The sequence below is a fragment of the Paraburkholderia adhaesiva genome (assembly GCF_021390575.1).
In the GTDB taxonomy this organism is placed as follows: Bacteria; Pseudomonadota; Gammaproteobacteria; order Burkholderiales; family Burkholderiaceae; genus Paraburkholderia; species Paraburkholderia adhaesiva.
Genome location: NZ_JAJEJQ010000001.1, coordinates 1491392 through 1549062 on the forward strand (window position 1 = coordinate 1491392; position 57671 = coordinate 1549062).

Genomic DNA, 57671 nt, shown 5'->3' on the forward strand with positions numbered 1-57671 from the left:
TGGGCGGCGAGGCCGCAGCCGGGTTTGCGACCGTCGTTCACGACGTGCCGATGCTGTCACTCAACAACGGCTTCGAAGATGAAGACATCGTCGCATTCGACAAGCGAGTGGCGGACGCCCTCGGCAAGACCGACGTCGAATACGCGTGCGAACTCAAGTTCGACGGGCTGGCCATTTCGCTGCGCTATGTCGACGGCGTGTTCGTGGAGGCTTCGACGCGCGGCGACGGCACGACTGGTGAGAATGTCACTGAAAACGTCCGGACCATCCGTTCCCTGCCGTTGCGACTAAAGGGCAAGCGGGTGCCGAAGGTGCTGGACGTGCGCGGCGAAGTGCTGATGTTTCGTCGCGACTTCGAGCGCATGAATGAGCGTCAGCGCGAAGCGGGTCTGAAGGAGTTCGCCAACCCGCGCAACGCAGCGGCCGGTAGCCTGCGCCAGCTCGATTCGAAAATTACCGCGCAGCGGCCGCTGTCGTTCTTCGCTTACGGCATTGGCTTGCTGGAGGGCGAGCCGATGCCCGCCTCGCACAGCGAACTGCTCGACTGGTACGCGGAACTCGGTTTGCCGGTGAACAGTGAGCGCGCGGTCGTAACGGGTGCGCAGGGTCTACTCGCATTTTTTCGCGCAGTGGGCGTCAAGCGCGACAGCCTTCCGTACGACATCGACGGTGTGGTCTACAAGGTCAATCGCCGTGAGGAGCAGGACGCGCTCGGCTTCGTCTCGCGCGCGCCGCGCTTCGCTCTTGCCCACAAGTTCCCGGCTCAGGAAGCGCTTACGAAGCTGATTGCCATCGATGTCCAGGTGGGCCGCACGGGCGCTATCACGCCAGTCGCGCGGCTTGAACCCGTGTTCGTGGGTGGAGCGACGGTGACGAATGCTACGCTGCACAACGAGGACGAAGTGCGACGCAAGGATATCCGCATCGGCGATACGGTGATCGTGCGCCGGGCGGGCGACGTGATTCCCGAGGTGGTTGGCGCACTGCTGGATCGCCGTCCCGCCGATGCCCGCGAATTCGTGATGCCCACACAGTGTCCCGTCTGTGACTCGCGTATCGAACGGCTGCCCGACGAGGCCATCGCGCGTTGCACCGGCGGACTGTTTTGCCCGGCGCAGCGCAAGCAGGCGCTCTGGCACTTCGCGCAGCGACGCGCGCTCGACATCGATGGGCTGGGCGAAAAAATCATCGATCAGCTCGTTGAGCAGAATCTCGTGCGCACGCCCGCAGACCTGTTCAATCTCGGCTTCGGGACGCTGGCCGCACTCGACCGCATGGCCGACAAATCGGCACAGAATCTGCTCGATTCGCTCGATAAGGCCAAGTCCACCACGCTCGCACGCTTCATTTACGCGCTTGGTATCCGCCATGTCGGCGAATCTACGGCAAAGGACCTTGCGAAACACTTCGGTTCGCTCGATCCGCTGCTGAATGCGTCGATCGAGGAACTGCTCGAAGTCAACGACGTGGGGCCCATCGTCGCCGAGTCGATTCAGCAGTTCTTTGCTGAAGAACACAACCGCACGGTGATCGAACAACTGCGCGCGCCGGGCAAGGTGACATGGTCGGAAGGTCCGCCTGCGCCGAGGGCGCCGCAGGGCGTGCTGGCCGGCAAGACGGTAGTGCTGACGGGCACATTGCCGACGCTCACGCGTGACGAGGCGAAGGAAATGCTGGAAGCGGCTGGCGCGAAAGTGGCTGGCTCGGTGTCGAAGAAAACGGACTACGTGGTGGCGGGTGCCGACGCGGGCAGCAAGCTCGCAAAAGCCGAGGAGCTCGGCGTGCCGGTACTCGACGAAGACGGCTTGCGCAAGCTCCTGGAGGGGCAAACGACATGATTCGCGAAATTCTCAGGATGGGTGATCCCCGGTTGCTCAGCATCGCAAAACCGGTCGATCATTTCGACACACCCGAGCTCCACGCGCTCATCGCCGACATGTTCGAGACGATGCACGCCGCGAACGGGGCAGGTTTGGCCGCGCCGCAGATCGGCGTCGATCTGCAGGTCGTGATCTTCGGCTTCGAGCAGAACGAGCGCTATCCCGAGGCGCCCGCGGTCCCGCAGACGGTGCTTCTCAATCCCGTCATTCACCCCTTGTCGCACGATATGGAAGAGGGCTGGGAAGGTTGTCTTTCGGTGCCGGGCATGCGCGGTGCGGTGAGCCGGTATTCGATGATTCGCTACAACGGTTTCGACCAGTACGGCAAGCCCATCGAGCGCATTGCCGAAGGCTTCCACGCCCGCGTGGTCCAGCACGAGTGCGACCACCTGATTGGCAAGCTTTACCCGATGCGGATCACCGATTTCTCAAAGTTCGGTTTCACCGACGTGCTGTTTCCCGATCTCGATCCGGTCAGCGACGACTAAATAAAAACGGGAGCTTGCTGCTCCCGTTTTTATTTGTGTGATGCCTGCGTACCCGCTCGACGCGGGCGCGACTCAGAACGATTCGTCGGCTGTCAGATAGCGCCACTGGCCTTGCGGGAGCGCGCCTAGCAGCACTCGGCCCATCCGTACGCGCTTGAGGCCGACCACCTTCAGTCCCACGAGCTCGCACATGCGGCGGATCTGCCGCTTCTTGCCTTCGCGCAACACGAAACGCAGTTGCTCGCCGTTCTGCCAGCTCACCATCGCGGGCTTGAGCGGTACATCGTCCAGCGACAGACCGTGACGCAGCTTCGCGAGAAGTTCGGCAGGGAACTGCTGGTCTATGTCGCTTTCCAGGTCGTTGTAGGTCACCCGCACGAGGTATTCCTTGTCGATGTCCGATTGCTCGCCGATCAGCTGTTTCGCGACGCGCCCGTCCTGGGTTAGCACGAGCAGGCCGGTCGAATCGATGTCGAGGCGGCCCGCTGGTGCAAGCGTGCGCAGATGCAGCGGCGAAAAACGGATGCCGGAACGATCGCCGTCCCACTGATTGCCCGCTGTGACGAGCGTGGCTGCGGGCGGATAGCCGTCCTCGGCTTGGCCCGAGACGTAACCCACTGGCTTGTGCAGCAGGATTGTCACCTGGCGCGCCTGCGCGGCGCGAGCAGCTGGGTCGATTTCGATCCGTTGGTCGGGCGTCACCTTCGTGCCGAGCGTGTCGATACGCTCGCCGTCGACGAGAACCCAGCCCTTCTCGATCCACTCGTCTGCCTCGCGGCGCGAGCACAGACCCAGTTCCGACATCCGCTTCGACAGGCGCAGGGAGCCGGCTGCGTCGTCGCCCGTGTGGGGCGTGTGGCGCGGTGCAGAGGCCTCCGTTGACTCAACGGGCGGACGGCGTCCAGCGCGCTCGTCCTGCTTCACCCGTGTCGCAATCTTGCGTACGGGGGCGTCATCGAAGCTGCGTCGCGCGCGCGGGCCTGCGCCTTCGCGGTTGGCCGTATCGCGGCGGCGTGCCGGGGCATCGTTGCCGTCGCGCGGCGCGGACTTTGCCGGCCGCGCAAAGCTGCGTTCTTCGCGCGCGGGGCGTTCGGAGTTCGTGCGTTGTGTGCCTTCGTCGCGGGGGCGGCGGTTTTCGGCTGAGCCGTATTCGCGCCGTGGCGCGGAGCCGGGTGCTTTACGCTCGCCGAACGTGCGTTTGCCATCATCGGAGCCTTCGGTGCGCGGACGCGCGGGGCGCCGTTCATCGCCGAAGCCTTCGCTGCGTGGGCGTGCTTGACGACGCTCATCGCCGAAGCCTTCACTGCGTGCACGCGCCGGACGACGTTCATCGCCGAAGCCTTCGCTGCGTGGGCGTGCTTGACGACGCTCATCGCCGAAACCTTCGCTGCGTGGGCGTGCCGGACGGCGTTCATCGCCGAAGCTTTCGCTCCGTGGGCGAGCCGGACGACGCTCATCGCCGAAGCCTTCGCTGCGTGCGCGAGCCGGACGGCGTTCATCACCGAAGCCTTCACTGCGTGCGCGTGCCGGGCGACGCTCATCGCCGAAACCCTCACTGCGTGGGCGAGCCGGACGACGCTCATCACCGAAGCCTTCGCTGCGCGGACGTGCCGGACGACGCTCATCGCCGAAACCTTCGCTTCGTGCCCGCGCCGGACGTCGTTCGTCGCTGTCCCCACGCCGCGCCGGCCGCTCGTCGCGGTCCCACGACCGTGTAGCGCGCGGCGCGTCCGCATCGCGTGCCGGGCCCGGCCGGCGGCGCTCGCCCGTCTGTCCGTCGCCTGGGCGCGCTGCTCGCGTGCCCGCCGGTTTGGCGCCGTAGCCGCCTGCCTTGCCCGCGGCCGGTTTGCCGTACGCAGAACCTGAAGCCCGCGCCGGGCGGTTCGTCGTATCGCGCTCGCGCGAACCTGCTGACCTGGCACCAGCGCGTTCAGTCGCCCGATTCTCACCACGCGCGGGCGCGGGCTTCGCCGACGTCTTCGTCGTCGCCTCGGGCGTCGGGCTCGCGGCTTTGCGGACCGGCTTTCGCGCGGTCGTGCTGCCGGGGCGGACGGGGGCGCGCTCGGACGTGGTCGGGCGCGGGTGCTTTGCTGTGAGTCTGGCTCGGGTGGACATGGTTATTTCACACTGCTATCGCGCGCAGCAATTCGGTTTCGACGCGGATCTGCAAGCGGCTATTCGAGAGAACCGTGCCGTCGACGAGAAAAACGTCTTCGACGCGTTCGCCGAGCGTATTGATCCGCGCCGCATGGACGCCAACCCGGTGCTCGGCCAGCACGCGCGCGATGGAATAAAGAAGGCCCGGCCGGTCGTTTGCCGACACGGACAGGATGTAGTACTGGCCGCTTTCGTCGGCCCGCAGGTCGACGCGCGGTGTTACCGGGAACGTCCGCGACAGCCGCGACAGACGGCCTTTCGCCGGTTCGGGCAGCGGGCTGTCAGTGGCGGTCAGCCGCGCTGCGAGTTCCTGTTCGACGAGGTTCGCGATATCGCGGTACTGCACGTCGCCCTCAGTCAGGGCGACGATGAAATTGTCGAGCGCGTAGCCGTGGCGCGTCGTGCTCACGCGCGCGTCGAGCACGGACAGGCCGCGACGGTCGAAGTAGGCGCACATCGTCGCGAAGAGGTCGGGGCGATCCTTGGCGTAGACGAGCACCTGCAGCGCCTCGCCGATCGGCGAGGGGCGCGCGCGCACGACCGGCGCCGGCGCTTCGACGTGTCGGTAGAGCACGCGTGTTTGCCAGGCGATGTCGGCGGCATCGTGGCGCAAGAAGTAGCCGACGTCGAGCTGCTCCCAAAGTGCGCGGTGAGCGTTCTCCGGCACGGTTTCGAGGCGCAGCAGCGCGAGTGCCTCCTCCTGGCGCGTCTTCAGCGCGGAGTGCGCATCGGGCTGCGCGCCGCCCAACACGGCAAGTGTCGAGCGGTAGAGGTCCTCGAGCAGCTTGCCTTTCCAGTTGTTCCACACCTTCGGGCTCGTGCCGCGGATATCGGCGACGGTCAGCAGATAGAGCGCTGTCAGGTTCCGTTCGGTGCCGACCAGGGCAGCGAAGCGCTTGATGACCTCGGGATCGCTCGTGTCCTGCTTCTGTGCGACCTGGCTCATCGTGAGGTGGTGCTGGACGAGCCAGACGACCAGTGCCGTGTCGTCGGCCTCGATTCCGTGGTCGCGGCAGAAGCGGCGCGCGTCGGCCATGCCGAGCGTCGAGTGATCCCCGCCGCGGCCCTTCGCGATGTCGTGAAAGAGCGCGGCGACGTAGAGCACCCAGGGGCGCTCGAAGTTCGCGATTAACTGGCTGCAGAACGGATATTCGTGCGCATGCTCGACCACGGCGAACCGGCGCATGTTGCGCAGCACCATCAGGATGTGCTGGTCGACCGTGTACATGTGGTAGAGGTCGTGCTGCATCTGCCCGACGATGCGCCGGAAGTTCAGCAGATAGCGGCCCAGCACGCTCGTCTGGTTCATCAGCCGCATGGCGTGCGTGATGCCAGCCGGCTGCTTGAGGATTTCGATGAAGAGCCGGCGATTCTCGGGGTCGCGCCGCCAGTGCTGGTCCATCTTGTCGCGCGCGTTGTAGAGCGCGCGCAGCGTGCGTGCCGACAGGCCCTTCACGCCGGGTACCTGCTCGAACAGGAGGAACGCTTCGAGGATCGCGTGCGGCTCGCGCTCGAACACATCGTCGCTCGCGATCTCGATCATGCCCTGCTTCTCGACGAAATTATCCGAAAGCACGCGCGTGATGCCGCTCGTGCTCGGGAACAGTTGCGCTTCGATGTTCTGAATCAGGATCGTCGCGAGCTGTGTGACGGCTTTCGCGGCCCAGTAGTAGCGCCGCATGAGCAGCTCGCTCGCGCGTCGTGCCGCGCTCGCCTCGTAGCCAAAGCTTTGTGCGACGGCCGTCTGCAGGTCGAACACGAGAATATCCTGGCGGCGTCCCGCGATCACATGCAGACGCGCACGCAGCGTCTTCAGGAACGCCTCGTTGCGGCGCAGCTCGCGCGCCTCGCGTCCGGTGATCAGCCCGCGCTGATCGAGCTCGCGCCAACTGCTGCCGAACGCGGCGGCTTCAGTGACCCACAGGATGAGCTGCAGATCGCGCAGGCCACCGGGGCTTTCCTTGACGTTCGGTTCGAGTGAGTAAGGCGTGTCCTGGAATTTGGCGTGGCGCTGGCGCATTTCCAGCACTTTCGCCTGGAAGAACGCACGCGGGTCCAGTGCGTCGCGGTAGCGTTGCGCGAAATCGCCGAAGAGCGTCGCGCTGCCGGTGATGCGGCGGGCTTCGAGCAGCGATGTGCGCACGGTGATGTCGTTCGCCGATTCGTGAAGGCACTGCGACACGCTGCGCACGCTGCTGCCGATCTCCAGCCCGAGGTCCCAAGCGAGCCCGATGAAGCGCTCGATCCGTTCTTCGAGTGACGCGAGCGGCGCATCGTCGGGAAGAAGCACGAGGATGTCGACGTCCGAGTAGGGCGCCAGCTCACCGCGCCCGAAGCCGCCTACGGCGACAAGCGCGAGCGAAGCGGGCAGCTCGCAGGCATTCCAGGCACGACGCAGCGTGTCGTCGGTGGTGCGGGCGAGGGTGCGCATCAGCGTGTCGACATTGCTCGCGGTGCGGAAACGCTCGAGCAATTGGGCCTTGGCGGCCTTGTAGTCGGACTTCAGCGACGACGTATCGGGGACGGCGACGGCGGGAACGCTCATGGGCTCGGTTTGTACGTGCGCGGGTTGGAGTTCGGCCGACCGTGGGGCTTCCGCGGACGGATCTGCCTGTGAGCCGCCCGGGGTGGGGCTGTCTCACAACTGCGCGCCCGCTCCAAAGCAAGGGACGGGCGCAATTGCGTGGCGCGCGGTGATGGTAGCGTAGGCCCTAAGCCGCGCCTGTCATACCGGATTGTCTCGCGACTGTCGATTTAGTGCCAGGCGGCACACCGCCGCCCAGAACGGCACTAGAAAGCGGGGCGGCGGCTCGCACCCTGCCAGCAGCCGTGAACGCTGCAAGCCCGCCCGGATGTTCAGGCTGCCGTGCCTGCCGCCTGTGCGACGATGGCCGGCTTGGCCGGCGTGCCTGCCGAGACCGTCAGAACTTCGTAGCCAGTCTCGGTGACGAGCACTGTATGCTCCCACTGTGCCGAAGGTTTGCGATCCTTCGTCTTGACCGTCCACTGGTCGGGCATCGTGCGGATATCGCGGGTGCCGGCGTTGATCATGGGCTCGACGGTAAAGATCATGCCGGGCACGAGTTCGATGCCCGTACCGGGGCGACCGTAATGGAGCACTTGCGGATCGTCGTGGAACACCGTGCCGATGCCGTGGCCGCAATATTCACGCACCACACTGTAGCCTTGCGCTTCGGCGTAACGCTGGATCGCGTGCCCGATGTCGCCGAGATGCGCGCCGGGGCGTACCTGATCGATGCCGAGCCACATGCATTCATAGGTGGTCTGGACGAGGCGCTTGACGAGGATCGACCCCTCACCGACGACGAACATCCGGCTCGTGTCGCCGAAATAACCGTCCTTGATGACGGTGATGTCGATATTGAGGGCGTCGCCGTTCTTGAGCGCCTTCTCACCCGGAATACCGTGACAGATCACGTCGTTGACCGAGATGCAGGTGGCTTTGGGATACGGCGGGTAGCCGGGTGGCTGGTAGTTCAGCGGTGCAGGCACCGTGCCCTGCACGTTGATCATGTATTCGTGGCACAGGCGGTCGAGTTCGCCGGTCGTGACGCCCGCGACGACGTACGGCGTGATGTAATCGAGTACCTCGCTAGCCAGGCGGCCGGCGACGCGCATCAGCGCGATGTCGTGTTCGTTCTTGATCGATATGGCCATGATAGGCGCCTGAAATGCTGTCGAATGTCAAATTATCGCACCTTATCCCTCTCGTTGCCGCGTCTTGAAAATCGGGGTCGCGAGCGCGCACCCGGTGAGATCCGGCGTATTTCTGGGGTATTGCCGGCGTATTGCCCGGGTGTTGCCCGGGTGTTGCCGGGAAGTGATTCCCGAGGGTAATAGCTGGCTTGAGTGAGGTGCGCGGTGCGTGCTATACTCACCGGCTAAGTCGCTCGCTCTATTCCTTAAAAGGATAGGGGGGCAACGAAAGAGTAGTAGCCCGCTGCTGTCGCGGGCGCGATGCCGGAGCAGGATGGTTTCCGGTGACGACAGCGTATTCACGAGCCGGCGCATCCAGGGTGTCGGTTGCGTCCAGTTCCTTTCATGGTAAAGCAATGAAAGGGCGGCGCACCCGATGCGGCAGCCGGCTTCAGACCCAAACCCTAGCGGAGAATTTCTCATGGCAGTTACCATGCGCCAAATGCTGGAAGCCGGTGTCCACTTCGGTCACCAGACGCGCTTCTGGAACCCGAAGATGGCCCCCTTCATCTTCGGTCATCGCAACAAGATTCACATCATCAACCTCGAAAAGACGCTGCCGATGTACAACGACGCACTGAAGTACGTGCGTCAACTGGCAGCGAACCGCGGCACGATTCTGTTCGTCGGCACGAAGCGTCAATCGCGTGACACGATCCAGATGGAAGCGCAACGCGCTGGCATGCCGTTCGTGAACGCACGCTGGCTCGGCGGCATGCTGACCAACTTCAAGACGCTGAAGGTTTCGATCAAGCGCCTGAAGGACATGGAAGCAGCTGTTGAGGCAGGCGAACTCGAGAAGATGAGCAAGAAGGAAGCGCTCCTGTTCGAACGCGAAATCGCCAAGCTGCAAAAGTCGATCGGCGGCGTGAAGGACATGGGCGGCATTCCGGACGCGATCTTCGTGGTGGACGTCGGCTACCACAAGATTGCCGTGACGGAAGCCAACAAGCTGGGCATCCCCGTCATCGCCGTGGTCGACACGAACCACTCGCCGGAAGGCATCGACTACGTGATCCCGGGTAACGACGACGCCAGCAAGGCCGTCGCGCTGTACGCCCAGGGCGTGGCTGACGCGATCCTCGAAGGCCGTGCGAACGCGGTCAACGAAGTTGTCGCAGCAGCGCGCGGCAACGACGGCGACGACGAGTTCGTTGAGGTCAATTCGGAGGCGTAAGCTGCCCCGTGTCCGGCAAGAAAAGGGGGCTTTCAATAGGCCCCTTTTTTTTAAGCCGTGCCGTTCGACGCCGCGTCACACTTGCGGCACCGTGCGACTGTAAAAAAGCATGTCTCACGGAAACGAATTCCAGCCGGCCGCATCGAAAGGCGGTCGGCGTGTACCAGACAGACTCAAGGAGCGAATGATGGCGGCAATTACCGCAAGCATGGTGGCAGAACTGCGCGCGAAGACCGACGCGCCGATGATGGAGTGCAAGAAAGCGCTGACGGAAGCCGACGGCGACCTCGCGCGTGCTGAAGAACTGCTGCGCGTGAAGCTCGGCAACAAGGCGAGCAAGGCAGCTTCGCGCGTCACGGCTGAAGGCGTGATCTCGTCGTTCATCGGCGGCAACGCTGGCGCCGTGGTCGAACTGAACTGCGAAACCGACTTCGTCGCGAAGAACGACGACTTCCTCGCATTCGCGAAGACGGTGGCCGAACTGGTCGCCACGAAGAACCCGGCTGACGTCGCGGCGCTGTCGGCACTGCCGCTCGAAGGCTCGACCGTCGACGCAGTGCGTCTCGCGCTGGTCGGCAAGATCGGCGAAAACCTGTCGATCCGCCGTTTCGCGCGTTTCGAGACCGCCAACAAGATCGCTGCGTACCTGCACGGCACGCGCATCGGCGTGCTGGTCGAGTACACGGGCGCGGAAGAGCAAGTCGGCAAGGACGTCGCGATGCACATCGCCGCGATGAAGCCGGTCTCGCTGTCGTCGGACGACGTGCCGGCCGACCTGATCGCCAAGGAACGCAGCATCGCCGAGCAGAAGGCTGCCGAATCGGGCAAGCCGGCTGAAATCGTCGCGAAGATGGTCGAGGGCTCGGTCCAGAAGTACCTGAAGGAAGTCTCGCTGCTGAACCAGCCGTTCGTGAAGAACGACAAGCAGACGATCGAGCAGATGCTGAAGGCCGCCAACACGACGGTCCAGAAGTTCTCGCTGTTCGTGGTCGGCGAAGGCATCGAAAAGCGTCAGGACGACTTCGCAGCCGAAGTGGCCGCGCAAGTGGCTGCTGCAAAGCAGCAATAAGGTCCGCGCGGGACAGTAAACCCGCAGCAGCACCGCAGTACCCGCGGCGGAGCAATCCGCCGCGGCGGGCAGCGTAGCGACGCCAGGCGCGACCCAGCCCCCGCAGCGCGAGGTGGCGCAGGTCACCATCAGTTCTGGTGGCGCTTGCCCGAAGCCGTATTTCACCCCTACAGTTTCACGTTATTGCCTTTCCGCGCGATCTGGATACCCCATGCCCACACCCGCCTATAAACGCGTCCTGCTCAAACTCTCCGGCGAAGCCCTGATGGGCGATGATGCCTTTGGCATCAACCGCGCCACGATCGAACGAATGGTGGCGGACGTGGCCGAAGTGGTGCGACTCGGCACGCAGCTCGCAGTGGTCATCGGCGGCGGCAACATCTTCCGCGGCGTCGCGGGCGGCGCGGCCGGCATGGACCGTGCTACCGCCGACTACATGGGCATGCTCGCCACCATGATGAACGCGCTCGCCCTGCAGGACGCGATGCGTCACGCGGGCATCGAGGCGCGCGTGCAGTCGGCGCTGCGCATGGACCAGGTGGTCGAGCCGTACATCCGCCCCCGCGCGATCCGTCAGCTGGAAGAAGGCAAAGTTGTGATCTTCGCAGCCGGCACGGGCAATCCGTTCTTCACGACCGACACGGCCGCCGCGCTGCGCGGCTCGGAAGTGGGCGCGGAAGTCGTGCTGAAGGCAACGAAGGTCGACGGCGTCTACTCTGCGGACCCGAAGAAGGACCCGACGGCCACCCGTTATTCGACGATCAGCTTCGACGAAGCGATTGGCCGCAACCTGCAGGTCATGGACGCGACTGCGTTCGCGCTGTGCCGCGACCAGAAGCTGCCGATCCGCGTTTTTTCGATCAACAAGCCGGGCGCGCTCAAGCGCATCGTTCAGGGCGAAGACGAGGGCACGCTCGTCCACGTGTAAACTCTCGGCATACGAGAGACTCGATTTCGGGTCGCGCCCTCCCTCAGGCAGTGCCGGGGCGTCGGGCGACCCGCACCGTTCAAGGTTCGGAGGTTTCAAAATGGCTGTGGCTGACATCAAGAAGGGCGCGGAGCAGAAAATGCAGCGCTCGATCGAAGCGTTCAAGAGCGATCTGGCGAAGATCCGCACGGGACGGGCGCATACCGGCCTGCTCGATCACATCCAGGTCGATTACTACGGCTCGCCGGTGCCGATCTCGCAGGTCGCGAACCTGACGCTGGTCGACGCACGTACGATCGGCGTGCAACCGTGGGAAAAGAAGATGGTCCAGGCGGTCGAAAAGGCGATCCGCGAGTCGGACCTGGGTCTGAACCCGGCCACCCACGGCGACCTGATCCGCGTGCCGATGCCCGCGCTGACCGAAGAGCGTCGCAAGGAACTGACGAAAGTCGTCAAGAGCGAAGGTGAGACGGCGAAGGTCGCCGTGCGCAACCTGCGCCGCGACGCGAACGAGCAGTTGAAGAAGCTTGTGAAGGACAAGGAAATCTCGGAAGACGACGAGCGCCGCGCAAGCGACGAAGTCCAGAAGCTGACGGACCGCTCCGTGACCGAGATCGACAAGCTCGTCCAGACCAAGGAAGCCGAGATCATGACGGTCTGAGGCCGCAAGGCCTTCAGTCCCGTCAGGGTTTCCTTTCTTTATTGCAGTATTAGTTCGACGGCCATGACCTATACCAGCTCAACCGTTCGCGTGCCCGATGTGGCGGCTGTGCCGCGCCACATCGCGATAATCATGGACGGCAATGGCCGTTGGGCAACAGAGCGCCGTCTGCCGCGCGTGGCAGGCCATACGCGTGGCGTCGACGCTGTGCGTTCGGTCGTCGAGGCGTGTGTCGATCGCGGCGTCGAATACCTGACGCTGTTCGCGTTCAGTTCTGAGAACTGGCGACGTCCGACCGACGAAGTGTCGTTCCTGATGCGTCTGTTCATCTCGGCGCTCGAGCGCGAGGTTGGCCGTCTGCACGCGAACGGCATCCGTTTGCGCGTAGTCGGCGATCTGTCGATGTTCAACGAGCGCATCCAGGACCTGATACGGCGCGCCGAGACGAAAACTGCGCGCAACACCCGTCTCACGCTGACGATTGCAGCGAACTACGGCGGTCGCTGGGACATCATGCAGGCGACCCGTAAGCTGGTGGAAGAGAGTGTCCGCACTGGCGCACCGGCGCCGGTGACCGAAGATACGCTCGGCCAGCATCTGGCCATGGCCTACGCGCCGGAGCCTGACCTCTTCATCCGCACGGGCGGTGAGCAGCGCGTCAGCAATTTTCTGCTGTGGCAGCTCGCCTACACCGAGCTATATTTCACCGACGCCTACTGGCCCGATTTCGATGCAGCGGCACTCGGCCGTGCAATCGCATCGTATGCCGAGCGCGAGCGCCGCTTTGGCCGAACGAGCGCCCAGGTCGAAACCCAATCACAAGACGCCGACTCGCTTTCATGCTAAAGACCCGTGTCATCACGGCGATCGTCCTGCTGGCCGTGCTCCTGCCGGTCACGCTGTTCGCGCCGGTGGCGGCGTTTGGCATGATGATCCGTGTGGTCGTCCTGTTCGCTGCGTGGGAGTGGGCGCGCCTCCTCAAGGTCGGTAACCTCGGCTCGATCCTCTATGCGGCTGTCGCCTCCGCGGTCGTGGTGTTTAGCGACGCGCTCGAAGCCCCGCGTGCGCTCTTCCAGGCGGCGGGCATCTTCTGGATCGTCGCCGCTCCTTTCGTGCTGCTGCGCAAACCCGTGCTCGCCGCCGGCGTCTGGCGCGTATTCCTGCTCGCCGCCGGCTTCGTGATCTTCGCCGCCTGCTGGCACGCGCTCTTCGCAGCGCGCGTGGCGGGCGTGGCGTTTGTCCTGTCCCTGTTGCTTGTCGTCTGGCTAGCCGATATCGGCGCATACTTTGCGGGTAAGGCGTTCGGCCGCCATAAACTGGCGCCGGCCATCAGCCCCGGCAAGACCTGGGAAGGTGCAGTGGGCGGCTGGGTCGCCGTGATGGCGGTTTCGATCGCCGCAATTGCGCTGCACGCGTTCGAGCCGACGTTTTATTCCGCGCTGGCCGCCCGGGTGGGTCTCGGCCGTGCGCTATTTGTGCTGACTGTGCTGGTCGCGTTCAGTGTGGTCGGCGATCTGTTTGAGTCGATGCTTAAGCGCCAGGCCGGCGTGAAGGATTCGAGCGGCCTCCTGCCGGGTCACGGCGGGGTGCTCGACCGCATCGACGCGCTGTTGCCGGTGTTGCCGCTCGCGATGTTGCTGCTCGGCTAGAGAATTGAATATGCAAAAACGACTGACATTGCTCGGATCCACGGGCTCGATCGGAGACAGCACGCTCGACGTCGTCGCGCGTCATCCGGAACGCTTCTCGGTTTATGCGCTCACGGCGCACCGCAACGGCGACAAGCTCGTCGAACAATGCCTGCGCTTCGCGCCCGAGGTGGCCGTGGTCGGTGATGCCGAAACGGCCGCGCAAGTGGAGAAGAAGCTGCGTGCGGCAGGCTCGAAAACCGTCGTGACCTACGGGCCGCAGGCGCTCGTCGAGGTTGCGAAGAGCGATGCCTGCGATACCGTCGTCGCGGCGATCGTCGGCGCAGCGGGTCTTGTGCCCACGCTTGCGGCGGCGCAGGCCGGCAAGCGCATCCTGCTCGCGAACAAGGAAGCGCTCGTGATGTCGGGCGACATCTTCATGGACGCGGTGCGCGACAACGACGCGATTCTTTTGCCCGTCGACAGCGAGCACAACGCAGTGTTCCAGTCTTTGCCGGCCGAGGGCACGAAGCACGGCGGCGTGTCGAAGATCATCCTCACGGCGTCGGGCGGCCCGTTTCGCACGCGCGAGCCTGCCACGCTCTTTGATGTGACGCCGGACGAGGCGTGCAAGCATCCGAACTGGTCGATGGGCCGCAAGATCTCGGTCGACTCGGCAACGATGATGAACAAGGGCCTCGAAGTGATCGAGGCGCATTACCTGTTCAATCTGCCGGGCGAGCGTATCGATGTGCTGATTCACCCGCAGAGCGTGATCCATTCGATGGTCTCGTATGCGGACGGTTCGGTGCTCGCGCAACTGGGCAATCCAGACATGCGCACGCCGATCGCGCACGCGCTGGCGTTCCCGGATCGCGTCGATTCGGGTGTAGCGCAGCTCGATCTGGCGCAAGTCGCGACGCTGACGTTCGAAAAACCCGACTACCAGCGCTTCCCGTGCCTCGCGCTCGCCATGAAGGCCATGGCCGCTGGCGGCGTCGCGAGCGCGGCGCTCAACGCCGCCAACGAAGTCGCGGTAGAGGCGTTCCTCAATCGCCGCATCGGTTTCATGGCGATCGCGCAGACGGTCGATGCCGTGCTTAACGCGCTCGAAAACAGGAGCGCGTCGAGTCTCGACGTCGTGCTCGAAGCGGATGCAGCCGCGCGCCGTGCGGCGCACACCATCATCGACAGCCTGCCGGTGCCGGCCTGAAGCCATTAAGGGCCGCGCCCGCATTGGCACTGCATTTGGCTCGCTAGGCACAGGCTGGAGGCGCATATGAACCTGCTCACCGAACTGGTGTCTTTTGTCGTGGCGATCGGCGTGCTCGTCGTCGTCCACGAGTATGGGCACTACAGCATCGCGCGCCTGTGCGGCGTGAAGGTTCTGCGCTTTTCGATCGGTTTCGGCAAGCCACTCGTGCAATGGGTCAGCAAGCATAGCGGCACGGAGTGGACCATCTCCTGGCTGCCGCTCGGCGGCTACGTGAAGATGCTCGACGAGCGGGAATCAACGGAACGCATTCCCGCCGGCGATCTCCCGCACGCCTTCAACCGGCAGCCGGTCGGCAAGCGCATTGCGATCGTCGCCGCCGGGCCTATCGCGAACTTCCTGCTGGCCATCGTGCTCTTTTCGCTCGTGTTCGCGACCGGTGTGAATGAGCCGGCCGCGATCGTCGCTGCGCCGCCCGCGCATTCGGCCGCCGCGCAGGCGGGTTTCCAGGGCGGCGAGAAAATCGTTTCGGTGAGCGACGCGAACGGCGACGACACGCAGTCCGTCCGTTCGTGGTCGGATCTGCGCTGGAAGCTGCTTTCGGCGGCGTTCGACCATGGTCGCGTCGTGCTCGCGGCCCATGACGGCGGCGGCACCTATGACTTCCCGCTCGATCTGTCCCAGCTTCGCAGCAAGGATCTCGACGACGACTTTATGTCGCGCCTCGGCCTCGAGGCCGGCGGCGGCACGCTGCAGGTCGCGGGCGTCGAGCCGGGCAGTGCGGCGGAGCGGGCCGGGCTGCAGAAGGGCGACCGTCTGCGCGCAGTTGATGGTCGTCCCGTCGATAGCGCAAGCACGTTCATCGCGCATGTGAAGGAGCATGCGGGCAAGCCGGTGCAACTGGAGATACTGCGCGGCGCCGATCAACCGCTCACGCTGACCGTGGTCCCGGCCGCACAGCGCGATGACGAAACGGGTGAGACGGTAGGCCGTATTGGCGCGGCGCTGGCGGCGCAGGCGCCAACAGTTGCCGTGCGTTACGGGCCGCTGGAGAGCGTGCAGCTCGGTGCGCATCGCACGTGGAGCATCGCCGTGTACTCGCTGCGGATGTTCGGCCGCATGATTACCGGTGAGGCGTCGCTGAAGAATCTGTCAGGGCCGGTGACGATCGCCGACTATGCGGGCAAGAGCGCGCGCCTTGGTTTAACGGCATTTCTGTCGTTCCTTGCCCTGGTCAGCATTAGCCTGGGCGTACTCAACCTGCTCCCAATTCCGGTTTTGGACGGGGGGCATCTGTTATATTATCTGGTTGAAGCCGTAACGGGCAAAGCCGTATCGGATCGCTGGCAGCTCATACTGCAGCGAGCGGGGCTGGCCTGCATCGTCGCGCTGTCGGCGATTGCGTTGTTCAACGATCTGGCTAGGTTAATCCATTTTTAAAGTGTCTGGCGGCATCCGCGTCTGTGTTTGTGACCCGGGCCGCCTGACCGAGTGCAGCTATAAACACCTGGGGAAGCACGTTGTTTAGACCTCATCGCTTGGTTCCAAAGACCGTTGCAGCCGCCGCGCTCGCCGCGCATGGACTGGTTGCTCATTCGGCTACTGCAGCTTTCGTGGTTCAGGATATCCGGATCGAAGGCCTCCAACGCGTCGAGCCGGGTACCGTTTTCTCGTACCTGCCCATCAAGCAGGGCGACACGTTCACCGACGACAAGGCCTCTGAGGCGATCCGCGCGCTCTACGCCACGGGCTTCTTCAACGACGTGAAGATTGCCACCGAAGGCAATGTTGTCGTGGTGCAGGTTCAGGAGCGTCCGGCGATCGGTACGATCGACTTCGCGGGCATCCACGAATTCGACAAGGACAACCTGACGAAGGCGCTCCACGCGGTGGGCCTCTCGCAGGGCCGCTACTACGACCGTGCGCTCGTCGAAAAGGCCGAGCAGGAGCTCAAGCGCCAGTATCTGACGCGCGGCTTCTACGCCGCCGAAGTGACGACGACCGTCACGCCGATCGACCGCAACCGCGTCGGTCTGCTGTTCTCGGTGGTCGAAGGGCCGAGCGCCAAGATCCGCCAGATCAACTTCATCGGCAACCACACGTTCAGCACCGGCACGCTGCTCGCCGAGATGCAGCTCTCCACGCCGAACTGGTTCTCGTGGTACACGAAGAACGACCTGTACGCGAAGGAAAAGCTGACCGGCGACCTCGAGAATGTGCGCTCGTTCTACCTGAACCGCGGCTTTCTCGAGTTCAACATCGAGTCGACCCAGGTGTCGATCTCGCCGGACAAGAAGGACATGTACCTGACGATCACGGTGCATGAAGGCCAACCGTACACGGTGTCCAGCGTCAAGCTCGCGGGTAATCTGCTCGACCGCGAAGCCGAACTGCAAAAGCTGATCAAGATTCGCCCCGGCGACAAGTTCTCGGCCGAGAAGCTCACGGCCACGACGAAGGCCATCGTCGACAAGCTCGGCGAATACGGCTATGCGTTCGCCACGGTCAACGCGCTGCCGCAGATCGACCAGGAACACCATACGGTCGACCTCACGTTGCAGGTCGATCCGAGCCGCCGCGTCTACGTGCGCCGGATCAACGTGATCGGCAATACGCGCACGCGCGACGAAGTCGTGCGCCGCGAAATGCGCCAGCTCGAAAGCTCGTGGTTCGATTCGAACCGTCTCGCGCTCTCGAAGGACCGCATCAACCGTCTCGGCTACTTTACCGACGTCGATGTGACGACGGTGCCCGTCGAAGGCACGGCCGACCAGGTGGACGTGAACGTGAAGGTTGCCGAAAAGCCGACCGGCGCGATTACGCTGGGCGCGGGCTTCTCGTCGACGGACAAGGTGGTGCTCTCGGCGGGCGTGTCGCAGGACAACGTGTTCGGCTCGGGCACGTCGCTGTCGGTCAACGTGAACACGGCGCGGACGTACCGCACGCTGGCCGTCACGCAGGTGGACCCGTACTTCACGGTGGACGGCATCAAGCGCATCACGGACGTCTACTACCGCACGTACCAGCCGCTGTATTACTCGACGGATTCGAGCTTCCGCATCATCACCGCGGGCGGCGACCTGAAGTTCGGCATCCCGTTCTCGGAAGTCGATACGGTGTTCTTCGGCGCCGGCTTCGAGCAGGATCGCCTCGACGTCGACGCGAACACGCCGCAGAGCTACCAGGACTACGTGAACGAGTTCGGTCGCATCTCGAACAACGTGCCGCTCACGATGGGCTGGTCGCGCGATGCGCGTGACAGCGCGCTCGTGCCAAGCAAGGGTTATTTCACGCAGGCGAACGCTGAATACGGCACGCCGGTCGGCGGGACGCAGTATTACAAGGCCGACATTCAGGCGCAGTACTATTACTCGTTTGCGCGCGGCTTCGTGCTTGGCCTGAACTTCCAGGGCGGTTACGGTAATGGCCTTTCCGGCAAGCCGTACCCGATCTTCAAGAACTACTACGCCGGCGGTATCGGTTCGGTGCGCGGCTATGAGCCGAGCTCGCTGGGTCCGCGCGACGCGACGACGAACGACCCGATCGGCGGTTCGAAGATGGTGGTGGGCAACATCGAGTTGACGTTTCCGCTGCCGGGCACGGGCTATGACCGCACGTTGCGTGTCTTTACGTTCCTCGATGGTGGTAATGTCTGGGGCACGCAGGGCAACAGCATCGGTGCGAACGGCCTGCGTTACGGCTACGGTGCGGGCCTCGCCTGGATTTCGCCGATTGGCCCGCTCAAGCTGAGCCTTGGTTTCCCGCTCCAGAAGCACGCGGGTGACCAGTACCAGAAGTTCCAGTTCCAGATTGGGACGGCGTTCTGACGAGGCGTACGGCGGGTTCTACCGCCGGTTTACTGCGGGTTTTACCGATTTCGGAACCCAGAGAATCGAGAGGATGACTTTGCAAACGGGTATGTTTTCAAGGCGCGTGATCGGGGCCGTGACGTTGTCGCTGGCGGTGTTTGCTTTCGGCGCGGGTGCGGTAGAGGCGCAGGAGGCCAGGATCGCGGCGGTCAACTCCGATCGCATCCTGCGCGAATCCGTCCCGGCGAAGGCCGCGCAGACCAAGCTGGAAGCCGAGTTCGCCAAGCGCGACAAGGATCTGCAGGATCTGGCGCAGCGCCTGAAGTCGATGTCCGATTCGCTCGACAAGAGCGGGACGTCGCTGTCGGCCGCCGACCGCGCGCAGAAGCAGCGCGACCTGTCGCAACTCGATAGCGACTTCCAGCGCAAACAGCGCGAATTCCGCGAAGATCTTAACCAGCGTCGCAACGAGGAACTCGCGGCGGTGCTGGATCGGGCGAACAAGGTGATCAAGCAGATTGCCGAGCAGCAGCATTACGACCTGATCGTGCAGGAAGCCGTCTACGTGAGCCCGCGCATCGACATTACCGATCAGGTGCTGAAGGCCCTCTCGGGTTCGAGCAGCAGCAATTAAGCAGGAGCAGGACACGCATGGCTTTCACGCTTGAGGAACTCGCCGGGCGTTTCGGCGGCGACGTGGTCGGCAATTCCGCACAACGCGTCGTTTCGCTCGCCCCGCTCGACCAGGCCGGTCCGCAGCAACTGGCGTTCCTCGCCAATCCGAAGTACCTGGCTCAGGTCGAAACGACCCGTGCCGGAGCGGTGCTCATCAGCCCGGACGATCTCACGAAGCTTGCGTCCAGCGACGGCCGCAACTTTATCGTCACACCCAATCCGTATGCTTACTTCGCGCGCGTAGCGCAGGCGTTCATCGACCTGGCGACACCGAAGGTTGCACCCGGTGTTCACCCGAGCGCGAACGTGGACGCTTCCGCGAGCATTGCCGCGAGCGCCGTGATCGGCCCGAATGTGACGGTCGATGCCGGCGCTGTGATCGGCGAACACGTGCGTCTCGACGCGAATGTGTTCGTCGGGCGCGGTACGCAGGTCGGTGCGGGTTCGCATCTGTATCCGGGCGTTGTCATCTATTACGGCTGCCGGATTGGCGAGCGCGCGATCGTGCACGCGGGTGCGGTGATCGGCTCGGACGGTTTTGGCTTCGCGCCGGATTTCACGGGCGACGGCGACGCGCGCACGGGCGACTGGGTCAAGATTCCGCAGGTCGGCGGTGTGTCGATCGGTCCGGACGTCGAGATCGGTGCCAACACGACGATCGATCGCGGCGCGATGGCCGACACGATTATCGAAGCTTGCGTGAAGATCGATAACCTCGTGCAGATCGGGCACAACTGCAAGATCGGCGCGTACACGGTGATCGCCGGTTGCGCGGGTATCGCGGGCAGCACGACGATCGGCAAGCACTGCATGATCGGCGGCGCGGTGGGTATCGCTGGACACGTGACGCTTGCCGACTATGTGATCGTCACGGCGAAGTCGGGCGTCTCGAAGTCGCTGACGAAGCGGGGCGTGTACACGAGTGCATTCCCTGCGGTCGATAACGCCGACTGGAACAAGAGCGCCGCCCTGCTGCGAAATATCGACAAGCTGCGCGACCGCATCCGGGCGCTCGAAGCGGCCGTCGCTGCGAAGCCGCAAGGCGACGCGTAAACAACAGGCAACCGGAGGGGGCGGGGCGCTACGGTGCGACCGTCTCCTGCACTACCGTACCGGCGTCTTGCGCGGCGCCGGTTTTCGTATGCTGGACCGCGCTCCGGGCAGATCCGCATGCCCAATTCCGCGTGTCTCGCGCATACTGCGCGTCAGCGCGGGGCCGTCGGCATCCGCATCCGAAGTCATCTTCGCGCAATTCCTGCGTGAGCAGAAACACCATGAACATCGAAAAACTCAACTTCGACATCCACAAGATTCTCACGCTGTTGCCGCATCGCTACCCGTTTCTGATGGTCGATCGGGTCATCGAGCTGGAGCCGCACAAGAGCATCAAGGCGTTGAAGAACGTGACGGTCAATGAGCCTTTCTTCACGGGCCATTTTCCCACGCGTCCCGTCATGCCTGGCGTGATGATTCTCGAAGCGCTCGCTCAAACCGCCGCGCTGCTGACGTTCTCGGAACAGCAGCAGGACTTCGCCAATACGCTGTATTACTTCGTCGGCATCGACGGCGCGCGCTTCAAGCGCGTGGTCGAGCCGGGTGATCAGCTGATCCTTAACGCCACGTTCGAGCGTTACATGCGCGGGATCTGGAAGTTCAAGGCACAGGCCGAAGTGGACGGCGTCGTCGCCTGCGAAGCAGAGCTGATGTGCACCGTGAAAAAAATGGACGCGGACGCGTAATAACGCCCACCGCGAACGCCCACCGCGAAATGCCGTCGCGCGTCGCATGACAGCGCAGGCAAGTAACAGAATCTGAAGCGAGGACGAATGACCAGGATTCATCCCACCGCGATTGTCGAACCGGGTGCTCAAGTAGACGAATCGGTCGAGATCGGACCGTACGCGGTTATTGGCGCGAACGTCAGCATTGGCGCGCGCACCGTTGTCGGGTCGCACAGCGTGCTCGAAGGCCATACGACGATCGGCGAGGACAACCGCATCGGCCACTATGCGTCGATCGGTGGTCGTCCGCAAGATATGAAGTACAAGGGCGAGCCGACCAGGCTCGTGATCGGCAGCCGTAATACGATCCGCGAGTTCACCACGCTACATACGGGCACGGTGCAGGACACCGGTGTGACGATCATCGGCGACGACAACTGGGTCATGGCCTATGTGCACGTCGGCCACGACTGCCGAATCGGCAGCAACGTGATCATGTCGAGTAACGCACAGCTCGCGGGTCACGTGATCGTCGACGACTATGCGATCGTTGGCGGCATGACGGGCGTGCACCAGTTCGTGCGGATCGGTGCGCACTCGATGGTGGGCGGTGCGTCGGCGCTCGTGCAGGACGTGCCGCCGTTCGTGGTCGCCGCAGGCAACAAGGCGGTGCCGCACGGTATCAACGTCGAAGGCCTGCGCCGCCGTGGTTTCTCTCCTGACGCGATCTCGGCGCTGCGCGCAGCGTACCGCACGCTCTACAAGAACGGACTCTCGCTGGAAGAAGCGAAGGTTCAGCTCGCTGAACTGGCGGGCGCAGGCGGCGATGGCGATATCCACGTCAAGGCGCTGATCGACTTTGTCGAGCAGTCGCAACGCGGCATCATCCGCTAGCCGATGGTCCTGCAAACCCGTCCGATGCGTCTCGCGATGGTCGCCGGCGAACCGTCCGGCGACCTGCTTGCGGCTTCGCTGCTCAACGGTCTCGCAGGCCGTTTGCCCGATACTACGCAGTACTATGGAATCGGTGGCCCGCGCATGACGGCCACGGGTTTCGATGCGCACTGGCCGATGGATAAGCTGACCGTGCGCGGCTACGTCGAGGCGCTCAAGCACATTCCGGAAATCCTGCGCATTCGCGGCGAGCTGAAAAATCAGCTGCTCGCGGATCCGCCCGATGTGTTCATCGGCGTCGATGCGCCCGATTTCAACTTCGGTCTCGAGCATGCGTTGCGGGCGGCGGGCATTCCCACCATCCACTTCGTTTGTCCGTCGATCTGGGCGTGGCGTGGCGGGCGCATCAAGAAGATCCAGAAGTCGGTGGATCACATGCTCTGTGTGTTCCCGTTCGAGACGGAGATCCTCGAAAAGGCGGGTGTCGCGGCGTCCTACGTGGGCCATCCGCTCGCGGACGAAATCCCGCTGGAACCGGACGTGCCGGGCGCGCGCCGCGCGCTTGGCCTGCCCGAGGGCGGACCGGTGATCGCCGTGTTGCCGGGCAGCCGGCGCTCCGAGATCAACCTGATCGGCCCGACGTTCTTCGACGCGATTGCCATCATGCAGCAGCGCGAGCCGGGCCTGCGCTTCGTGATGCCTGCGGCGACGCCGGCTATCCATGCGCAGTTGCAGGAGCTGGCGAGCGCGCGCGAAGGTCTCGCGTTGACGATCATCGACGGCCAGTCGCAACTCGCGATGACCGCTGCCGACGCGATCCTCGTGAAAAGCGGCACGGTGACGCTCGAAGCGGCGCTCCTGAAGAAGCCGATGGTGATCTCGTACAAGGTTCCCTGGCTCACTGGGCAGATCATGCGTCGCCAGGGCTATCTGCCCTATGTGGGGCTGCCGAACATTCTGGCGGGGCGCTTTGTCGTCCCCGAGATCCTGCAGCACTTCGCGACGCCAGAGGCGTTGGCCGACGCCACGCTCACGCAGTTGCACGACGAATCGAACCGGCGCACGCTGACGGAAGTCTTCACGCAGATGCATCTCGCGCTGCGCCAGAACACGTCGCAGCGTGCCGCGGAGGTCGTGGCGCGTGTTCTGGAAAGCCGCAGGGGGCGGGCATGACGGACGTCGCGAGCAAACGCGCACGCGCGCCGGCGTCGAAGGCGGCGGCAAAGCGCGCGACGCGGCAGGCACGCGCGGAGCAGGCCGGGCTGCTGTTCGAGTCGCCCGATGACATCGTCTGCGGCGTCGATGAGGCTGGGCGCGGTCCGCTCGCCGGGCCCGTGGTGGCAGCGGCGGTCATTCTCGACCCGGCTCGGCCTATCGCGGGGCTGGACGACTCGAAGGCACTAACGGCTAAGGCCCGCGACGCCCTCTACGATCTTATCGTCGAGCGCTCGCTTGCGTGGTGCGTGGCTTCGGCCACGGTCGAGGAAATCGACACGCTCAACATCCTGCAGGCGACGATGCTCGCGATGCGGCGCGCGGTCGAGGGCCTGAGCGTGACGCCGACGCTCGCGAAGATCGACGGCAACCGCTGCCCGGTGGTGTCTGTGCGCTGCGAAGCGGTGATTGGCGGTGACGCGCTGGTGCCGAGTATCTCGGCAGCGTCCATCATTGCGAAGGTCACGCGAGACCGCATGCTGCAGAAACTGCACGAGACGTACCCGGTTTATGGCTTCGACGCACACGCTGGCTATGGTACCGCACAGCATCTCGCCGCTCTGCGCGAGCACGGTCCCTGTGAGCATCATCGCCGCTCGTTCGCGCCAGTGCGCGAAGCTTATGCTCTGCATGGCACCGCGCGCACCGGCACTTAGCGGCCCGAACAATCGCGAAGGCGGGGCTTTTTCGCCCGTCTGATCTCGCGCTTCCCGTGCTCCGAGCGCCGCTTCGTGCGGCGCGATGTTTTTCCCCGCATTCCTTTTCAAGTCAGGCCCGCCCGTGAAAGCCATTACCTCACGCGACAATCCGCTCTACAAACGCCTGAAGGCGCTGGCCGGCTCGACGCATCAACAGCGCAAGAGCGGTCAGGCTCTGCTTGAGGGCTTCCATCTGGCGAGCGCCTGGCTCGACGGCGGCAACCAGCCCGAGTACTGCATCGTCACCGATGGCGCGCTTGCGCACGAAGAAGCGCGGGCGATCGTTGCACGCGTCGACGAACGGCGCGTCGTGACGTTGCCCGATGCGTTGTTCGGCCAGCTTTCGAGCGTCGTGCACGGTGTGGGGATGCTGCTGCTGGTCGATACGCCCGAGGCGGCGCTGCCGCACCGTGTGCAGTCGACCTGCGTGGTGCTCGATGGTGTGCAGGATGCGGGCAACGTCGGCTCGATCCTGCGCAGCGCGGCAGCGGCGGGCATCGACAAGGTGTTCTGCACGCCCGGCACGGCGTATGTCTGGTCGTCGAAGGTGCTGCGTTCCGCGATGGGCGCGCATTTCCTGCTGGAAGTGTTTGAGAACGTCGAAAGCGAGACGCTGACCGGGATGCTCGCCGTGCCCGTCGTGATCACCGATTCACATGGCGCTCAGGCGATCGACGAATGCGACCTGACGCGCGAGGTCGCGTGGGTGTTTGGCAACGAAGGGGCTGGCGTGTCGCAGGTATGGCGCGATGCGGCCACGCATCGCGTGACGATTCCGCAACCGGGCGGCATGGAGTCGTTGAATGTGGCGGCGGCGGCGGCGGTGTGCCTGTTCGAGCAATGCCGCCAGCGCCGACGCGCGCGCTGAAAGCGCAGCGGCCGCGGGTCACGCAAACGCCGCCCGCCTGCCGCGATACATCCGTAATCAGTAAGACGGCTTGTCGATCCGGATTTCCTGCAGGACCGTCGTCGCGATTTCCTCGATCGACTTGTGTGTCGACGAGAGCCACTTGATCCCTTCACGCCGCATCATCGCCTCGGCTTCGTTCACCTCGTAGCGGCAGTTTTCGAGTGCCGCGTATTTGCTGCCCGGACGCCGCTGGTTACGGATCTCCGCAAGACGCTGCGGATCGATCGAGAGCCCGAAAATCTTGTCGCGATGCGACAGCAGAGCGGTCGGCAGCTTGCCGCGTTCGAAGTCGTCCGGAATCAGCGGATAGTTCGCCGCCTTCACGCCGTATTGCATCGCCAGATAGAGGCTGGTCGGCGTCTTGCCGCTGCGGGACACGCCCACGAGGATTACATCGGCGTCCGTGAGATTGCGGTTCGACTGCCCGTCGTCATGCGCGAGCGAGAAGTTGATCGCCTCGATGCGGTTCTTGTATTCGTCGGTGTCGGCGTTCTGGTGGCCGCGGCCCATTGCGTGGGACGACTTCAGCTCCAGTTCCTGCTCCAGCGGCTCGACGAACGTCTGGAACATGTCGAGCACGAGCGCGTTCGCGCGCTTGACGATCTCGTTCGAGTTGCTGTCCACGAGCGTCGTGAAGACGATCGGCCGGCGGCCCTCGTGAACGGCAGCTTCGTTGATCTTTTCGGCGGTAGCGTAAGCCTTGTCGGACGAATCGACGAAAGGCAGGCGGACGAGACGGAATTTCTGGTCGAACTGCGAAAGGATCGAATGCGCGAAGGTCTCGGCAGTGATCCCGGTACCGTCGGAGACGATGAATACGGTGGGCGGCATCGATTGAAGCTGGGTAGGGGCGTTTCAGGAAACGCGAAACAGGCGGGCCGGAGCCCCAGGCGGCGCCTCGCGCGGCATGCCGAGGCGCTGTTCTTGACGACGGACACATTTTCCGGAGTCGGCACGGTAGAATAGCGGCAACCTGTTGGATAAGCAATTGCAGCACAATCGCGCCAACCCGCAGCCTTTCATGGCTCATTCTGGTGTCAATTTGCAGCGATTTCGTCTAACTTCGTCTAATCGCGCGCATCGTCCTGCTTTTCCTTTTGTCGAGCCCCAGTTTCGACACGCAAAGCGATTGCTTCTCCAACAGGTTGCGCAAGACGCGGATCCGCTTCCAATGAGCGTTTCGCGTTCGAGCCCACTTGCGCAATCGTGAATTTTTTTCACACTTAGGGGCTTGTATGACTAACACCGTTGCCAAGGATCAGGCGTATGTAGTGCCTTTCGAGCAGTTGCGGATGACCGATGTCGAGGTCGTGGGCGGCAAGAACGCCTCGCTCGGCGAAATGATCAGCCAATTGGCTGAAGCCGGCGTGCGTGTGCCTACGGGTTTCGCGACGACGGCGCTCGCCTTCCGCGACTTTCTGAAGCACAACAACCTGACCGAACGGATCGCCGCGCGTCTGGCTACGCTCGACGTCGACGATGTCAAGGCGCTGGCAGAAGCGGGCAAGGAGATCCGTCAATGGATCATCGACGCGCCGCTACAGCCGCAGCTCGAAGCGGATATCCGCGCGGGTTTCGAGACGCTCCAGAACGGTTCGCCAGCTGAACTGTCGTTTGCCGTGCGTTCGTCGGCAACGGCGGAAGACCTGCCCGACGCCTCGTTCGCCGGTCAGCAGGAAAGCTACCTCAACGTGGTGGGCATCGAGGATGTGCTCGATCGCCTCAAGCACGTGTTCGCGTCGCTCTACAACGACCGCGCCATTTCTTATCGCGTCCACAAGGGATTCACCCACGCCGAAGTCGCGCTCTCCGCGGGCGTGCAGCGCATGGTCCGCTCGGACGTCGGTGCCGCGGGCGTGATGTTCACGCTCGATACGGAATCGGGTTTCAAGGACGCCGTGTTCATCACGTCGAGCTACGGTCTCGGTGAGACCGTCGTGCAGGGCGCTGTGAATCCGGACGAGTTCTACGTCTTCAAGACCACGCTCGCACAGGGCAAGGCTCCGATCATCCGCCGCTCGATCGGCTCGAAGCTCATCAAGATGGAATTCACGCAGCCGGGCGAGCCGGGCCGCGTGAAGACCGTCGACAACTCGCACGAAATGCGCAACCGCTTCTCGATCACCGACGAAGACGTGATCGAGCTGGCGAAGTACGCCGTCATCATCGAGAAGCACTACCAGCGTCCGATGGACATCGAGTGGGGCAAGGATGGCCGCGACGGCAAGATCTTCATTCTCCAGGCGCGTCCGGAGACGGTGAAGAGCCAGGCGCACGGCAAGGCCGAGCAGCGCTTCAAGCTGAAGGGCCAGTCGCAGGTTCTGGCAACGGGCCGTGCGATCGGCCAGAAGATCGGCGCGGGCCGCGTGAAGGTGATTCACGATCCGTCCGAAATGGAGCGCGTGCAGCCGGGCGACGTGCTGGTCGCGGACATGACCGACCCGAACTGGGAGCCGGTGATGAAGCGCGCTTCGGCAATCGTCACGAACCGCGGCGGCCGTACCTGCCACGCGGCGATCATCGCGCGTGAGCTGGGCGTGCCGGCTGTCGTGGGCTGCGGCGACGCAACCGACGTGCTGAAGGACGGCGCGCTCGTGACCGTGTCGTGCGCGGAAGGCGACGAAGGCCGCATTTACGACGGCCTGCTCGAGACCGAAGTCAGCGAAGTGCAGCGCGGCGAGCTTCCGGCGATTCCCGTGAAGATCATGATGAACGTCGGTAATCCACAGCTCGCGTTCGACTTCTCGCAGCTGCCGAACGCCGGTGTGGGCCTCGCGCGTCTCGAGTTCATCATCAACAACAACATCGGCGTCCACCCGAAGGCGATCCTCGAGTACCCGAACGTCGATGCCGATCTGAAGAAGGCCGTGGAAAGCGTCGCGCGCGGTCATGCGTCGCCGCGTGCGTTCTACATCGACAAGCTGACCGAAGGCATCGCCACGATTGGCGCGGCGTTCTATCCGAAGCCCGTGATCGTGCGTCTCTCGGACTTCAAGTCGAACGAGTACAAGAAGCTCATCGGCGGTTCGCGCTACGAGCCGGACGAAGAGAACCCGATGCTCGGTTTCCGTGGCGCGTCACGCTACATCGCCGAAGACTTCGCCGAGGCGTTCGAGATGGAATGCCGCGCGCTCAAGCGCGTGCGTGAAGAGATGGGCCTCACGAACGTCGAGATCATGGTGCCGTTCGTTCGCACGCTCAAGCAGGCGGAGCGCGTGATCGGCCTGCTCGCGAAGTACGGTCTGAAGCGCGGCGAAAACGGCCTGCGTCTCATCATGATGTGCGAAGTGCCGTCGAACGCGATCCTCGCCGAAGAGTTCCTGCAGTACTTCGACGGCTTCTCGATCGGCTCGAACGACCTTACGCAGCTCACGCTGGGTCTCGACCGCGACTCCGGTATGGAACTGCTCGCCCTCGACTTCGACGAGCGCGATCCGGCCGTCAAGTTCATGCTCAAGCGCGCGATCGAAACGTGCCTGCGCCTGAACAAGTACGTCGGCATCTGCGGCCAGGGCCCGTCCGATCACCCGGATTTCGCCCAGTGGCTCGCCGAGGAAGGTATCGCGTCGATGTCGCTGAACCCGGACACGATCATCGATACGTGGCAGGCGCTCGCCAAGTCGCAAGCGAAGTAAGCGTAGTGCGCCGCGTCCGGCGAGAGACTTGAGGTAACGTCCCGAGGGTCTCCTGCCGTACCAAAAAAAGTGCCAGCTTCGTGCTATAACACCCCGGTCAAGCCGGGGTGTTTTACTTTGGGAGACTGACGTGGGGCCACATGGTTTGTTCTGGTGGGTCGGCGCGGGCGTGCTGATCATCGCCGAGTTGATGACGGGCACGTTCTACCTGCTGATGATCGCGCTCGGCTTCCTCGCGGGTGTGCTCGCGTATCTGCTCGGCGCGCCGCTCGATCTGCAACTCGGCATTGCCGCCGTCGTCGCGCTGATCGCCGTGATCGTGCTGCGGCGCTCCCGTTTCACGCGCCGCCGGCGCGTGACCGATGTGTCGCGCGATCCGGGCGTCAATCTCGACATCGGCGAATCGTTGACCGTCGCCGGCTGGCATGACCGCCGTGCGCGCGCGATGTATCGCGGCGCTGAATGGGATGTCGAACTCGCGCCGGGCGAGCCCGAAGATGCGCGTCTCTATGAAATCAAGGCCGTGCGCGGCAGCTGCCTGATCGTCGCAGCGCGGCAAGACGAGGCGCCCGGCCGGGCAAGGCACGCCTGAGCCGCGTCACCGCACGTTTGTTGCATCGTGCATCGCATCGACCACTTCGAAGAAAGGGAGTCCATCAATGCAAATTCCAGTCGTCGGCCTGATTCTGCTTGTGATCGTCATCGTGCTGATCGCCCAGACCATCAAGATCGTGCCGCAGCAGCACGCCTGGGTCCTCGAGCGGCTTGGCCGCTATCACGCGACGCTCACGCCGGGACTCTCGATCGTGCTGCCGTTCGTCGATCGTGTGGCGTACAAGCATGTGCTCAAGGAAATCCCGCTCGACGTGCCGAGCCAGGTCTGTATCACGCGCGACAACACGCAGTTGCAGGTGGACGGCGTGCTGTACTTCCAGGTGACCGATCCGATGAAGGCGTCGTACGGATCGAGCAACTTCGTTTTCGCGATCACGCAGCTCTCGCAGACCACGCTGCGTTCGGTGATCGGCAAGCTCGAACTCGACAAGACGTTCGAGGAGCGCGACTTCATCAATCACAGCATCGTGTCGGCGCTGGACGAGGCTGCGTCCAACTGGGGCGTCAAGGTGCTTCGCTACGAAATCAAGGATCTCACGCCCCCGAAGGAAATCCTTCACGCGATGCAGGCGCAGATCACCGCCGAGCGCGAAAAGCGCGCGCTGATTGCTGCGTCGGAAGGTCGCAAGCAGGAGCAGATCAACCTCGCGTCGGGCGCGCGTGAGGCGGCGATCCAGAAGTCGGAGGGCGAGAAGCAGGCCGCGATCAATCAGGCGCAGGGTCAGGCGGCTGCGATTCTCGCCGTGGCCGAGGCAAACGCTCAGGCGATCCAGAAGATTGGCGCGTCGATCCAGGAGCACGGCGGCATGGACGCGGTCAACCTCAAGGTGGCCGAACAGTACGTCAACGCGTTCTCCAATCTCGCGAAGCAGGGCAACACGCTGATCGTGCCGGGCGACATGGGCGATCTGAGCTCGATGATCGCTTCGGCGCTCACGATTGTGAATCGCGCAGGTATCGGCGAGCAGAAGGTGAAGGGCGCCTGAGCAGCCTGACTGGCATCAGTTTGAGTGAACGAAAAACGGGCCGCGAAAGCGGCCCGTCTGCTTTTCCGGGTGATGTCGACGATCAGGTCGGCGAGCGCATCAGGCGCGCCTTTTCGCGCTCCCAGTCGCGCTTCTTCTCGGCCTCGCGTTTGTCGTGCTGCTTCTTGCCCTTCGCGAGGCCGATTTCGCACTTCACGCGGCCGCCCTTGTAGTGGAAGTTCAGCGGAACGAGCGTGTAGCCGCGTTGCTCGACTTTGCCGATCAGCTTGTCGATCTGGTCACGGTGCAGGAGCAGCTTGCGCGTGCGGACCGGGTCGGGGTTGATGTGCGTGGACGCCTCGGGCAGCGGGCTGATATGCGTGCCGATCAGGAATAGCTCGCCGTCCTTGATGACGACGTAGCCTTCCTTGATCTGGCCGCGCCCGGCGCGCAGCGCTTTCACCTCCCACCCTTCGAGCACGAGTCCTGCTTCGTGGCGCTCCTCGATGGAGTAATCGAAGAACGCTTTTCTGTTGTCGATGATGCTCATGGGGAAATGGGAACGGCCCAACTCGTTTAAAATCCCAATTTTAGCAAAGCGGGCTTTTGAAAGCCCGCGACGCCTTCTTCACCCTTGCGACGCGTCGCGCAATATATGGCAGATGTCCAGAAAACCGTGCTGATTCGCCATTCGGCGGAGCGAATGTTCGACCTCGTCACCGATGTGGCCGACTACCCCAATTTCCTGCCATGGTGCGGTGGCGTCGAGATCCGCCGTCAGGACGAGAGCGGCATGGAAGCGAAGATCCACATCAACTTCAAGGGTATCAAGCAACATTTCGCCACGCGCAATACGCAGAAGCGCCCGGAGCGCATCGACATGGAATTCGCGGACGGGCCGTTTCGCAAGTTCACCGGCTTCTGGCGCTTCACGCCGCTGCGTGCAGACGCCTGCAAGATCGAGTTTGCGCTGCACTACGAGTTTGCAAATGTCATTCTGGAAAAGATCATCGGGCCGGTGTTTCACCACATCGCGAACACCTTCGTCGACTCTTTCGTGAAGCGCGCCGATCAGCGCTACGGCAAGCCATGAGCGGGAAGTTGTCGATCGACGTCTGTTATGCGCTGCCCGATGCGCAGACGCTCATTACGGTTGAGCTTGCACCGGGCGCGACTGTGCAGCAGGCCATCGACATGAGCGGCATCCTTGGTCGTCATCCGGAAATCGATCTCGCGAAGCTCAAGGTGGGGATCTACGGCAAGGTCAAGCCGCTCGACACCGTGCTGGCGGATCACGATCGTGTGGAGATTTACCGTCAGTTGATCGTCGATCCGAAAGCCGCACGTCAGCGCCGCGTCGACAAAACCCGCAAGGCGGGTTCCGTGGAAGGGCGCAAGTGGCTTCACAAGGATTCGCGCTGACGCGCTGAACGCGCAAACTGAGCGCGCAAAGACAACGGGCCGGAGCGGCGTAGACGCCATTCCGGCCCGTTTGCCATGGCGGGGTCGTCTTCTTGCGCATGCGCGCGGCGCCACGGCCTCAGGTCGTCATGCCGCGTTCCCGCGCCGCTCGCTGCTACCCTCGTCACCCATGCCGCCGACGCTGGGCACTTCGGCTGCCGGCACGATTCCGTCGCCATGCGCGGTGTCTTCCGGACCGCCCGAATGCTGGCGCACCGACCAGCTCACGCCCACCACGAGCAGCACGATCGCCGCGATTTCGAGTCCGCGCGGCAGGCGGTGGTCGTAGACGAAGCCGTAGAGCAGGGCGAACAGCGTCTCGAAGACGATCATCTGCCCCGACAGCGTGAGCGGCAGACGCTTGGCGGCGGCGTTCCAGAGGCCATTGCCGAGCCACGACGCGCCGATCGCGAGCACGAGGTTCAGTTGCCAGAACACCGTCCAGCGTGACGCCGTGACGCTCTCCTGCACCGTACCGGGCGGCATCGCGAGAATGGCGAGCCAGAGCAGGCCGCCGAGTGCACCCGTCACCACGCCCCACAGCACGGACCACTCGTTGCCGGTGAAATGGGCGTTGCGATGCAGGTAACGGGCGTTTTCGACGGCGAACCAGGTCCAGCAGACGAGCGCGCCAACCGCGCAGCCGAGGCCCGCGATCTTCGTGAGCGTGCTTGCATGATCGCCGTGACTGGCACCTGCCGTGAACACATCGACGTTGATGCAAACGATGCCGGCCGCAATCATCGCTAGCGGCCAGACGAGGCGCGATAGCGGCACGGCGCCGTGATCGCTCCGTCCAAGCAGAGTCACCGTGACGGGCAGCACGCCGACGATCAGCGACGCGGGCGCGATGCCGACCAGGTGGATGGCGGTCGCGAGAAAAAGGTAATAAAGCAGGTTGCCCATCAGCGCCAGCTTGATGAGCATGACGAAGTCCTGGCGCGTGAGGCGGGGCCAGACGCGGCGCAGCATCGGCACGAGGGCCGCCAGTGAAACGAGGCCGTACATGACGTAGCGGCCCGCGCTCAGGAGCAGCGGCGAAAAATCCTGCAGCTGGCGGGGCACGACGAACACGGTCCCCCACAACGCCCCGGCGAGCACGCCGTACAACACACCACGCTGCATCTTCGAAAACTCCGGACAAATCAGACTGGCTCTGAGCTTAAAGGGTGCGCGGGCGCGCGTCTTGTTCAATTCTGCAGCGAATTCACGTCTGAGTCCCGTATTGGGATTGGCAAAGGGCTGCATCACCGGCGCCGCACGTACGGTTTCCCCAGCGCCAGGAAATTTCCCAAAATCACCGCTAAGCTACTGTTGATACTGATGATTTCCAGGGCGCTATCCCGTATAATCTGCTTTTGCGCCTATAGGATTTGCCATGCGTCTGATCCAGAAAGCACTCACGTTCGATGACGTGCTCCTCGTTCCCGCGTTCTCCGACGTTCTGCCGCGCGACACCAGCCTCAAGACCCGGCTGACCCGCAATATCTCCCTGAATATTCCGCTCGTCTCGGCCGCGATGGATACGGTCACCGAAGGCCGTCTCGCAATCGCGATGGCGCAGCAGGGTGGCGTAGGCATCATCCACAAGAACCTCACGCCCGCGGAGCAGGCGCGCGAGGTCGCGAAGGTGAAGCGTTTCGAGTCGGGTGTCCTGCGCGATCCGATCACGATCCCGCCGCAAATGAAGGTGCGCGACGTGATCGCCCTGTCGCAGCAGCATGGCATCTCCGGCTTCCCGGTGGTCGAGGGTGCGCAACTGATCGGTATCGTCACGAACCGCGACCTGCGCTTCGAAACGCGCCTCGACGAGCCCGTGCGCTCGATCATGACGCCGCGTGAGCGCCTCGTCACCGTCAAGGAAGGCACGCCGCTCTACGAAGCCAAGGCGCTCATGCACAGCCACCGGCTCGAGCGCGTGCTGGTCGTCAACGATGCGTTCGAACTGCGCGGCCTGATGACCGTGAAGGACATCACCAAGCAAACCGAACACCCGGCCGCCTGCAAGGACGAGCACGGCAAGCTGCGCGCGGGCGCGGCAGTCGGCGTCGGTCCGGACAATGAAGAGCGCGTCGAGTTGCTCGTGCAGGCGGGCGTGGACGTGATCGTCGTCGATACGGCGCACGGCCACAGCAAAGGCGTGCTCGAGCGCGTCCGCTGGGTCAAGAAGAACTTCCCGCACGTTGAAGTGATCGGCGGCAACATTGCGACGGCTGACGCTGCGCGCGCGCTCGTCGAGTACGGTGCGGACGGCGTCAAGGTCGGTATCGGCCCGGGCTCGATCTGCACGACGCGCATTGTCGCGGGCGTGGGCGTGCCGCAGATCAGCGCGATCGCGAACGTTTCGGACGCGCTTCGTGGCACGGGCGTTCCGTGCGTCGCCGATGGCGGCGTGCGTTACTCGGGCGACGTTTCCAAGGCACTCGCTGCCGGCGCGAACGCCGTGATGATGGGCAGCATGTTCGCGGGCACGGAAGAGTCGCCGGGCGACGTGTTCCTGTACCAGGGCCGCCAGTACAAGTCGTATCGCGGCATGGGTTCGGTGGGCGCAATGAAGGACGGTGCTGCGGACCGTTACTTCCAGGACAATTCCGCGAATATCGACAAACTCGTGCCCGAGGGCATCGAAGGCCGCGTCGCGTACAAGGGCTCGGTCAACGCAATCCTGTTCCAGTTGATCGGTGGCGTGCGTGCCTCGATGGGCTACTGCGGCTGCAGCACGATCGACGAACTGCACGAGAAGGCTGCCTTCGTCGAGATCACGTCGGCGGGCATGCGCGAGTCGCACGTTCACGACGTGCAGATCACGAAGGAAGCTCCCAACTACCACGTGGACTAATCGCCGATGAAGGCCTTGCTGCGCGTTGTACTGATTGTCGATGCGTTGATGCTGCTGGGCTTCGGAGTGCTGTTCCTGCTGACTCCGTGGGCCTCGCTGTTCGACGCGCTGCAACTGGTGCAGCCGCAGCCGGTGCTTGTCGGGCTGGTGCTCGGCGTGGTGCTGATGGGCCTGGCGTGGCTCGCGGTACGAGCCGCGTTCGACGGTGCGATGACGGTGCCCGTTGGCCGTGTGGCCGGGCATATCAACTGGATCTGCGGTGTGCTCATGCTCGTGTGGCTGATCGGGTTCCACAACCCGCAGCTCACGGGTTTCGGTCAGTTGACTGCTGGCGGTATCGGCGCATGGCTGATCGTGATCGGCTTCGGTGGTGTACGGCTCGCGGGAGCGGTCCGGCGGCGCGAGAAGGCGCAGGCGGCCGGAGCGAAGCCGATACGGCGCGATGCGCCGCTTGCCACGCAGAACGAGTCGCGCAGCGAGCCCGTAGTAACGCGTTCGGTTCCGCTTTTCGCGGGCGCTACGTCGCCAGCGACAACGACGAGCACTGCCGCGGATACGCCGACATCGCCGCCGCAGCCGGAAGCGCCAGTACCGGTGGCGACACCGCGAACGACGAGCGCCGATGAAGCCCGCCTGAGCGCCCGCGACGAAACCGCCAACGCGCCGAGGCCTCCGCTGCATGGCTGAACGGCAACGCCCGACCCCCGCCACAGGCCTTGTCGCCTCGCGCCCAGATTGCGACGTACGACACAACACAGCAACGCAACGCGACACACGCTTCCCGAATTCACGCTGCGCGCAGCGCGCGCGGCTTTCCGTATCCGTTCTTTTCTTAGGTCTCGTCCTGCCATGCACGACAAAATCCTGATTCTCGACTTCGGTTCGCAAGTCACCCAGCTCATTGCACGACGCGTTCGCGAGGCGCACGTCCTCTCGGAAGTCCACCCGTATGACGTCGATGAGGCGTTCATTCGCGAGTTCGCGCCCAAGGGCATCATCCTCTCGGGCGGCCCGAACTCGGTGACGACGTCCGACACGCCGCGCGCGCCGCAAGCCGTATTCGATCTCGGCGTGCCGGTGTTCGGCATCTGCTACGGCATGCAGATGATGGCCGAGCAACTGGGTGGCAAGGTCGATATCGGCCACGTACGCGAATTCGGCTACGCCGAAGTGCGGGCGCGCAACCACACGAGCCTGCTGGAAGGTATCGAGGACTTCCAGACGCCGGAAGGCCACGGCATGCTCAAGGTCTGGATGAGCCACGGCGACAAGGTCACCGCCATGCCCGAAGGCTTCAAGCTGATGGCTTCGACCGAGTCGTGCCCGATCGCTGCAATGGCCGACGAGTCGCGCCACTTCTACGGCGTGCAATGGCACCCGGAAGTCACGCACACCGCGAAGGGTCGCGCGATGATCGAACGCTTCGTGCTCGACATCTGCGGCGCGAAGGCCGACTGGGAAATGGGCCACTACATCGACGAAGCCGTCGAGACGATCCGCAAGCAGGTCGGCAACGAGCACGTCATTCTGGGCCTCTCGGGCGGCGTGGATTCGTCGGTGGCAGCGGCGCTGCTGCATCGCGCGATCGGCGACCAGCTGACCTGCGTGTTCGTCGATCATGGCCTCCTGCGCCTGAACGAAGCCGAACAGGTCATGTCGATGTTCGCCGACAACCTGGGCGTGAAGGTGATCCACGTCGATGCGAGCGAAGCGTTCATGTCGAAGCTCGCGGGCGTGACCGATCCGGAAGCGAAGCGCAAGATCATCGGCGCGGAATTCGTCGAGGTGTTCCAGGCCGAAGCGGGCAAGCTCACCGACGCGAAGTGGCTCGCCCAGGGCACGATCTATCCGGACGTGATCGAATCGGCGGGCAAGGGCAAGAAGGCCGCGCACACGATCAAGAGCCATCACAACGTCGGCGGTTTGCCGGAGACGCTGAACCTCAAACTGCTCGAGCCGCTGCGCGAGCTGTTCAAGGACGAAGTGCGCGAACTCGGCGTGAAGCTGGGCCTGCCGCATTCGATGGTGTATCGCCATCCGTTCCCGGGCCCGGGCCTCGGCGTGCGGATTCTCGGCGCAGTGAAGCGCGAGTTCGCCGATCTGCTGCGCCGCGCCGACGCGATCTTCATCGAGACGCTGCGCAACACCATCGACAAGGAAACCGGCAAGTCGTGGTACGACCTCACGAGCCAGGCGTTCGCGGTGTTCCTGCCGGTGAAGAGCGTCGGTGTGATGGGCGATGGACGCACGTATGAATACGTCGTCGCACTGCGTGCCGTGCAGACGCAGGACTTCATGACGGCGCACTGGGCACATCTGCCGCATGACCTGCTCGGTCACGTGTCGAATCGCATCATCAATGAAGTGCGCGGCATCAATCGTGTCGTGTACGACATTTCTGGCAAGCCGCCTGCGACGATCGAGTGGGAGTGATCTGAAGTTTTCCCGGCCAGTTCGGGAAGTCTGGTTTTTCGTGTTTTCCTTTTTAAAAAACACGAATCCGCAGTTGATTCGATCCGCGCCGGCCGTGTGGCCGGCGCGGCTTCGTCAGGGCGCAGAAACGTGAACGCGCTTTGTCGACGCACACCGTAGCGCGCAGCCGGCGTGCTGCGCGAAAGTTTCAATACCATCGCTTGCCGGGCGCCTTCGAATGCGTCCTGGTCGCTTCGCTGCAACGGCGATGACCGTTCCTGAAGCTCAAGAGACGTTCATCGGTCCCGTTACGTTAATTCGTATCACTAATTATTATTTGCTCGCACCGGACCCTGTCCTGATCTTCCCGCTTTCCGCGCGGCTATTTTCTCATTTGCAAACTTTTCCAAAACGCTGGAATCCTCGCGTTTTACTGTCACGTGACATAGATTAATTGCAGAGCTGTATGCAACTGCAAGTTGAACGCAAAGTATTTCCTTTAAGTGAGCAGAACAACCTGCCACTTAACAAATACGTCACGAGACGCTACCAATGTATTCCGTACGCAAGTCCCATACGCACGCGGTGTGTCATTTGTCGTTCAAAGATAGGTAAATCCCGCATCTTTGAATGATCCCGCCAGCTTACCGGAGACGGGAAATCTGACTTCAGGTCCGGGAGAGCAACCATGATGGAAACGAATACGAGAATCGTCGTATGTGTAGCGGCGGCGGTGCTGCTGACAGCATGCGGCGGTAGCGGGGTAATGCCCCCGCAAATCCATCGTCGGGAGAAGTAGAATTTTCTCGTTAAGAGGGAGTTCTGCAGATGAAGAAGTCGAGATTCACGGACAGCCAGATACTGGAGGCGCTCAAGCGCGCGGAGGCCGGACTGGCGGTGCCGGAGCTGTGCCGGGAGCTGGGCATCAGTTCGGCGACGTTTTATAAATGGCGCTCGAAGTACGGCGGCATGGACGCGTCGATGATGTCGCGCATGAAGGAACTGGAGGCGGAGAATGCCCGGCTTCGCAAGATGTACATCGAGGAGAAGCTCAAGGCTGAGATTGCCTCGGAGGCACTGCAAAAAAAGTTCTGAAGCCATCTCGTCGGCGCGAGATGGCAAAGCGGGTTGTGCAACAGCGGCGCGTGTCAATTCGTGTGGCGTGCGCGGCGTTTGGCATCAGCGAGTCGTGCTACCGGTACGAGGCGAAGTTGAACACGGAGAACGAAGAGATTGCCAACTGGCTGCTGCGTATCACGGGTTGCCATCGCAACTGGGGTTTTCTGCTGTGCTACTTCTACCTGCGTAACGTGAAGGGATTCGGCTGGAACCATAAGCGCATTTACCGGATTTACCGCGAGCTGGAGCTGAACCTGCGCATCAAGCCGAAAAAGCGGCTGGTGCGGGAAACGCCGCAGCCGCTATCGGTACCGGAGGCCATCAATGAAGTGTGGTCGATGGACTTCATGCATGACCAGCTGGTTGACGGGCGCAGTATCCGGACGCTGAACGTGATTGATGATTTCAACCGCGAGGCGCTGGGCATCGAGGTGGATTTCTCGTTGCCATCCGAGCGGGTGATTCGCACGCTGAAGCAGCATATGGAATGGCGAGGCAAGCCGAAGGTCATCCGGTGCGACAACGGCCCGGAATATCTGAGCGCGGCCATCGTGACGTGGACGCAGAAGCAAGGCATCCGGTTGGAATACATCGAGCCGGGCAAGCCGCAGCAGAATGCGTATATCGAACGGTTCAACCGGACTGCTCGGTACGAATGGTTGTCGCAGTATCTGTGGGAAGACCTGGAGCAGGTTCGCGAAGCGGCGGCCGACTGGATGTGGATTTACAATCACGAGCGCCCGAATATGGCATTGGGCGGTTTTACCCCGAAGCAGCGGCTGGCCATGGCCGCTTAGTTTCTACTTCTGCCCACCGTGGAAAACGGGGGCATTACCGCGGCAGCAGCAGCGGAAACCAACCAGCGCCAGTAGTGAACGCCGATCCGCAAGGGTTCTGGCAAGGCACCGACACCAACGGCCGAGCCGTTGCGGCTCTGGTATTGGAGACGGGGCAGTACTTTTCTGTGTACTCAACAAACGGTTCCGTCGGCGGCATGGTTGAGGGAACACTAACAGTCAGCGGAAATACCATCACTGACAATTCTGCAATCGACTTTGTAGTTGGGTCCTCAGCAGTAAGCGCTACGGTCGCGGGTACGGCTACGACCAAACAACTGATCGCTGTAAAAGTTAGCGAACCCAGTCAATCCGTGTCGTTTACCGGAACATATAACGCCTCTTACGATTCGTCCCCGTCGCCGAGCGCAGGCGTTGGAACGTGGACCGGATCCGCAGCAGGTGGTGCCGCCGTCACCACTATTACGGTCGCCGCCGATAACAGCTTCACTGGGTCATCGGGGACGTGCACATTCAATGGATCCGTTGCGCCGCGCGCGAGTGGAAAGAACGTGTTCGATGGCAACGTGACGTTCAATGACGCCTCGTGTCAACTGGGTGCCGGTACGAAGATTGGCTTTGAAGCGGTCATCGCCAACAACCAGATGGTCGCTGCGGGTGTTAATCCCTCGCGAACTGCTGGGTTCGTGTTCCTCGGTACAAAGGGCTAAAAGCCAGCGCCCACAGGTTCCCGGCCCAGATGTGTCGCGGGCCGGTGCCGCTTTCCTCGCGTGCGGAAGCGGGAATGTCTGGCCCCGCGAGTCGGGTTCGCCCCGGACAGATCCAGAGCTTCGTCGCGATCGGGAACGCTTGCCAGAACGCTTTGCAGCAGACGCACGGCCTCACGCAATTCGCCGGCGGTAATGTGTTTTTGCGCGGCGGCGAGGATATGTTCAATATCGTTGCTTGCGGCGATGTTCTGGTTTTCCTCGCGGGCGTTCTCGTTGTAATGTATCGGACGCCCGATCTGCGGATTTCCGCTTATCTGATTCCGGTTTGGCTTGCCGTACCCGGCGCCGCCTCTTGTTTCCTGCAGCACAACGCGTGTATGTGCGCTGCAAGGCGGCGTCCCGACGCGCTGACCCTATCCGGCCCGTATTTTTTTCTGAACAGCCTATTTCGCAAACACCATGTTCGAACACATCGACGCCTATCCCGGCGACCCGATTCTCACGCTCAACGAGAACTTCCAGAAGGACCCGCGACAGAACAAGGTCAATCTGAGCATCGGCATCTACTTCGACGACGATGGCCGACTGCCCGTCATGCAAGCCGTCCGTACCGCCGAAGCGGCGATTCTCGAAGAGCCGGGTCCGAAACCCTATCTGCCGATGGCGGGCTTTGCCCAGTACCGCGACGCCGTGCAGGCGCTCGTGTTTGGCGAATCGTGTCCGTCGCGCGCGGCGGGGCGTATCGCGACGGTGCAGACGCTCGGTGGCTCGGGGGCGTTGCGGGTCGGGGCGGACTTCATCAAGCGCTATTTCCCGGCGAGCCAGGTCTGGGTGAGCGACCCGACGTGGGAAAACCACCGCTTCATCTTCGAGCGCGCGGGCTTCACGGTGAACACCTACCCGTACTACGACGAGGCGACGGGCGGCCTGAAGTTCGAGGCGATGCTCGCGGCCATTGCCGCGCTGCCGCCGAAAAGCATCGTGTTGCTGCACGCGTGCTGCCATAACCCGACGGGCGTCGATCTCGAGCGCGCGCAGTGGGAGCAGGTGATCGACGTGATGCAGCAACGCGACCTGCTGCCGTTCGTCGACATGGCGTACCAGGGCTTCGGAGCGGGCCTCGACGATGACGCGTTCGCCGTGCGCGAGATCGCGCGCCGCGGGCTCCCGGCGTTGATTGCGAATTCGTTCTCGAAGAACTTCTCGCTCTACGGCGAGCGTTGCGGCGGCCTGCACGTGGTCTGCGAAGACGCGGCGAGCGCCGATCGCGTGCTGGGGCAACTGACCGCCTCGGTGCGTTCCAACTACAGCAATCCGCCTACGCATGGTGCAAAGATCGTCGCGCGCGTGCTGACCACGCCGGATCTGAAGCAATCGTGGGAGAGCGAGCTGGCGGCGATGTGTCAGCGGATTGCGCGCATGCGCGTTGCGATTCACGATGGCCTGCGCCAGCACGTGAGCGGCGAGGCGCTGTCGCGCTATATCCGCCAGCGGGGCATGTTCACGTACACCGGGTTGTCGGCGGATCAGGTCGAGCGGCTGCGCGAGGAGCACGGGGTCTATATCCTGCGTTCGGGCCGGATGTGCGTCGCGGGACTCAACGAGCAGAACGTTGGGATCGTAGTCGATGCGATCGCCAAGGTGCTCGCGCACTAAGAGTACAACCTGTGCTTTGCTCGCCGCGTCGGCCTATGTGCACGGGCGCGGCGTGCCGAAGCCGCTTCGGACGATGTGAGCCCGTACCCGGCTCATAGCGCGGGCGACATTCCGATGTCGCCCGTTTCAATCCGTCTCTTTGTCCGGCCGGTCGGCGCTGGCGGGTATTCGCGATATATCGTGGATCGGCCATGCCGCGCGTTTGCGGTAGCTGCACGCTCCTGGTTACGCCAGCGCTACGCGGTCCGGTGCGCCTCAGAACCGCACGCCAGCTCCGCATCCGCCGGCAACCCCGCCGCCGCTTCCGCCCGCGGCGCTGCAAAACACCCCACAGCCCGATAGCGCCGCAGCGAGGAGCGCACATACGCCAAGCCGGCTGGCATACGCGAAGAGCGTGGCTGCGCGGCTATGTAATGTGGGGCTGCCGGGGAAGAATTGAAGCTTCATGATCGAGTGAACGGGGATTCAGGCGGGAGCCCGGGATGTCGTGGAGACGCGGTAGGGTCACGTTACTCCAAACGCGCAATGCCTCTAATCAGACGAATCCGGAGTTGCAGAACTCACGCGACATTCGATTGATGGCCTGTCGAGTCACCGGAATTCGACGATAACCGGGAGATAACCGGGAAGGAGGCGCGCGGTCGTCGAGGTCATGCCCTGATAGAATGCGTGAGCCGCAACGTAATGAATTTCCGATGAAATTGCTTGATGCCCTCGTCGAACAACGGATCGCCGCCGCAGCCGCGCGCGGGGATTTCGACGATCTGCCGGGTGCCGGATCGCCCCAGCAACTCGACGACGACCTGCTCGTGCCCGAAGAAGTCCGCGTGGCGAACCGCATCCTCAAAAATGCCGGATTCGTGCCCCCGGCGGTTGAGCAGTTGCGCGCGTTGCGCGACCTCGAGGAGGAAATCGCCAGGGTGGGCGACAAGGCAGCGCAATGCCGCCTGCGTGCTCGCGTGCTCGCGCTCGACATGGCGCTCGAATCGCTTCGTGGTGGCCCGACGGTGGTGCCGCACGAATATCGCCAGCGGATCGCCGAGCGGCTTGCCGAACGCGCAGACGACCAGCGCGTGCACCCAGTGGTGGCACAGTGAACGCGCCGGCCAACACACCGGTCGATCCGTCCGGTGCCGCCGATTGCCTGCAGGATCCCGTCCTCAAGGATGCCGGCATCGCGCAGCAGCCGGATGCTCAAACCGTCGCGCCGCAGCCTGATCCCAACCCCATGAGCGAGCGCGACCAGCGTTTCATGCGGCTCGCTCTCGACGCCGCGGAACAAGCGCGTGCGGCGGGCGAGGTGCCGGTCGGCGCGGTGCTGGTACGCGGCGACGAGGTCATCGCGACGGGTTTCAATCATCCGATCGGTGCGCACGATCCTTCGGCGCATGCCGAGATGGCGGCGCTGCGAGCGGCGGCGAACACGTTGGGAAACTACCGCTTGCCCGGCTGCGAACTCTATGTGACCCTCGAACCGTGCCTGATGTGCTCCGGCGCCATCATGCACGCGCGGATTGCGCGTGTCGTGTACGGCGCACACGACCCGAAAACGGGAGCGTGCGGTAGCGTCGTCGATGCGTTCGCCAACACGCAGCTGAACCATCACACGACCGTGGTGGGCGGTGTGCTCGATGCCGAATGCGGCGACGCGCTGCGCTCGTTCTTCGCGGAGCGCCGCCGTGCCAGCCGCGAGGCACGCCGGGCGGCGGCGGGCGAAATAGCGTCGACGACATCCGGCGGCGAGAGTGAGACTGATATTCCATCCCGAACCACATGACCAAGCACCGCACCTTCGAACTGATTGCGCCGTCGGGCTATCCGCAGGATCTGGAGGCGGTTCAGCGCGGCATCGCGCGCCTGCACGCTGAAGGCCATCGCGTCGAGGGTATCCAGGCGACCGAGCGGCGCTACCAGCGCTTTGCCGGCACCGACGGCCAACGCGCCGCCGAAATCAACCGTCTCGCCGACCCGTCGCGCGCCTTGCCCGATATCGTGCTCGCGGTGCGCGGTGGCTACGGCGCTGTCCGCATCCTGCACGGACTCGACTACGAGGGTCTGCAGCGGCGGCTTGCCGGGCGTCCGATCGCGTTCTGCGGTCATAGCGACTTCACGGCGATCCAGCTCGCGCTGTTCGCGCGCGCGGGGCTCACGACGTTCGGCGGTCCGATGCTCGCGAGCGACTTCGGTGCCGAGGATTTGAGCAGCTTCACGATGCATCACTTCTGGAATGCGCTCTCGAAGCCTGGTTTCAAGCTCAAGGTGGACGTACCGCAGACCCAGACCACGGACGTCTCGGGCACGCTCTGGGGCGGCAATCTCGCCGTGCTGACGTCGCTGATCGGCACGCCGTTTCTGCCGCCGGTGGAGGGGGGCATCCTCTTCGTCGAAGACATCAACGAGCAGCCGTTTCGCATCGAGCGGATGCTTTACCAATTGCACCTCTCAGGCGTTCTTGCTCGTCAGCAGGCGCTCGTGCTGGGCGACTTCTCCGGCGGCAAGCAGTTCGACTATGACAACGGTTACGACCTGACGCAGATGATCGAGCAAGTGCGCTCGGTGGTGGGCATCCCGGTTATTGCGGGTCTGCCGTTCGGGCACATTCCCGATATGGTGACGCTGCCGGTCGGGGCGTCGGCGCGTTTGCAGGCTACGGCGAAGGGGTTCGAGCTGGCGGTTGAGGGATATCCGCATCTCGTGTGAGGCGAAACCCGATGAAGCGCCTTAGGGCGCTTTTTTTTCGACGTGACTTCGCTGATTTTCCGGGAATGGATGCCGCTTGCCGACCCGCGAGACGACAGTCGGCAATTCCGGAAGCGGACATTGAATCTCTGCGTGTGTGCCCTCGGCGCTGCCCGCCGTCGCAGGTGGGAAGATATGCAACTAACGGTCAGTTCGTTCGGCAACCGTCATGCCATCCCTCGGTGTGGCCAGATCCGGTTTGCTGATCATTGATTAGCAGGTCAACAAACCGGTCATCGTGTAGTTGATGACCCTCGTATGGCTGCGCAGGCTACCCGAACCGGGCGTCGCGGCGGCGAGAACCAGTCGCGTTCGGCCGCTGCAGGCGCACTGGAAACAAGTTTTCCTCAGTTTGCGTGGCAGCCGCGCCATCAGGGAAACATGCATCGCTGGCACACAATGCGGGGCGCCTGCCATACACGGCGTTTGACCCGTAGTATCTGAGTACGCGTATGGGCGCACTGGGGCGAATTCGCTAAACTGATCCGGTCCTGAAAGCAATCGTCCAGCCGTCCCGCCGCACGGGTGTTTCGCGCAGACAGCACGTTCGATGCATCCGATCGCCGGGTTTTTCTTCTACGCACCGCCCGATGGAATCGTCCAGCATGGCACTCGACCCACAATACCCACGCGATATGGCTGGTTACGGCCGGCATCCGGTGCAGGCCAACTGGCCGGGCCAGGCCCGCGTCGCGGTGCAGTTCGTGCTCAACTACGAAGAGGGCGGCGAGAACTGCGTGCTGCACGGCGATCACGCGTCCGAGCAATTTCTGTCCGAGATCATCGGCGCCGCCGCGTATCCCGCACGCCACATGAGCATGGAGTCCATCTACGAATACGGCTCGCGCGTCGGGGTGTGGCGCATCCTGCGCGAGTTCGAGAAGCGCGGTCTGCCGCTGACGGTGTTCGGCGTCGGCATGGCTATCGAACGCAATCCGGAGGTCGCGCGGGCATTCGTCGAACTCGGCCATGAAATCGCGTGCCACGGCTATCGCTGGATTCATTACCAGGACGCGACGCCCGACATGGAGGCCGAGCACATGCGGCTCGGAATGGAGGCGATCGAGCGCGTGACGGGCGTGCGACCTCTCGGCTGGTACACGGGCCGCGACAGTCCGAACACGCACCGTCTCGTAGTCGAATACGGCGGCTTTCTCTACGACTCCGACTATTACGGCGACGACCTGCCGTTCTGGATGGACGTGGAAGTGACGGGCGGCAAGACAATACCGCAGCTGATCGTGCCGTACACACTGGACACGAACGACATGCGCTTCGCTACGCAGCAGGGATTCAACACAGCGGATCACTTCTTTACGTATCTGCGTGATGCGTTCGACGTGCTCTACGAAGAGGGGGGCGAAGCGCCGAAGATGCTGTCGGTTGGCATGCATTGCCGGCTGCTCGGCCGCCCGGGGCGATTCCGCGCCCTGCAGCGCTTTCTCGATCACATCGAAAAACACGATCGCGTGTGGGTGACTCGCCGCGTCGATATCGCACGCCACTGGTGCGAGCAACATCCCTGTCAATCGAAGCAGAACGATCAACGTGGGGCCGCCGCATGACGGGCATGCACTACACGCTCGAACGGTTGAACTGCGCCTCTAGTGAAGCCTTCGTAGCGGCGCTTTCGGGCATCTTCGAACACTCGCCCTGGGTAGCCGGGGCGGTCGCGGACCAACGTCCGTTCGCGAGCATCGAGGCATTGCATCAGGCGATGTCGCTCGCCGTTCAGAGCGCTGGCGAGACGGAGCAGCTCGCGCTCATCAACGCCCACCCGGAACTCGCGGGCAAGGCGGCGGTGCGCGGAGAACTGACGGTCGAATCGACCCGCGAGCAGAGCTGCGCGGGTCTGAACCAGTGCACGCAGGAACAGTTCGACACGCTGCAGTCCCTCAACCGCGCGTATCGCGAGAAGTTCGGATTCCCGTTCATCCTGGCGGTGCGCGGTTACGACCGTGAAGGCATCATCGAAAACTTCGAATCGCGTATGAACAACAGTCGTGCCGATGAGATGCGCACTACCCTCGACCAGATCTATCGCATTGCGCGATTCAGGCTCGTCGAGCTGGTTCACGCGTGAGACCGTGCGCGTAGGCCGTCGTTGCAGCGGACGCAGTGTTTTCCGGATCACCGAACAGACACGAACGAAGGAAGACTGAGATGGCACTCCCGACACTCGATCCAAACGCGCCCGATTTCACGCGTCGCTACGTGAACCTTGCCGATCCGCGTCTGGGCGCACAGGCGCTCGTTGCCAGCGACGACTTCTTCGCGCCGAAAGAACGCATGCTCAATCCCGAGCCGGCGGTCTTCATCCCGGGCAAGTACGACGACAACGGCAAGTGGATGGACGGCTGGGAAACGCGGCGCAAGCGCACGACGGGCTACGACTGGTGCGTCGTCAAGCTCGCGCGCGCGGGCGTTATCAAGGGGCTCGACATCGACACGAGCTACTTCACGGGCAACTATCCGCCGGCGGCATCGGTGGAAGGCGCATGCGTGCTGGAGGGCGATCCGTCGGCCGCGACGCAGTGGGTCGAGATCGTGCCTTCCGTTTCGCTCAACGGCAATAGCCACCACTATGTCGATGTCGCGAGCGAGACGGCATACACGCACCTGCGTGTGAACATTTATCCCGATGGCGGCATCGCACGTCTGCGCGTCTATGGCCAACCGCAGGTGGACTGGAGCGGTGCGAGCCGCACCGAGCTATTCAACCTCGCGGCGACTGAGAACGGTGCGTATGTCGTCGCCGCGAACAATCAGCACTATGGTGTCGCGTCGAACATACTGATGCCGGGACGCGGGGAGAACATGGGCGACGGTTGGGAAACGCGCCGCCGTCGGGAGCCGGGCAACGACTGGGCGATCATCGCGCTCGCGCAGCCGGGCGTCATCAGGAAGATCGAGGTCGACACGGCGCACTTCAAGGGAAACTATCCGGACCGTTGTTCAATCCAGGCGGCGCGGGTGAACGGCGGCACGGACAGCTCGCTTGTCACGCAGGCGATGTTCTGGCCGATGCTGCTCGGTGAGCAAAAGCTTCAGATGGACAAGCAACATGTTTTCGAAAGCGAGCTGGCCGCACTCGGCCCGGTCACACACGTGCGCCTGAACATCATTCCGGATGGCGGCGTGTCGCGTCTGCGTTTGTGGGGCACGCTCGCATAGGCGGGCCGCGAGCGGAACCATGAGTGATCCGACGCAATCCCCCGGCGCGACGCTCGTCATCGAACGGTTGACGCGTGAAGCGTTCGCGCCATTCGGCGACGTGATCGAGCTCGAAGGCGCGAAGCAGTTCCCCATCAACCTCGCAACGACGATCCGCTTCCACGATCTCGCGAAGGTGGATGTGACGGACGAGGGCGGGCGTACGCTGATCAATCTCTTTCGGGGCGAGCCACGCGTGCTGCCGTTCGAGGTGAAAATGCTGGAGCGTCATCCGCTCGGCAGTCAGGCGTTCGTGCCGCTCAGCGATCGGCCTTATCTGATCGTCGTCGCGCCGGCGGGCGACCTCGACGTCACGAAGGTTCGAGCGTTCGTCACGCGAGGCTGGCAGGGCGTGAACTATGCGAAGGGCGTGTGGCACCATCCGCTGATTGCGCTCGATCAGGTCAGCGATTTTGTCGTTGTCGATCGTGGCGGGGAAGGACTCAATCTCAACGAGCAGGATTTGCCGGAGTCGCTTTGGCTGACCGAGGAGGCAATGCGCGCCGTGCAGCGTTGACGTCTCGTGCGACGCACTGCTAACAAAAAAGGTGTCCGGATTTCGCGGCTATTTTGTCGGTGTTTGACGCAGCGATGCCACGGAGACTGGAGGGCTGCCGGGTGTCTAAGAACGGCCATTACCGTTCGTTCGATGACGCTTCTTAGGGAGTATCTGAATGTCGGGTTACGGATCGGCTGTGGCCGCATGGATGACCGTCCCATTCACGTCGATAACTTGTCCCCGCGAGTGCCTGGGCTATGGCCAGACGAACAAGCCCATGAAGCACGACACGACAGGCATAGATCATCCCGCATCGGGCGCCATGGCGCATTGAGCCACTGTGAGTTGACTCCGCTGCCGCTTGCGCCGGTATCGGCGATTGTCGCGCGCCAGGGTTACCGTGCTCTCGCGATGTATCATTTCGGCGGAACCTCAGGCCGATTTCGCGGAGTCCGTCATGGGAAGGGAATGGAAGCGCCGCATAAGACTGTTTATCCAGCGTTTCTGGCAGCCGACCAGCGCTTGCATGACCTGCATGCCGGGAAGCTGGGGAAACGTCATGAGCCTTACCCATTGGGCGATTGCATTCAAGACTGGGCTGTTCACTGGCTTGCTCGCCGTGCTGCTCACCTTCAGACCCGCGGCGAAGTGGTACGCGAATCGCTACGCAAACGCACTGATCGTCGGCTGCCTGACGGTAGTAGGGGATGCCTACTCTCACGCGAGTCACTATCGCGTTCATATTCTCGAACACATCGCGACGGGAGTCATGTCAGGCTTGTTTGCGCTCACTGCCTCGTACCTATTCGAGGACCGGGCGCGCCGGATTCGCACGGTATGGACGCGTTTGTTCGGGTAAGCGAAGCGCCTCAATCCACGCGGAAGTTGCTACGTTCAAGTCGTCCTTGCGCGCCGACATGATCCAGTGGCCCGTGCCGGACCATAGCAGTCGTCCCCGTTCTGCTCTGCGTTGCCGCTAATCACCTTCATCACCAGGGTCGTTGAGTGGCAGATTCGTTCCAACATCGGGACGTTCGAGGCCGACGTGCGCCATGTGCCCCGATTGCCAACTTCGATTTCCGGGTTCGGCCACTTTCGGCCATTCGACGAATCTGGCTGATAATCGTCATACCGTCTGACCGACGGTACGAACACTCATGAACGTTGGATATTATCGAGGTCAAGCAGATGCAGCGTTATCTTTCGTCGAGCGTGTACATCGACTGGCATACCGCCGAAATCCAGTCGGTCGCTCAGATGCTTGCGAATCGTGCAGGGTCGGAAAGCGAACTGGTACGTCTGTCCTTCGAGTTCGTTCGAGACGAAATACGGCATAGCTCCGACTTTAAGCTCAATCCGGTTACCTGCAAGGCGTCAGATGTTTTGCTACACAAAACGGGCTACTGCTACGCCAAGAGTCATTTGCTCGCAGCCTTGCTCCGAGCCAACGGCGTGCCGACCGGGCTGTGTTATCAACGCTTGTCGGTGGGTAACGGGGGTGCTCCGTATTGCCTTCACGGTTTGAACGCCGTGTACCTGAAAGAAATTGGCTGGTACCGTATTGATGCCCGGGGGAACAAGGCGGGCGTTGATGCACAGTTTCGTCCTCCTCAAGAGGCGCTCGCTTTCCCTATCAGAGACCCCAAGGAACGGGATCTCCCAGAAATCTGGGATGAACCGCTCCCGGTCGTCGTAGAAGCGCTTGCGCGCTATGCTACCTACGACCAGGTTTTGGCAAATCTCCCTGATATCGAACTCATCGGGTGACTGCCACGACGGCCACTTGAATGTCCGGTACCGAGATTTGCAGAGGTCCGCGTCGAGTCGAAATGCACCAGTCCGTAATGCAGTCAATGGTGTCTTCCGCCAAGCACCAAGACTCGACGGCATCAACCGCGAAATGCGAATACCAAAAAAAGCCACGGCGCGAGCCGTGGCTTCTGCTTTCGGCGTGCGCAAGCCGAAGGATCTGCGCACGCCGTTCGCGAACGAGGAGCGCCGTTGACCAGCGCCCCGCAACGAGCGCGTCAGAACTCGTAGCCGATCTGAGCACGCGCGCCAGCGTCGCCATTATTCGTGACGGCGACTGCGCCGTTCACGAGCCAATGCGAGTTCGCCGACCGATACGTCACGCCAACCGCGCCAGCGCTGCCGCCCTTGTAGTAGCCGCCACCGGCTGCGACGACCGTGCGGCCCGGAGCCGAAGGCGTGAGGTTCGGCATCGCCATCGCCGCTGCTACGCCCGAATACGCGTTTTTCTCAACGGTGTTGATCGTGTTGCGAAGGCCCGACATCTGCTGGTTGATCGCGGTGTTCTGCTGCGCAATCGTGCTGTTCATCTGTTCCACATTCACGGCGTCGGTGGGCGCCGTGCCGGCTGTCACGTTGACGATCTGACGCGTCGCACCTTCTTGGCCGACCGAGACCGCATCGTCGCGATTCGCGATCGAGTTCGCGCCGATGGCTACCGAGTTCTTCCCAGAGGCGTTTGCCTTGTCGCCGAGCGCGGTCGAGTTGTCGCCGGTTGCCGCCGCGCCGCCGCCGAGTGCGATCGACTGCGCACCGGCTGCGGCGGCCGCGCCGCTCGTGGTGTTGGTCGAGAGCGCCGTCGATCCGTTGGCGCTTACGTTCTGTATCGCCTGATTGAGGTTCGCGACTTGCTGATTCGTCGCAAAGAGCTGCTGGCCGGTCACGGCATCGGTGCTGGTGTCGCTGAGCGTGGCGTTCTGCAGGCCCGTCATCGTGACGTTGCCGCCCGTCGCGCTGCTGAGTGTGATCGTATCGTGTGCCGACGAGTCGTACGTCACCGGATCCGTGCCGGTCGACGCGGCGAGCTGCGACGCACCCGAGCTGGTGTCCGCTGCCGCGAGAACGCGTGCCGACATCCCCTGGGCGCCGCCGCCGCCATTCAAGGCCGAGCTGATCAGGTTGTTCACCTGACCGAGATTGACCGCATCGGTATCCTGAATGCCGTCCGCCACATTGCTGATCACGGTGCCCGTGGGCAGGTAGCCAGCGTTACGGTCCCCGTTGATGTGATACGGGCTAAAGCCGTCGCCGGTGGCGAGCGTAATCGAGGGGCTGCCGGCAGCGATCGAGCCTGCATCGTAGGTGACAGCCTTGTTCAGTACGCCGCCGATGTTGTCGAACTGGAAGCCCGCCGACTGCATCTGCGCAACGTTCACCGCGTCGCTTGCACCCGTGCCGGCCGCGAGGCCGGTGAGCTTGCGCACCCCGGCCGTGCCGGTCAGGTCGACGATCGTCCCGTCCGTGTCCTTGCCGACCGTGATGTTTCGGGTCGCCTGATCTTGCTGGACGATGCCGATCTTGCCGTTCGAGATGTTTTCGATGAGGTTGGTGAGCGTGGTCGTGTTGTTGACGACGCCCTGATTGACCTCGTAGAGCTGCGAACCGTTGACCGCGTCGGTGCTCGCAGGCGCCATATCGCCTGCGGCGACGTTGCGAAGTGCGACCGGCGCCTTTGCGGTTGTGCCGCCGAGCGTGAGCGTGTCGTGATTGGTCGTGTCGTACATGACGGCGTCGCCGACGTAATTTTGCAGATTCGTGATGCTCTGGTTTGTCGCGTACAGCTGCGAACCATTGACCGCTTCGGTGCTATCTGCCGCCACGAGGCCCGGCGCCATCTGGACGATCTTCTGGTTGCTCATCGTGACGATGCTGTCGAAGGTCGTCGGGCCGTAGACCATGATGCTCGCGCCCTTGATGTTGAGCGTGCCGTTCTGATAGCCCGCGACCTGGGCCGTCGACGCATTGAAGCCGTAGCCGCCCTTCGTATCGGCAGCATTGTTCAGCGAGAAGGCGAGGCCGTCGGTCGTGCCTTTGCCATCGACCGAGCAGTCGATCGACTGGCTGCCGCCCGAGGAGCCCCACGAGTAGCCTTTGGCGCCCGAGCACATTTCAAGGCCACCCTGGCCCACGGTGCCGGGTGTGGGCGCGGTGGTCGTGGTGGCAAAGGCCGACGTGGCGTTCGCGGCGAGCCCAACCGCGCCCGTTACGAGAATGGCGAGCCGGCGCACGGACTTGCCACGCGCAGCAGCGGTTTCGGGTGCGGCGACCCAGGTTTGGTCTGCTTCGCTCCAGATCGAGCGGTACGTTTTGTTCATCGAGAAACACCCCATAGTGACTAATGACGGTCGTTGTGCGTGCTCTTCAGCGCGAGGCCTGGTGCTCCGTCACTACGCGCAGCAGGGCTGGCGCCGAAGATCGCAGCGCGACTGTAGGGTGGGGTGTTTCAAGGTTAAATACGAATAGTCCTAAATATCTGGCGAAAGTGCCGTATTTAATATATTTCAAAGAATATTGCCGCCTGATTTTGTCGAGTGGGTAGCGATACTGGCGATTCACTCGTGAAGACAGCTTCTCTGCACGATCGCGATGACCGTGAGGATCTCGAAATTCAGACATTCGTGACTATTTGTGAATACTCGTTGAAAAATGTTAAAGCGTATTGAGTCATGCTGTTTGGCTAATTAACATCCACACGCCGTCACTGATGTGAATCGTGATGGCCAACTCAATCCGATAATTTCAAGGACTCGATATGCAAAAGATCGAACGCAACCAACTCGCTAATCTCAAAGTTGCTGGTGGCTGCTGCGGCTCCGATAAGGGCACTACCCAGGATACTCCGGTTCCGCGTTAATCACGTAGTCAGGTAGGCCTCTGGGTGAAAGGGGGGGCGTTATCGCCCCCCTTTTTTTTCTGTTGGCTTTAGGGCCTGCCGACCGGGATCACGTCTTTCACCATGTCGCTTTCGCTCACTGCTGTCCTGCAGCCACTTCACGGCCTCGTCCATCGTTTTGCAGCCGCACGTTTGGCCACGCGGCGCGCGGTGCTCTCGCGGTTGTCGTTCAGGGCTGTGGAGCGCGGCGCGCTGGTGAGCTGGCTCGTTCGTGGGGCATTCAGCGGGCGGGTCCGCGCGGTGGGTGTCGCGCGGTACGAAGCGGGACGTGCGGACGTGGCCCTCACGCGTCGCGACGCACTGCGTACGATGAGTGCCAGGGTACGCGAGGCCTGGATTGATGAACGGTTCTACGCCGCGCACGAGCGCGGGCGTGACCCTTGCCCAGAACTGCGTGTGTTCGCCGCACAAATTGTGGCGCGCATCCGCGAGATGCGGGCCCGCGAGCCGAAGCGCCCCATCATCCTTTCTCCGTTTCACTATCTTTCGCAGTACGCGAACGTCTGTATCGTCGAGCATGTGCGCAGGGGGCTCGGGATCGAATCGATCTCGCTCGTATCCGGCGTGCCGCGCGATGTATACGGCGACGACGCGACCATGATCCCCTCCATACGCGTGCTCCACACATACGCCGAAAGTGGAGAGCAGCGCAACTCGCTGGGGCTGCGAGTCGTGCGTGCGTTGCGGCGGGAGGGCGTCGCGGTGCTGTTCGCCGACGTGCCTCCATTCACGCTCGCGAAATTTCCGATGGAGACCGTGGACGTGTTTCTGCGGGGACGTCACGCGCGCGTGCATGCGGGTGTCTTCCGGCTTGGGGCGCCGCTTGATGCGTATTTGCTGCCGTTCTATCTGCGTTTGGAACGCGGACGTTTCGGTATGCGAATGTTTGAGCCGATCGCGCTTGCCGAACTCGACGCGCCGCAGCGTCTGGCCGACGACATCGACATCGCCTGTAAAGAAAACTATCCGCACTGGCTGTACGCCGGCCATCCGTGCGTCTATCACTTTGCGCCGACCCGCTGATTTCAGGGCAGGGCGAGCACTCCACACACGTCATGCCGGCACGACCGGCAACGGGGACCGCATCACACCATGGAGCCGCACTATCTTCCCGAGTTCCGGGATATCCGCGGACGCTGGATTGCCTACGGTGCTTCGGCATTCGTGCTGGCAGGCATCGTTTTCGCATTCGTTCATCAGGTTGAGCTGAAGCAGGATGTGCGCTGCGAAATCGTGTCGCCTTCGGAAATCAAGGTACAGGGCGAGAGCGGGTTGATCTCCGCGATCTACGTGCAGCCACCCGCGCACGTTGAAGCTGGTCAGCCGCTATTCAGGCTCGAACGCGACATGACGCTCGCCAGTGATGGCGCCCGGCACGGCGCCTTCAACGCACAAGTGCGCGACGAACAGCGCCGGGCGGTCGTTGCGCTTTACGCGCAGCGGCGCGTCGATCTCGAATCGCAGGTTGCCACCGCGCGTGCGGAGGAAGCGAGCCGACGCGCCGAACTCGCCGGAATCGACGAGCAAGGCGACCAGAATCGTCAGCTCGCCGACGAAACGCAGAAGAAACTCGACCGCCTCGAATCGGTGTCGGACTTCGTCGTCGCCGACCGCATCGAGCAGGCGCGCGCGGAACTGCACCAGAGCCGCATCGCGCTCGCGCAGTCCGCAGAGCGGCGGCAGCAGACGCTGGCTGCAATCACCAATCTTCAGAACACGCAAACCGCGCTTGCCGCGCAGTCGAAGGAACTCGACGCGAGCCGCGCGCGCGATTTGCAGGACGCCGATGCGCGCTTCGAGCAGACACGCCGCGATGCCACGGTGTCGGCGCCGAAGGCGGGCACCGTGACGTTCTCGCGGCTCGTGCAGGGCAGCAAGCTGCAACCGGACGATATCGCGATGGTGCTCGTGACCGACACGTCGCAGCCACTGCGCGCCGAGTTGCGCATTTCATCGCGGCGGCGCGGTTTCGTGCGCGAAGGGCAGACGGTGCGGCTCAAATTCGACGCTTTTCCTTACGCGAAATTCGGCACTTACGAGGCGCGCATCGATTCGATTTCGCGCACCACCGTGAGCGCGGCGCAGCCCACGGCAGTCGACTTTGGCGAGGACGGCATGCCGCAAGCGCCCGGTGACGACTACATCGCGTGGGTCACGTTGCGCGGGCATACGTTCGAATATGGCAAGCAGCGTTTCGACATCCTGCCGGGCATGCAGGCGAGCGCGAGCATCGTGATCGAGCGGCGCACCATCGCCGAGTGGGTGCTCGAGCCGTTGTTCAAGATCGTGCGAGGCTGATATGCGGGTGATCTATCAAAATGAAGTAGCGGAATGCGGCTACGCGTGCCTTGCTATGGTGCTCACGCATTTGGGCCGCGCGACCGAGGTGCGGGAACTGTCGGCTTATCGGCCGATCTCGGCGAACGGCCTCTCGCTAATGGACCTGTACGACGTTGCAGCCGATTTCGGCCTCGAAGTGCAGGCGTTCCGCTTCGATGCTTCGCACCTCCGGGAGATCAAGCGCGGATCGATCATTCATTTCGGCGGCGCGCATTTCGTCATGTTCTTGCGCTGCACGCGCCACTACGTGTGGTTGATCGATCCGGCCATGGGCCGACGCCGCATTGCGATGGCCACGTTTCTTGCCGGTGTGTCAGGCTATCTGCTCGAATGCGCGCCCACGCCTTCGCTGCCTCGCATCGTGAAGCGCAGGCGCGTGCCGGCTGCGTTCGAACGCCTGCGCGTGCTCAATCCGCAGATGCGCGGCCAGATCGCGAAAATCCTCTTCGTCGCGCTCGGCAGCCAGTTCGCGATCCTCGCGCTGCCGTATTTCGGCGCTTTCGTGCTCGACAATGTCGTCGCGCAGGACAACATTAATCTTCTGAATGTGCTTGTCATCACGTTCGCGGGCATCTTCGCCATTGGCGCGATCAGCCAGTACGTGCAGGGCACGCTCGTGGAACTGCTGTACGCGCGCGTGAGCGTGCATTCGACTGAAGGCCTGATGGCCCATCTGTTGCGAGTGCCGATTGCGTACTTCGAAAAGCGCAATGTCGGCGACGTGTTTGCCCGCGTGAAGGCTCAGGACGAGATCACGGGCTTTGCCTCGCGTTCAGTCGTCACGTTTTACGTCGATGTGGGCGTCGGACTCCTGGCTACGCTGCTCATGTTCATCCAGAGCGCAATGCTTTCAACCGTTGCGCTGCTGATTTTCGCCCTGTATGTGCTGATTTCCGGACTCATGTTCGCGGCGATGCGGGAGTCGCAGGGTCGAGTATTCCAGGAGGGCGCGCGCTGCGACGACGCGCTCATCGAAACCGTGCGCGCCGCGTCGCTGATCAAGCTATCGCAAGGCGAAACACGCCGCGTCTCGAAGTTCATGGGACTGTTCCGCGTCTTCACCGCAGCGAAGTTGCGCAGCGGCCGCCTTGGCAAGACCCGCGACGCAATGCTGGGTCTCTTGAAGAACACGGAGACGCTTCTCATCACCTGGCTCGCCGCGCGGTACATGCTGGCCGGGCAGCTATCGGTCGGCGTGTTGTATTCGTTCATGATCTACAAGACGTTGTTGTCTGATCGCTTCGCCAGTGCGATCAACACGATCTTTTCGTATTTCATGCTGAGCGTGCCGGTCTCGCGCGTTGACGACATCACCGAGTGCGAGACCGAGCGCTACACGCCGATGGAGGACCTGCACAAGATCGTCGAGGCGCGGCGCTTCGAATCCATCAGTGTGCGCGACGTGACGTTCGCGTATGGCGTCTCCGATCACCCGGTGCTCAAGGGGGCGACACTCGAAATCGCGCGCGGCGACAAGATCGTGATTACAGGGCCTTCTGGCGCGGGCAAATCGACGCTCTTCAAGCTGCTCGCCGCCTCCGAACTTGCGCAGTCAGGCGAGATTCTGCTTAACGGCATCGCGTGGCCGAATCTCACGGTCGACGAAATCCGCCGGCACGCAGCGCACATGCGCCAGGGCGACATCATCCTCCACGGCTCGATTGCCGATAACGTCTCGCTGTTCGAAGCGAATCCTGACGAAGCGCGCATCCATGCGATCCTCGGCGACGTGGGGTTGCTCGACGACGTGATGGGGTTGCCGATGCGCACGCGCACCGTAATCAGCGATTCGGCGGCGAACATTTCGGCGGGGCAGCGTCAGCGGCTGTTGCTTGCGCGCGCGCTTTACCAGCGGCGCGAAGTGCTGCTGCTCGACGAGCCTACCTCCAATCTCGACCCGGCCGCCGTGCAACGCATCGCGGATCTGCTTCAGCGGCTCGACTGCACCGTGGTGGTCATCACGCACGATGCGTCGATGTCGGGTGGATTCGACCGGCACTATCACCTGGTCGATGGCGCGCTCGTGCGCGTCGACGCGAACGCAGAGACGCGCGCATGAAGGGGCGCTTCGCATTGACGGCGCTCGCGTGTGCAGTGCAGGCGGGCGGCGCGCGGGCGGCCGATCTGCTGGACGTGGTTGAGGACACGCTCGATCACGATGCGACGCTCGCCGCGGCGCGCGACGCGTATCGCGCCGCGGCGCAGGCCGTGCCGAAGGCGCGGGCGGGGCTGCTTCCGCGCGTCGATGGCGGCTGGGGGCGGCAGTACAACCGCATCGCGATGGATGGGTTCCCGAACGTCGACTACTGGCAGAACGGCTGGACCGTAGTGCTCACGCAGCCGATTTTCGACTGGGCCCGGTGGAGTACCTGGCGGCAAGCCGACTACGTGGTCGCGCGCGGCGAACTGGAGGCGGCGAGCGCGGGCCAGGATGCGATCCTGCGTGCGGCTCAGGCCTATTTCGATGCGCTCGCCGCCACTGACGAGGTGGCACGCGCAGACGACTATCTGCGCGCGCTCGACACGCACCTCGCATTGCTCGCGCGAGCGAAGAGGGCAGGAGAGGCGACACTCGTCGATATACGTGAGGCCGAGGCGAGCCGTGCCCAGGCGCAACTGCAATTGCTCGACGCGAGAGACCGCGTGCTGCTCGCGCGCTCCGCGCTCGAACGCCTGACGGGCAAGCCTGCCGAGACACTCGCGACGCTCCCCGAACATGCCGTGATGCCCGCACTCGAGCCGGCGGACGCGGATTCCTGGATCACGCAGGCGCAGGCCCGCTGCTATCCCGTGCAGATTCGCGAGCTTGCGCTGCAGATCGCGAAGCTCGATACGGAAAAGGCGCGCGCGAGCCACTATCCGCGCGTCGATCTGCAAATCACGCACACGCCTGCGGGGGCCGGTGGCGGTTATTCCCGGCCCACGACGACGACGACGGGGCTGCTCGCGCTGCAGATTCCACTGTTCTCCGGCGGCGAGGCGACGGCGCAGGTCGATGAGGCGAAGGCACTCGAGGACAAGGCGCGCGACGAACTGGAAGCGGCAACGCGCGGCGCGGCCGGGGCGGCCCGCGATGACTGGCTGCGCGCGACGTCGGGTCGGGCGCGGATCGTCGCGATGGAGACGCTC

At 63.2% G+C, this 57671-nt stretch carries 50 protein-coding genes (2 of these 50 running past the window's edge); 42 read left to right on the forward strand and 8 right to left on the reverse strand.

Annotated features, from left to right (window positions below):
- Together ligA and def are read left to right on the forward strand one after the other, a co-directional pair.
- On the forward strand, window positions 1-1838 hold the 3' portion of the coding sequence (gene ligA / locus L0U80_RS06690; protein WP_233863182.1) for an NAD-dependent DNA ligase LigA. Its footprint begins 214 nt before the window's first position; 1838 of the gene's 2052 nt are visible here — the last part of the coding sequence; its start codon lies off the left edge, out of view; the stop codon is at window positions 1836-1838.
- Window positions 1835-2368, forward strand: a complete 534-nt coding sequence (gene def / locus L0U80_RS06695) for a peptide deformylase (protein WP_233863183.1) — start codon at window positions 1835-1837, stop codon at window positions 2366-2368. Before ligA ends, def begins: the two co-directional genes overlap by 4 nt.
- Before the next feature lie 72 nt (window positions 2369-2440).
- Here the strand turns inward: def and L0U80_RS06700 are convergent, their stop codons facing one another.
- The 3 genes from L0U80_RS06700 to map form a co-directional block, all read right to left on the reverse strand.
- Window positions 2441-4483: a pseudouridine synthase gene (locus tag L0U80_RS06700; RefSeq protein WP_233863184.1), complete on the reverse strand. Its 2043-nt coding sequence runs from the start codon at window positions 4481-4483 to the stop codon at window positions 2441-2443.
- 7 nt (window positions 4484-4490) lie between these two features.
- Window positions 4491-7070 carry a [protein-PII] uridylyltransferase gene (locus tag L0U80_RS06705; RefSeq protein ID WP_233863185.1) on the reverse strand — a complete coding sequence of 860 codons (2580 nt, stop codon included), beginning with the start codon at window positions 7068-7070 and terminating at the stop codon, window positions 4491-4493.
- A 311-nt stretch (window positions 7071-7381) separates the two neighbouring features.
- Window positions 7382-8203, reverse strand: coding sequence for a type I methionyl aminopeptidase (map, locus tag L0U80_RS06710; protein ID WP_233863186.1), 822 nt, complete (start codon window positions 8201-8203; stop codon window positions 7382-7384).
- A gap of 460 nt (window positions 8204-8663) precedes the next feature.
- Between map and rpsB the strand changes: the two genes are divergently transcribed.
- From rpsB to L0U80_RS06790, 16 genes are all read left to right on the forward strand, one after another.
- Window positions 8664-9419, forward strand: a complete 756-nt coding sequence (gene rpsB, locus L0U80_RS06715) for a 30S ribosomal protein S2 (RefSeq protein ID WP_233863187.1) — start codon at window positions 8664-8666, stop codon at window positions 9417-9419.
- 187 nt (window positions 9420-9606) lie between these two features.
- The gene (gene tsf / locus L0U80_RS06720; RefSeq protein WP_233865731.1) at window positions 9607-10488 is read left to right on the forward strand and encodes a translation elongation factor Ts; all 882 of its coding nucleotides are present in this window, start codon (window positions 9607-9609) and stop codon (window positions 10486-10488) included.
- A 211-nt stretch (window positions 10489-10699) separates the two neighbouring features.
- Entirely contained in the window at window positions 10700-11416 is a 717-nt protein-coding gene (gene pyrH / locus L0U80_RS06725; protein ID WP_233863188.1) for a UMP kinase, read from the forward strand.
- Between the two features lie 100 nt (window positions 11417-11516).
- The gene (gene frr, locus L0U80_RS06730; RefSeq protein ID WP_233863189.1) at window positions 11517-12077 is read left to right on the forward strand and encodes a ribosome recycling factor; all 561 of its coding nucleotides are present in this window, start codon (window positions 11517-11519) and stop codon (window positions 12075-12077) included.
- Window positions 12078-12140: 63 nt separating this feature from the next.
- Entirely contained in the window at window positions 12141-12923 is a 783-nt protein-coding gene (gene uppS / locus L0U80_RS06735; RefSeq protein WP_233863190.1) for a polyprenyl diphosphate synthase, read from the forward strand.
- Entirely contained in the window at window positions 12917-13726 is an 810-nt protein-coding gene (locus L0U80_RS06740; RefSeq protein WP_233863191.1) for a phosphatidate cytidylyltransferase, read from the forward strand. Before uppS ends, L0U80_RS06740 begins: the two co-directional genes overlap by 7 nt.
- Before the next feature lie 10 nt (window positions 13727-13736).
- On the forward strand, window positions 13737-14918 hold the full coding sequence (locus L0U80_RS06745) for a 1-deoxy-D-xylulose-5-phosphate reductoisomerase (RefSeq protein WP_233863192.1): 1182 nt from the start codon (window positions 13737-13739) through the stop codon (window positions 14916-14918).
- Between the two features lie 66 nt (window positions 14919-14984).
- On the forward strand, window positions 14985-16358 hold the full coding sequence (rseP, locus tag L0U80_RS06750) for an RIP metalloprotease RseP (RefSeq protein WP_233863193.1): 1374 nt from the start codon (window positions 14985-14987) through the stop codon (window positions 16356-16358).
- 80 nt (window positions 16359-16438) lie between these two features.
- Window positions 16439-18745, forward strand: coding sequence for an outer membrane protein assembly factor BamA (gene bamA, locus L0U80_RS06755; protein ID WP_233863194.1), 2307 nt, complete (start codon window positions 16439-16441; stop codon window positions 18743-18745).
- A 91-nt stretch (window positions 18746-18836) separates the two neighbouring features.
- On the forward strand, window positions 18837-19361 hold the full coding sequence (locus tag L0U80_RS06760; RefSeq protein WP_233863195.1) for an OmpH/Skp family outer membrane protein: 525 nt from the start codon (window positions 18837-18839) through the stop codon (window positions 19359-19361).
- Window positions 19362-19378: 17 nt separating this feature from the next.
- On the forward strand, window positions 19379-20455 hold the full coding sequence (gene lpxD / locus L0U80_RS06765; protein WP_233863196.1) for a UDP-3-O-(3-hydroxymyristoyl)glucosamine N-acyltransferase: 1077 nt from the start codon (window positions 19379-19381) through the stop codon (window positions 20453-20455).
- A 221-nt stretch (window positions 20456-20676) separates the two neighbouring features.
- The gene (fabZ, locus tag L0U80_RS06770) at window positions 20677-21141 is read left to right on the forward strand and encodes a 3-hydroxyacyl-ACP dehydratase FabZ (RefSeq protein WP_233863197.1); all 465 of its coding nucleotides are present in this window, start codon (window positions 20677-20679) and stop codon (window positions 21139-21141) included.
- Window positions 21142-21228: 87 nt separating this feature from the next.
- Window positions 21229-22017: an acyl-ACP--UDP-N-acetylglucosamine O-acyltransferase gene (gene lpxA, locus L0U80_RS06775; protein WP_233863198.1), complete on the forward strand. Its 789-nt coding sequence runs from the start codon at window positions 21229-21231 to the stop codon at window positions 22015-22017.
- Window positions 22018-22020: 3 nt separating this feature from the next.
- Window positions 22021-23190: a lipid-A-disaccharide synthase gene (gene lpxB / locus L0U80_RS06780; protein ID WP_233863199.1), complete on the forward strand. Its 1170-nt coding sequence runs from the start codon at window positions 22021-22023 to the stop codon at window positions 23188-23190.
- A complete protein-coding gene (gene rnhB, locus L0U80_RS06785) occupies window positions 23187-23888 on the forward strand; it encodes a ribonuclease HII (RefSeq protein WP_233863200.1) in 702 nt (233 codons plus the stop codon). The genes lpxB and rnhB overlap by 4 nt, the downstream gene beginning before the upstream one ends.
- Window positions 23889-24012: 124 nt before the next feature.
- On the forward strand, window positions 24013-24798 hold the full coding sequence (locus L0U80_RS06790) for a TrmH family RNA methyltransferase (RefSeq protein ID WP_233863201.1): 786 nt from the start codon (window positions 24013-24015) through the stop codon (window positions 24796-24798).
- Between the two features lie 57 nt (window positions 24799-24855).
- Here L0U80_RS06790 and ppsR read toward each other — a convergent pair whose 3' ends face one another.
- Complete coding sequence (ppsR, locus tag L0U80_RS06795; RefSeq protein ID WP_233863202.1) at window positions 24856-25671, reverse strand: posphoenolpyruvate synthetase regulatory kinase/phosphorylase PpsR; 816 nt, start codon at window positions 25669-25671, stop codon at window positions 24856-24858.
- A gap of 404 nt (window positions 25672-26075) precedes the next feature.
- Here ppsR and ppsA point away from each other — a divergent pair, with 404 nt between their 5' ends.
- From ppsA to L0U80_RS06810, 3 genes are all read left to right on the forward strand, one after another.
- A complete protein-coding gene (ppsA, locus tag L0U80_RS06800; protein WP_233863203.1) occupies window positions 26076-28475 on the forward strand; it encodes a phosphoenolpyruvate synthase in 2400 nt (799 codons plus the stop codon).
- Between the two features lie 130 nt (window positions 28476-28605).
- On the forward strand, window positions 28606-29067 hold the full coding sequence (locus tag L0U80_RS06805) for an NfeD family protein (protein WP_233863204.1): 462 nt from the start codon (window positions 28606-28608) through the stop codon (window positions 29065-29067).
- Window positions 29068-29134: 67 nt separating this feature from the next.
- Entirely contained in the window at window positions 29135-30076 is a 942-nt protein-coding gene (locus L0U80_RS06810; protein WP_233863205.1) for an SPFH domain-containing protein, read from the forward strand.
- A gap of 82 nt (window positions 30077-30158) precedes the next feature.
- On the opposite strand, the gene smpB is transcribed toward L0U80_RS06810, so the two are convergent.
- Window positions 30159-30605, reverse strand: coding sequence for an SsrA-binding protein SmpB (gene smpB, locus L0U80_RS06815; protein WP_233863206.1), 447 nt, complete (start codon window positions 30603-30605; stop codon window positions 30159-30161).
- A 105-nt stretch (window positions 30606-30710) separates the two neighbouring features.
- Here smpB and L0U80_RS06820 point away from each other — a divergent pair, with 105 nt between their 5' ends.
- On the forward strand, window positions 30711-31148 hold the full coding sequence (locus L0U80_RS06820; RefSeq protein WP_124150416.1) for a type II toxin-antitoxin system RatA family toxin: 438 nt from the start codon (window positions 30711-30713) through the stop codon (window positions 31146-31148).
- Complete coding sequence (locus tag L0U80_RS06825; protein WP_233863207.1) at window positions 31145-31477, forward strand: RnfH family protein; 333 nt, start codon at window positions 31145-31147, stop codon at window positions 31475-31477. Before L0U80_RS06820 ends, L0U80_RS06825 begins: the two co-directional genes overlap by 4 nt.
- A 126-nt stretch (window positions 31478-31603) precedes the next feature.
- On the opposite strand, the gene L0U80_RS06830 is transcribed toward L0U80_RS06825, so the two are convergent.
- A complete protein-coding gene (locus tag L0U80_RS06830; RefSeq protein WP_233863208.1) occupies window positions 31604-32641 on the reverse strand; it encodes a DMT family transporter in 1038 nt (345 codons plus the stop codon).
- A 253-nt stretch (window positions 32642-32894) separates the two neighbouring features.
- Here L0U80_RS06830 and guaB point away from each other — a divergent pair, with 253 nt between their 5' ends.
- The 5 genes from guaB to L0U80_RS06855 all read left to right on the forward strand — a co-directional run bounded on the left by guaB (window position 32895) and on the right by L0U80_RS06855 (window position 39393).
- A complete protein-coding gene (gene guaB / locus L0U80_RS06835; protein WP_233863209.1) occupies window positions 32895-34355 on the forward strand; it encodes an IMP dehydrogenase in 1461 nt (486 codons plus the stop codon).
- Between the two features lie 6 nt (window positions 34356-34361).
- On the forward strand, window positions 34362-35042 hold the full coding sequence (locus L0U80_RS06840) for a hypothetical protein (RefSeq protein WP_233863210.1): 681 nt from the start codon (window positions 34362-34364) through the stop codon (window positions 35040-35042).
- Between the two features lie 162 nt (window positions 35043-35204).
- Complete coding sequence (gene guaA, locus L0U80_RS06845; protein WP_233863211.1) at window positions 35205-36788, forward strand: glutamine-hydrolyzing GMP synthase; 1584 nt, start codon at window positions 35205-35207, stop codon at window positions 36786-36788.
- Window positions 36789-37595: 807 nt separating this feature from the next.
- Window positions 37596-38683, forward strand: a protein-coding gene (locus tag L0U80_RS06850; protein WP_233862864.1) for an IS3 family transposase whose coding sequence is annotated in 2 segments (ribosomal slippage) — window positions 37596-37845 and window positions 37845-38683 — 1089 coding nt in all. Because the reading frame shifts where the segments join, the coding sequence is not laid out codon by codon here.
- 74 nt (window positions 38684-38757) lie between these two features.
- Complete coding sequence (locus L0U80_RS06855) at window positions 38758-39393, forward strand: hypothetical protein (RefSeq protein ID WP_233863212.1); 636 nt, start codon at window positions 38758-38760, stop codon at window positions 39391-39393.
- Here the strand turns inward: L0U80_RS06855 and L0U80_RS06860 are convergent.
- Window positions 39390-39761, reverse strand: a complete 372-nt coding sequence (locus L0U80_RS06860; RefSeq protein ID WP_233863213.1) for a hypothetical protein — start codon at window positions 39759-39761, stop codon at window positions 39390-39392. The genes L0U80_RS06855 and L0U80_RS06860 overlap by 4 nt on opposite strands.
- A gap of 91 nt (window positions 39762-39852) precedes the next feature.
- Between L0U80_RS06860 and L0U80_RS06865 the strand changes: the two genes are divergently transcribed.
- From L0U80_RS06865 to L0U80_RS06910, 10 genes are all read left to right on the forward strand, one after another.
- On the forward strand, window positions 39853-41049 hold the full coding sequence (locus L0U80_RS06865) for an amino acid aminotransferase (RefSeq protein ID WP_233863214.1): 1197 nt from the start codon (window positions 39853-39855) through the stop codon (window positions 41047-41049).
- Window positions 41050-41744: 695 nt separating this feature from the next.
- Window positions 41745-42146: a DnaJ family domain-containing protein gene (locus L0U80_RS06870; RefSeq protein WP_233863215.1), complete on the forward strand. Its 402-nt coding sequence runs from the start codon at window positions 41745-41747 to the stop codon at window positions 42144-42146.
- Between the two features lie 131 nt (window positions 42147-42277).
- Complete coding sequence (tadA, locus tag L0U80_RS06875) at window positions 42278-42826, forward strand: tRNA adenosine(34) deaminase TadA (protein WP_373322187.1); 549 nt, start codon at window positions 42278-42280, stop codon at window positions 42824-42826.
- Window positions 42823-43749 carry a muramoyltetrapeptide carboxypeptidase gene (ldcA, locus tag L0U80_RS06880; protein ID WP_233863216.1) on the forward strand — a complete coding sequence of 309 codons (927 nt, stop codon included), beginning with the start codon at window positions 42823-42825 and terminating at the stop codon, window positions 43747-43749. Before tadA ends, ldcA begins: the two co-directional genes overlap by 4 nt.
- Before the next feature lie 644 nt (window positions 43750-44393).
- Window positions 44394-45353 carry an allantoinase PuuE gene (gene puuE, locus L0U80_RS06885; RefSeq protein ID WP_233863217.1) on the forward strand — a complete coding sequence of 320 codons (960 nt, stop codon included), beginning with the start codon at window positions 44394-44396 and terminating at the stop codon, window positions 45351-45353.
- On the forward strand, window positions 45350-45871 hold the full coding sequence (uraD, locus tag L0U80_RS06890; RefSeq protein WP_233863218.1) for a 2-oxo-4-hydroxy-4-carboxy-5-ureidoimidazoline decarboxylase: 522 nt from the start codon (window positions 45350-45352) through the stop codon (window positions 45869-45871). Before puuE ends, uraD begins: the two co-directional genes overlap by 4 nt.
- Before the next feature lie 80 nt (window positions 45872-45951).
- A complete protein-coding gene (alc, locus tag L0U80_RS06895; protein WP_233863219.1) occupies window positions 45952-46962 on the forward strand; it encodes an allantoicase in 1011 nt (336 codons plus the stop codon).
- Window positions 46963-46981: 19 nt separating this feature from the next.
- The gene (locus L0U80_RS06900; RefSeq protein ID WP_233863220.1) at window positions 46982-47518 is read left to right on the forward strand and encodes an ureidoglycolate lyase; all 537 of its coding nucleotides are present in this window, start codon (window positions 46982-46984) and stop codon (window positions 47516-47518) included.
- A 439-nt stretch (window positions 47519-47957) separates the two neighbouring features.
- On the forward strand, window positions 47958-48359 hold the full coding sequence (locus tag L0U80_RS06905; RefSeq protein WP_233863221.1) for a hypothetical protein: 402 nt from the start codon (window positions 47958-47960) through the stop codon (window positions 48357-48359).
- Between the two features lie 305 nt (window positions 48360-48664).
- Window positions 48665-49267: a transglutaminase-like domain-containing protein gene (locus tag L0U80_RS06910; protein WP_233863222.1), complete on the forward strand. Its 603-nt coding sequence runs from the start codon at window positions 48665-48667 to the stop codon at window positions 49265-49267.
- A 260-nt stretch (window positions 49268-49527) separates the two neighbouring features.
- On the opposite strand, the gene L0U80_RS06915 is transcribed toward L0U80_RS06910, so the two are convergent.
- Entirely contained in the window at window positions 49528-51624 is a 2097-nt protein-coding gene (locus tag L0U80_RS06915) for an ESPR-type extended signal peptide-containing protein (protein WP_233863223.1), read from the reverse strand.
- A gap of 641 nt (window positions 51625-52265) precedes the next feature.
- Between L0U80_RS06915 and L0U80_RS06920 the strand changes: the two genes are divergently transcribed.
- From L0U80_RS06920 to L0U80_RS06935, 4 genes are all read left to right on the forward strand, one after another.
- Window positions 52266-53225, forward strand: coding sequence for a hypothetical protein (locus L0U80_RS06920; protein ID WP_233863224.1), 960 nt, complete (start codon window positions 52266-52268; stop codon window positions 53223-53225).
- Between the two features lie 69 nt (window positions 53226-53294).
- Window positions 53295-54500: a beta-barrel domain-containing protein gene (locus L0U80_RS06925; RefSeq protein WP_233863225.1), complete on the forward strand. Its 1206-nt coding sequence runs from the start codon at window positions 53295-53297 to the stop codon at window positions 54498-54500.
- Window position 54501: 1 nt separating this feature from the next.
- The gene (locus L0U80_RS06930; RefSeq protein WP_233863226.1) at window positions 54502-56601 is read left to right on the forward strand and encodes a peptidase domain-containing ABC transporter; all 2100 of its coding nucleotides are present in this window, start codon (window positions 54502-54504) and stop codon (window positions 56599-56601) included.
- Window positions 56598-57671, forward strand: partial view of a TolC family outer membrane protein gene (locus L0U80_RS06935; protein ID WP_233863227.1) — the 5' portion only. It continues 801 nt past the right edge of the window; 1074 of the gene's 1875 nt are visible here — the first part of the coding sequence; the start codon lies at window positions 56598-56600; its stop codon lies off the right edge, out of view. The genes L0U80_RS06930 and L0U80_RS06935 overlap by 4 nt, the downstream gene beginning before the upstream one ends.

Coding starts and splice junctions, on each gene's coding strand:
- def (WP_233863183.1), top strand. CDS start 1,835: ATGATTCGCGAAATTCTCAGGATGGGTGATCCCCGGTTGCTCAGCATC.
- L0U80_RS06700 (WP_233863184.1), bottom strand. CDS start 4,483: ATGTCCACCCGAGCCAGACTCACAGCAAAGCACCCGCGCCCGACCACG.
- L0U80_RS06705 (WP_233863185.1), bottom strand. CDS start 7,070: ATGAGCGTTCCCGCCGTCGCCGTCCCCGATACGTCGTCGCTGAAGTCC.
- map (WP_233863186.1), bottom strand. CDS start 8,203: ATGGCCATATCGATCAAGAACGAACACGACATCGCGCTGATGCGCGTC.
- rpsB (WP_233863187.1), top strand. CDS start 8,664: ATGGCAGTTACCATGCGCCAAATGCTGGAAGCCGGTGTCCACTTCGGT.
- tsf (WP_233865731.1), top strand. CDS start 9,607: ATGGCGGCAATTACCGCAAGCATGGTGGCAGAACTGCGCGCGAAGACC.
- pyrH (WP_233863188.1), top strand. CDS start 10,700: ATGCCCACACCCGCCTATAAACGCGTCCTGCTCAAACTCTCCGGCGAA.
- frr (WP_233863189.1), top strand. CDS start 11,517: ATGGCTGTGGCTGACATCAAGAAGGGCGCGGAGCAGAAAATGCAGCGC.
- uppS (WP_233863190.1), top strand. CDS start 12,141: ATGACCTATACCAGCTCAACCGTTCGCGTGCCCGATGTGGCGGCTGTG.
- L0U80_RS06740 (WP_233863191.1), top strand. CDS start 12,917: ATGCTAAAGACCCGTGTCATCACGGCGATCGTCCTGCTGGCCGTGCTC.
- L0U80_RS06745 (WP_233863192.1), top strand. CDS start 13,737: ATGCAAAAACGACTGACATTGCTCGGATCCACGGGCTCGATCGGAGAC.
- rseP (WP_233863193.1), top strand. CDS start 14,985: ATGAACCTGCTCACCGAACTGGTGTCTTTTGTCGTGGCGATCGGCGTG.
- L0U80_RS06760 (WP_233863195.1), top strand. CDS start 18,837: ATGTTTTCAAGGCGCGTGATCGGGGCCGTGACGTTGTCGCTGGCGGTG.
- lpxD (WP_233863196.1), top strand. CDS start 19,379: ATGGCTTTCACGCTTGAGGAACTCGCCGGGCGTTTCGGCGGCGACGTG.
- fabZ (WP_233863197.1), top strand. CDS start 20,677: ATGAACATCGAAAAACTCAACTTCGACATCCACAAGATTCTCACGCTG.
- lpxA (WP_233863198.1), top strand. CDS start 21,229: ATGACCAGGATTCATCCCACCGCGATTGTCGAACCGGGTGCTCAAGTA.
- lpxB (WP_233863199.1), top strand. CDS start 22,021: ATGGTCCTGCAAACCCGTCCGATGCGTCTCGCGATGGTCGCCGGCGAA.
- rnhB (WP_233863200.1), top strand. CDS start 23,187: ATGACGGACGTCGCGAGCAAACGCGCACGCGCGCCGGCGTCGAAGGCG.
- ppsR (WP_233863202.1), bottom strand. CDS start 25,671: ATGCCGCCCACCGTATTCATCGTCTCCGACGGTACCGGGATCACTGCC.
- ppsA (WP_233863203.1), top strand. CDS start 26,076: ATGACTAACACCGTTGCCAAGGATCAGGCGTATGTAGTGCCTTTCGAG.
- L0U80_RS06810 (WP_233863205.1), top strand. CDS start 29,135: ATGCAAATTCCAGTCGTCGGCCTGATTCTGCTTGTGATCGTCATCGTG.
- smpB (WP_233863206.1), bottom strand. CDS start 30,605: ATGAGCATCATCGACAACAGAAAAGCGTTCTTCGATTACTCCATCGAG.
- L0U80_RS06820 (WP_124150416.1), top strand. CDS start 30,711: ATGGCAGATGTCCAGAAAACCGTGCTGATTCGCCATTCGGCGGAGCGA.
- L0U80_RS06825 (WP_233863207.1), top strand. CDS start 31,145: ATGAGCGGGAAGTTGTCGATCGACGTCTGTTATGCGCTGCCCGATGCG.
- L0U80_RS06830 (WP_233863208.1), bottom strand. CDS start 32,641: ATGCAGCGTGGTGTGTTGTACGGCGTGCTCGCCGGGGCGTTGTGGGGG.
- guaB (WP_233863209.1), top strand. CDS start 32,895: ATGCGTCTGATCCAGAAAGCACTCACGTTCGATGACGTGCTCCTCGTT.
- L0U80_RS06840 (WP_233863210.1), top strand. CDS start 34,362: ATGAAGGCCTTGCTGCGCGTTGTACTGATTGTCGATGCGTTGATGCTG.
- guaA (WP_233863211.1), top strand. CDS start 35,205: ATGCACGACAAAATCCTGATTCTCGACTTCGGTTCGCAAGTCACCCAG.
- L0U80_RS06865 (WP_233863214.1), top strand. CDS start 39,853: ATGTTCGAACACATCGACGCCTATCCCGGCGACCCGATTCTCACGCTC.
- L0U80_RS06870 (WP_233863215.1), top strand. CDS start 41,745: ATGAAATTGCTTGATGCCCTCGTCGAACAACGGATCGCCGCCGCAGCC.
- tadA (WP_373322187.1), top strand. CDS start 42,278: ATGAGCGAGCGCGACCAGCGTTTCATGCGGCTCGCTCTCGACGCCGCG.
- ldcA (WP_233863216.1), top strand. CDS start 42,823: ATGACCAAGCACCGCACCTTCGAACTGATTGCGCCGTCGGGCTATCCG.
- puuE (WP_233863217.1), top strand. CDS start 44,394: ATGGCACTCGACCCACAATACCCACGCGATATGGCTGGTTACGGCCGG.
- uraD (WP_233863218.1), top strand. CDS start 45,350: ATGACGGGCATGCACTACACGCTCGAACGGTTGAACTGCGCCTCTAGT.
- alc (WP_233863219.1), top strand. CDS start 45,952: ATGGCACTCCCGACACTCGATCCAAACGCGCCCGATTTCACGCGTCGC.
- L0U80_RS06900 (WP_233863220.1), top strand. CDS start 46,982: ATGAGTGATCCGACGCAATCCCCCGGCGCGACGCTCGTCATCGAACGG.
- L0U80_RS06905 (WP_233863221.1), top strand. CDS start 47,958: ATGGGAAGGGAATGGAAGCGCCGCATAAGACTGTTTATCCAGCGTTTC.
- L0U80_RS06915 (WP_233863223.1), bottom strand. CDS start 51,624: ATGAACAAAACGTACCGCTCGATCTGGAGCGAAGCAGACCAAACCTGG.
- L0U80_RS06920 (WP_233863224.1), top strand. CDS start 52,266: ATGTCGCTTTCGCTCACTGCTGTCCTGCAGCCACTTCACGGCCTCGTC.
- L0U80_RS06925 (WP_233863225.1), top strand. CDS start 53,295: ATGGAGCCGCACTATCTTCCCGAGTTCCGGGATATCCGCGGACGCTGG.
- L0U80_RS06930 (WP_233863226.1), top strand. CDS start 54,502: ATGCGGGTGATCTATCAAAATGAAGTAGCGGAATGCGGCTACGCGTGC.